The sequence below is a fragment of the Novosphingobium decolorationis genome, assembly GCF_018417475.1.
GTDB classification, from domain to species: Bacteria; Pseudomonadota; Alphaproteobacteria; order Sphingomonadales; family Sphingomonadaceae; genus Novosphingobium; species Novosphingobium decolorationis.
In genome coordinates this window covers 4523237-4579662 of the sequence record NZ_CP054856.1, presented here as the reverse complement: position 1 = coordinate 4579662, position 56426 = coordinate 4523237, and the positions used below count along the sequence as shown (strand labels likewise).

53 protein-coding genes and 1 tRNA gene (1 of these 54 cut by a window edge) are annotated in these 56426 nt (G+C 66.4%); 21 read left to right on the top strand and 33 right to left on the bottom strand.

Annotated features, from left to right (window positions below):
• On the bottom strand, window positions 1–161 hold the start of the coding sequence (locus HT578_RS21210; RefSeq protein WP_239026402.1) for an N-formylglutamate amidohydrolase. 766 nt of this gene lie to the left of the window's left edge; 161 of the gene's 927 nt are visible here — the first part of the coding sequence; its start codon is at window positions 159–161; its stop codon lies beyond the left edge, outside the window.
• A gap of 370 nt (window positions 162–531) precedes the next feature.
• On the opposite strand from HT578_RS21210, the gene cpdR reads away from it, so the two are divergent.
• Window positions 532–906, top strand: coding sequence for a cell cycle two-component system response regulator CpdR (cpdR, locus tag HT578_RS21205; protein ID WP_039394380.1), 375 nt, complete (start codon window positions 532–534; stop codon window positions 904–906).
• Between the two features lie 98 nt (window positions 907–1004).
• A tRNA-Val gene (locus HT578_RS21200) sits at window positions 1005–1079 on the top strand.
• A 70-nt stretch (window positions 1080–1149) separates the two neighbouring features.
• Here HT578_RS21200 and HT578_RS21195 read toward each other — a convergent pair.
• Window positions 1150–1599, bottom strand: coding sequence for an NUDIX hydrolase (locus tag HT578_RS21195; protein WP_213501351.1), 450 nt, complete (start codon window positions 1597–1599; stop codon window positions 1150–1152).
• A 279-nt stretch (window positions 1600–1878) separates the two neighbouring features.
• Here HT578_RS21195 and HT578_RS21190 point away from each other — a divergent pair, with 279 nt between their 5' ends.
• The 7 genes from HT578_RS21190 (at window position 1879) to HT578_RS21160 (ending at window position 9469) form a co-directional block, all read left to right on the top strand.
• Entirely contained in the window at window positions 1879–3108 is a 1230-nt protein-coding gene (locus HT578_RS21190) for an NADP-dependent isocitrate dehydrogenase (RefSeq protein WP_213501350.1), read from the top strand.
• 302 nt (window positions 3109–3410) lie between these two features.
• Window positions 3411–4292, top strand: coding sequence for a PAS domain-containing protein (locus HT578_RS21185; protein WP_213501349.1), 882 nt, complete (start codon window positions 3411–3413; stop codon window positions 4290–4292).
• A 783-nt stretch (window positions 4293–5075) separates the two neighbouring features.
• The gene (locus HT578_RS21180) at window positions 5076–5567 is read left to right on the top strand and encodes a TadE family protein (RefSeq protein ID WP_084592270.1); all 492 of its coding nucleotides are present in this window, start codon (window positions 5076–5078) and stop codon (window positions 5565–5567) included.
• An 11-nt stretch (window positions 5568–5578) separates the two neighbouring features.
• A complete protein-coding gene (locus tag HT578_RS21175; protein WP_213501348.1) occupies window positions 5579–7231 on the top strand; it encodes a TadG family pilus assembly protein in 1653 nt (550 codons plus the stop codon).
• A 140-nt stretch (window positions 7232–7371) separates the two neighbouring features.
• Window positions 7372–8442 (top strand): PA0069 family radical SAM protein, encoded by a 1071-nt coding sequence (locus HT578_RS21170; RefSeq protein ID WP_213501347.1) that lies wholly within the window; start codon window positions 7372–7374, stop codon window positions 8440–8442.
• Between the two features lie 115 nt (window positions 8443–8557).
• Window positions 8558–9052 (top strand): hypothetical protein, encoded by a 495-nt coding sequence (locus HT578_RS21165; protein WP_213501346.1) that lies wholly within the window; start codon window positions 8558–8560, stop codon window positions 9050–9052.
• Between the two features lie 117 nt (window positions 9053–9169).
• Window positions 9170–9469: a hypothetical protein gene (locus tag HT578_RS21160; protein ID WP_213501345.1), complete on the top strand. Its 300-nt coding sequence runs from the start codon at window positions 9170–9172 to the stop codon at window positions 9467–9469.
• Window positions 9470–9552: 83 nt separating this feature from the next.
• Here the strand turns inward: HT578_RS21160 and dnaE are convergent, their stop codons facing one another.
• Entirely contained in the window at window positions 9553–13155 is a 3603-nt protein-coding gene (dnaE, locus tag HT578_RS21155) for a DNA polymerase III subunit alpha (RefSeq protein ID WP_213501344.1), read from the bottom strand.
• A 455-nt stretch (window positions 13156–13610) separates the two neighbouring features.
• On the opposite strand from dnaE, the gene HT578_RS21150 reads away from it, so the two are divergent.
• The gene (locus HT578_RS21150; protein WP_213501343.1) at window positions 13611–14894 is read left to right on the top strand and encodes a GGDEF domain-containing protein; all 1284 of its coding nucleotides are present in this window, start codon (window positions 13611–13613) and stop codon (window positions 14892–14894) included.
• A gap of 7 nt (window positions 14895–14901) precedes the next feature.
• Here HT578_RS21150 and HT578_RS21145 read toward each other — a convergent pair whose 3' ends face one another.
• From HT578_RS21145 to HT578_RS21130, 4 genes are all read right to left on the bottom strand, one after another.
• Window positions 14902–15390: a glutathione peroxidase gene (locus HT578_RS21145; protein WP_213501342.1), complete on the bottom strand. Its 489-nt coding sequence runs from the start codon at window positions 15388–15390 to the stop codon at window positions 14902–14904.
• Window positions 15383–15667 carry a hypothetical protein gene (locus HT578_RS21140; protein WP_039394395.1) on the bottom strand — a complete coding sequence of 95 codons (285 nt, stop codon included), beginning with the start codon at window positions 15665–15667 and terminating at the stop codon, window positions 15383–15385. Before HT578_RS21140 ends, HT578_RS21145 begins: the two co-directional genes overlap by 8 nt.
• Window positions 15668–15807: 140 nt before the next feature.
• Window positions 15808–16521, bottom strand: coding sequence for an ABC transporter ATP-binding protein (locus HT578_RS21135; RefSeq protein WP_213501341.1), 714 nt, complete (start codon window positions 16519–16521; stop codon window positions 15808–15810).
• A complete protein-coding gene (locus HT578_RS21130) occupies window positions 16514–17755 on the bottom strand; it encodes a lipoprotein-releasing ABC transporter permease subunit (RefSeq protein WP_213501340.1) in 1242 nt (413 codons plus the stop codon). Before HT578_RS21130 ends, HT578_RS21135 begins: the two co-directional genes overlap by 8 nt.
• A gap of 314 nt (window positions 17756–18069) precedes the next feature.
• Between HT578_RS21130 and purF the strand changes: the two genes are divergently transcribed.
• The 3 genes from purF to HT578_RS21115 all read left to right on the top strand — a co-directional run bounded on the left by purF (window position 18070) and on the right by HT578_RS21115 (window position 20680).
• Window positions 18070–19506, top strand: a complete 1437-nt coding sequence (purF, locus tag HT578_RS21125; RefSeq protein ID WP_039394401.1) for an amidophosphoribosyltransferase — start codon at window positions 18070–18072, stop codon at window positions 19504–19506.
• Window positions 19503–20231 carry an SDR family NAD(P)-dependent oxidoreductase gene (locus HT578_RS21120; protein ID WP_039394403.1) on the top strand — a complete coding sequence of 243 codons (729 nt, stop codon included), beginning with the start codon at window positions 19503–19505 and terminating at the stop codon, window positions 20229–20231. The genes purF and HT578_RS21120 overlap by 4 nt, the downstream gene beginning before the upstream one ends.
• Before the next feature lie 95 nt (window positions 20232–20326).
• A complete protein-coding gene (locus HT578_RS21115; RefSeq protein WP_039394406.1) occupies window positions 20327–20680 on the top strand; it encodes a PilZ domain-containing protein in 354 nt (117 codons plus the stop codon).
• A 113-nt stretch (window positions 20681–20793) separates the two neighbouring features.
• On the opposite strand, the gene HT578_RS21110 is transcribed toward HT578_RS21115, so the two are convergent.
• Window positions 20794–22170 carry a cryptochrome/photolyase family protein gene (locus HT578_RS21110; protein ID WP_213501339.1) on the bottom strand — a complete coding sequence of 459 codons (1377 nt, stop codon included), beginning with the start codon at window positions 22168–22170 and terminating at the stop codon, window positions 20794–20796.
• A 71-nt stretch (window positions 22171–22241) separates the two neighbouring features.
• Here HT578_RS21110 and HT578_RS21105 point away from each other — a divergent pair, with 71 nt between their 5' ends.
• Entirely contained in the window at window positions 22242–22943 is a 702-nt protein-coding gene (locus HT578_RS21105; RefSeq protein WP_239026401.1) for a phosphatase PAP2 family protein, read from the top strand.
• Here the strand turns inward: HT578_RS21105 and HT578_RS21100 are convergent.
• Window positions 22915–23892 (bottom strand): metal-dependent hydrolase, encoded by a 978-nt coding sequence (locus HT578_RS21100; protein WP_213501337.1) that lies wholly within the window; start codon window positions 23890–23892, stop codon window positions 22915–22917. The genes HT578_RS21105 and HT578_RS21100 overlap by 29 nt on opposite strands.
• Window positions 23893–24168: 276 nt before the next feature.
• On the opposite strand from HT578_RS21100, the gene HT578_RS21095 reads away from it, so the two are divergent.
• Window positions 24169–24651: an RNA pyrophosphohydrolase gene (locus tag HT578_RS21095; RefSeq protein ID WP_213501336.1), complete on the top strand. Its 483-nt coding sequence runs from the start codon at window positions 24169–24171 to the stop codon at window positions 24649–24651.
• 91 nt (window positions 24652–24742) lie between these two features.
• Here HT578_RS21095 and HT578_RS21090 read toward each other — a convergent pair whose 3' ends face one another.
• The 5 genes from HT578_RS21090 to HT578_RS21070 all read right to left on the bottom strand — a co-directional run bounded on the left by HT578_RS21090 (window position 24743) and on the right by HT578_RS21070 (window position 29942).
• Window positions 24743–25267, bottom strand: coding sequence for a tetratricopeptide repeat protein (locus tag HT578_RS21090; RefSeq protein ID WP_239026400.1), 525 nt, complete (start codon window positions 25265–25267; stop codon window positions 24743–24745).
• 49 nt (window positions 25268–25316) lie between these two features.
• Window positions 25317–26489, bottom strand: coding sequence for an RsmB/NOP family class I SAM-dependent RNA methyltransferase (locus HT578_RS21085; protein ID WP_039394415.1), 1173 nt, complete (start codon window positions 26487–26489; stop codon window positions 25317–25319).
• Window positions 26486–26713 carry a hypothetical protein gene (locus HT578_RS21080; RefSeq protein ID WP_213501334.1) on the bottom strand — a complete coding sequence of 76 codons (228 nt, stop codon included), beginning with the start codon at window positions 26711–26713 and terminating at the stop codon, window positions 26486–26488. Before HT578_RS21080 ends, HT578_RS21085 begins: the two co-directional genes overlap by 4 nt.
• A 14-nt stretch (window positions 26714–26727) precedes the next feature.
• Window positions 26728–28185: an IMP dehydrogenase gene (gene guaB, locus HT578_RS21075; protein WP_039394420.1), complete on the bottom strand. Its 1458-nt coding sequence runs from the start codon at window positions 28183–28185 to the stop codon at window positions 26728–26730.
• Window positions 28186–28361: 176 nt separating this feature from the next.
• On the bottom strand, window positions 28362–29942 hold the full coding sequence (locus HT578_RS21070; RefSeq protein ID WP_239026399.1) for a M28 family peptidase: 1581 nt from the start codon (window positions 29940–29942) through the stop codon (window positions 28362–28364).
• Window positions 29943–30223: 281 nt separating this feature from the next.
• Between HT578_RS21070 and HT578_RS21065 the strand changes: the two genes are divergently transcribed.
• Entirely contained in the window at window positions 30224–30886 is a 663-nt protein-coding gene (locus tag HT578_RS21065) for a hypothetical protein (RefSeq protein ID WP_239026398.1), read from the top strand.
• Between the two features lie 61 nt (window positions 30887–30947).
• On the opposite strand, the gene HT578_RS21060 is transcribed toward HT578_RS21065, so the two are convergent.
• From HT578_RS21060 to sdhC, 7 genes are all read right to left on the bottom strand, one after another.
• Window positions 30948–31775: a hypothetical protein gene (locus tag HT578_RS21060; RefSeq protein WP_213501332.1), complete on the bottom strand. Its 828-nt coding sequence runs from the start codon at window positions 31773–31775 to the stop codon at window positions 30948–30950.
• Complete coding sequence (locus HT578_RS21055; RefSeq protein ID WP_213501331.1) at window positions 31721–33070, bottom strand: M56 family metallopeptidase; 1350 nt, start codon at window positions 33068–33070, stop codon at window positions 31721–31723. Before HT578_RS21055 ends, HT578_RS21060 begins: the two co-directional genes overlap by 55 nt.
• Window positions 33067–33465 carry a BlaI/MecI/CopY family transcriptional regulator gene (locus tag HT578_RS21050; protein ID WP_039394427.1) on the bottom strand — a complete coding sequence of 133 codons (399 nt, stop codon included), beginning with the start codon at window positions 33463–33465 and terminating at the stop codon, window positions 33067–33069. Before HT578_RS21050 ends, HT578_RS21055 begins: the two co-directional genes overlap by 4 nt.
• Before the next feature lie 120 nt (window positions 33466–33585).
• On the bottom strand, window positions 33586–34197 hold the full coding sequence (locus HT578_RS21045; protein WP_039394428.1) for an HdeD family acid-resistance protein: 612 nt from the start codon (window positions 34195–34197) through the stop codon (window positions 33586–33588).
• 242 nt (window positions 34198–34439) lie between these two features.
• On the bottom strand, window positions 34440–36260 hold the full coding sequence (gene sdhA / locus HT578_RS21040) for a succinate dehydrogenase flavoprotein subunit (RefSeq protein ID WP_039394430.1): 1821 nt from the start codon (window positions 36258–36260) through the stop codon (window positions 34440–34442).
• A 4-nt stretch (window positions 36261–36264) separates the two neighbouring features.
• Window positions 36265–36645: a succinate dehydrogenase, hydrophobic membrane anchor protein gene (gene sdhD / locus HT578_RS21035; RefSeq protein WP_039394432.1), complete on the bottom strand. Its 381-nt coding sequence runs from the start codon at window positions 36643–36645 to the stop codon at window positions 36265–36267.
• Window positions 36646–36661: 16 nt separating this feature from the next.
• A complete protein-coding gene (gene sdhC / locus HT578_RS21030; RefSeq protein ID WP_213501330.1) occupies window positions 36662–37054 on the bottom strand; it encodes a succinate dehydrogenase, cytochrome b556 subunit in 393 nt (130 codons plus the stop codon).
• A 158-nt stretch (window positions 37055–37212) separates the two neighbouring features.
• On the opposite strand from sdhC, the gene bla reads away from it, so the two are divergent.
• Together bla and HT578_RS21020 are read left to right on the top strand one after the other, a co-directional pair.
• Entirely contained in the window at window positions 37213–38181 is a 969-nt protein-coding gene (bla, locus tag HT578_RS21025; protein WP_239026397.1) for a subclass B3 metallo-beta-lactamase, read from the top strand.
• Window positions 38178–39092 carry a 50S ribosomal protein L11 methyltransferase gene (locus HT578_RS21020; protein WP_213501329.1) on the top strand — a complete coding sequence of 305 codons (915 nt, stop codon included), beginning with the start codon at window positions 38178–38180 and terminating at the stop codon, window positions 39090–39092. Before bla ends, HT578_RS21020 begins: the two co-directional genes overlap by 4 nt.
• A gap of 197 nt (window positions 39093–39289) precedes the next feature.
• Here the strand turns inward: HT578_RS21020 and HT578_RS21015 are convergent, their stop codons facing one another.
• Window positions 39290–39565 (bottom strand): PilZ domain-containing protein, encoded by a 276-nt coding sequence (locus HT578_RS21015; RefSeq protein WP_052322586.1) that lies wholly within the window; start codon window positions 39563–39565, stop codon window positions 39290–39292.
• A 233-nt stretch (window positions 39566–39798) separates the two neighbouring features.
• Between HT578_RS21015 and sciP the strand changes: the two genes are divergently transcribed.
• Window positions 39799–40101: a CtrA inhibitor SciP gene (gene sciP, locus HT578_RS21010; protein ID WP_084592273.1), complete on the top strand. Its 303-nt coding sequence runs from the start codon at window positions 39799–39801 to the stop codon at window positions 40099–40101.
• 109 nt (window positions 40102–40210) lie between these two features.
• On the opposite strand, the gene ligA is transcribed toward sciP, so the two are convergent.
• From ligA to HT578_RS20980, 6 genes are all read right to left on the bottom strand, one after another.
• On the bottom strand, window positions 40211–42358 hold the full coding sequence (gene ligA / locus HT578_RS21005; RefSeq protein WP_213501328.1) for an NAD-dependent DNA ligase LigA: 2148 nt from the start codon (window positions 42356–42358) through the stop codon (window positions 40211–40213).
• A 76-nt stretch (window positions 42359–42434) separates the two neighbouring features.
• On the bottom strand, window positions 42435–43280 hold the full coding sequence (locus HT578_RS21000) for a hypothetical protein (RefSeq protein ID WP_213501327.1): 846 nt from the start codon (window positions 43278–43280) through the stop codon (window positions 42435–42437).
• A gap of 35 nt (window positions 43281–43315) precedes the next feature.
• The gene (locus HT578_RS20995) at window positions 43316–44212 is read right to left on the bottom strand and encodes a histone deacetylase family protein (RefSeq protein WP_213501326.1); all 897 of its coding nucleotides are present in this window, start codon (window positions 44210–44212) and stop codon (window positions 43316–43318) included.
• A gap of 81 nt (window positions 44213–44293) precedes the next feature.
• The gene (locus HT578_RS20990) at window positions 44294–44623 is read right to left on the bottom strand and encodes a hypothetical protein (protein WP_213501325.1); all 330 of its coding nucleotides are present in this window, start codon (window positions 44621–44623) and stop codon (window positions 44294–44296) included.
• Window positions 44623–46287, bottom strand: coding sequence for a DNA repair protein RecN (gene recN, locus HT578_RS20985; protein ID WP_213501324.1), 1665 nt, complete (start codon window positions 46285–46287; stop codon window positions 44623–44625). Before recN ends, HT578_RS20990 begins: the two co-directional genes overlap by 1 nt.
• Before the next feature lie 436 nt (window positions 46288–46723).
• Complete coding sequence (locus tag HT578_RS20980) at window positions 46724–47521, bottom strand: outer membrane protein assembly factor BamD (RefSeq protein ID WP_039394450.1); 798 nt, start codon at window positions 47519–47521, stop codon at window positions 46724–46726.
• 182 nt (window positions 47522–47703) lie between these two features.
• On the opposite strand from HT578_RS20980, the gene HT578_RS20975 reads away from it, so the two are divergent.
• Window positions 47704–49500, top strand: coding sequence for a cation:proton antiporter domain-containing protein (locus HT578_RS20975; RefSeq protein WP_213501323.1), 1797 nt, complete (start codon window positions 47704–47706; stop codon window positions 49498–49500).
• Window positions 49497–49934 (top strand): GNAT family N-acetyltransferase, encoded by a 438-nt coding sequence (locus HT578_RS20970; protein ID WP_213501322.1) that lies wholly within the window; start codon window positions 49497–49499, stop codon window positions 49932–49934. Before HT578_RS20975 ends, HT578_RS20970 begins: the two co-directional genes overlap by 4 nt.
• A 119-nt stretch (window positions 49935–50053) precedes the next feature.
• Here HT578_RS20970 and HT578_RS20965 read toward each other — a convergent pair whose 3' ends face one another.
• The 5 genes from HT578_RS20965 to alaS all read right to left on the bottom strand — a co-directional run bounded on the left by HT578_RS20965 (window position 50054) and on the right by alaS (window position 56379).
• A complete protein-coding gene (locus tag HT578_RS20965) occupies window positions 50054–50257 on the bottom strand; it encodes a hypothetical protein (protein ID WP_039394454.1) in 204 nt (67 codons plus the stop codon).
• A gap of 44 nt (window positions 50258–50301) precedes the next feature.
• The gene (locus HT578_RS20960; RefSeq protein ID WP_213500422.1) at window positions 50302–51114 is read right to left on the bottom strand and encodes an IS5 family transposase; all 813 of its coding nucleotides are present in this window, start codon (window positions 51112–51114) and stop codon (window positions 50302–50304) included.
• Window positions 51115–51280: 166 nt separating this feature from the next.
• A complete protein-coding gene (locus HT578_RS20955; RefSeq protein ID WP_213501321.1) occupies window positions 51281–52207 on the bottom strand; it encodes a glutaminase in 927 nt (308 codons plus the stop codon).
• A 69-nt stretch (window positions 52208–52276) separates the two neighbouring features.
• Window positions 52277–53350, bottom strand: a complete 1074-nt coding sequence (locus tag HT578_RS20950; RefSeq protein ID WP_277884180.1) for an acyltransferase family protein — start codon at window positions 53348–53350, stop codon at window positions 52277–52279.
• Between the two features lie 371 nt (window positions 53351–53721).
• Window positions 53722–56379, bottom strand: coding sequence for an alanine--tRNA ligase (gene alaS, locus HT578_RS20945; RefSeq protein ID WP_213501319.1), 2658 nt, complete (start codon window positions 56377–56379; stop codon window positions 53722–53724).
• Window positions 56380–56426 lie beyond the last annotated feature (47 nt).

The window sequence follows — 56426 nt, the reverse complement described above, 5'->3', positions numbered from 1 at the left end:
TCCTCCAGCCGCACACTGGCCTGCCCCGCTTCGCGCAGGTCCCCCAGCAGCGCCTCGGGATAGGCCCTGCCCGCGTGCGGCACGGCCAAGAGGATCGGCATCTCCCCCGCACCGCCGCCGTGGAGCGTGTAGGCAGGCTGGCGCCCGGCATGCCCCGGCACATTGCCTCCCGAAAGCGCGAGGGACGGCGCATCCGGGCCGGAGGGCGAATCTGGTGAATGGGGGACAGGCGACATGCGGCGAACGCTGCCCCGTTCCCGCGCCCCTGTCAAAGCCCCGTCGCACGGCCTGCAGGACAGGCCCTCCCCCGACAGGGCCCGAGGTCCATTCCGGGCAAGAAATTTAACCCCAACCGCGCTATGGCGAGTCGCCCAGAGCATTTTTTCCGCTTGATGGATTCACCTGATGATTCCGAATATGCGGGAAGCCATAATCTGGAGCGGTTGGTCCGATTACATCGGATCGGGAGGCCGCTTCACAAGACACCGCCTCGCGGTCGCACACGAACACCAGGTTGGAATAAAACAAGAGATGATCCGCATCCTCCTAGCCGAAGACGATCAGGCCATGCGCACCTACCTTGCACGCGCGCTGGAAAATGCCGGGTACGACGTCGTCGCGGTCGACCGAGGCACGCAAGCGCTGCCCCACCTCGAAAGCGACAGCTTCGACCTGCTCCTCTCAGACATCGTCATGCCCGAGATGGACGGCATCGAGTTGGCCCAGCGCTGCGCCAAGATCGCGCCCGCCACCAAGGTCATGTTCATTACCGGTTTTGCCGCCGTATCGCTGCGCGCGAGCCGCGAGGCGCCCCAGGCCAAGGTCCTCTCCAAGCCCTTCCACCTGCGCGATATCGTCTTGGAAGTGCAGCGAATGTTCGGTTTGAGCGAGCACGCGCAGATCTGATTACATTTTTCTGAAAAAAGCCCTTGCCAAGAATCGGAAGCCCCTTTAGAGGGCCTCTCCACCGAGGGGGACAACTTCTCGGAACGCTCGAATGGAATGGGCGTATAGCTCAGTGGTAGAGCACTATGTTGACATCGTAGGGGTCGCAAGTTCAATCCTTGCTACGCCCACCATTCCGCAAGACCCCGCCGGCTGAAAAGCCAGGCGGGGTTTTTGTTTGGGGCTTTGCGCGCTCTTCCCCGCTCACCACACTCCGGCATCGACGAGCATGGCCGCAAGGTCCTCGGGCCAGACCTGTTCGTCCAGCCGCTCCAGTTCGGCACGAGGACACCAGCGGTGCCCGGCTATGGCGCCCTGCTCCAGCGCGGTGCGATGGAGCGCCGACAGCGCCGCACCGTCGTGGCGCACCAGGAAGTAGCGCTCTTCGCTTTGCACCGGCTCGCCCGTGGGCATGACGAAGCGCACCGTGCGCCGCGCCACCTCGCGCCCGGGATCGGGCATCGCAAGGCCGGTCTCCTCGAACAGTTCGCGCATGGCCGCCTGCGCGAAGTCCTCGCCCGGCTCGAGCCCGCCCCCCGGCGTCGCCCAGAAATCGCCTCCGCGCAAAGCGCCCTCACGAAAGACGAAGCGCAGCAGCAAAACGCGCAACTGCGCGTCGAGTACAAGCAAGCGGGCGGCACGGCGGATTCGCATGGTGCGCGCAGCGATGCCTGAAGAGCCGCACCCGCGCAATCGCGCGCCGCGCCCGCCTTCCCGCCACTTCGCCGCCCCGCATCCCGGCGCTATCGATGCAGACCCGGTCGCCGTAGCCGTTCACCATGCCTTTGCGCAGATCAGATAATGCAAATCATTATCTCAAGCTTGCAAGGGGCTCCGGGACGCCCGGACAGACCCGCCTTGCTATACGGGCGCTCTCTGCCTAAGAGACGGCCCAATTCTCACCCACCTTCACCCCAGGGGAGCTTTTCTCGAATGGCAAAAATCAAGGTAGTTAACCCCATCGTCGAAATGGACGGCGATGAGATGACCAAGATCATCTGGGAGTGGATCCGCGAACGCCTGATCCTTCCCTACCTCGACATCGATCTGAAGTACTACGATCTCTCGGTCACCAAGCGTGACGAGACCGACGACCAGATCACCGTCGACGCCGCCAACGCCACCAAGGAATACGGTGTCGCCGTCAAGTGCGCCACGATCACCCCGGACGAAGCCCGCGTCGAGGAATTCAGCCTCAAGAAGATGTGGCGTTCGCCCAACGGCACGATCCGCAACATCCTGGGCGGCGTTGTCTTCCGCGAGCCGATCGTCATCAGCAACGTGCCCCGCCTGGTTCCGGGCTGGACCGACCCCATCGTGGTCGGCCGTCACGCCTTCGGTGACCAGTACCGCGCCACCGACACGCTGATCCCGGGCCCGGGCAAGCTGCGCCTCGTGTTCGAAGGCGAAGACGGCCAGGTCATCGACAAGGAAGTGTTTGACTTCCCGGCTCCGGGCGTCGCCATGGCGATGTACAACCTCGACGAGTCGATCCGCGACTTCGCGCGCGCCTCGTTCAACTACGGCCTCAACCTCAAGTGGCCGGTGTTCCTGTCGACCAAGAACACGATCATGAAGGCCTACGACGGCCGCTTCAAGGATCTGTTCCAGGAAGTGTTCGACACCGAAGGCTTCGCCGAGAAGTTCAAGGAAGCCGGCATCACCTACGAGCACCGCCTGATCGACGACATGGTCGCCTCGGCGCTCAAGTGGTCGGGCAAGTTCGTCTGGGCCTGCAAGAACTACGACGGCGACGTGCAGTCGGACACGGTTGCGCAGGGCTTCGGCTCGCTGGGTCTCATGACCTCGGTTCTCATGGCGCCCGACGGCAAGACCGTTGAAGCCGAAGCTGCCCACGGCACCGTGACCCGTCACTACCGCCAGCACCAGCAGGGCAAGGCCACTTCGACCAACCCGATCGCGTCGATCTTCGCCTGGACCCGTGGCCTTTCCTACCGCGGCAAGTTCGACAACACCCCGGACGTCGTCGCTTTCGCCGAGACCCTCGAGCGCGTCTGCATCGAGACTGTCGAGAGCGGCAAGATGACCAAGGACCTCGCGCTCCTGATCGGTCCGGATCAGAGCTGGATGACCACCGAGCAGTTCTTCGAGGCGATCGTCGAGAACCTCGAGAAGGAAATGAAGGCCCAGGGCCTCGGCTAAGCCGAAACCCGGCTTCCTTCATCGGAACCGACACGCGGGGCGGGCTGGACATCCAGCCCGCCCCGTTTGCGTTGGGACGAGGCACATAGGCGGCCAATACGTTCACTATGGATCATAGTGGCTGCCCGAAATCTTAAAATAGTGTTATACACTTGGCTCGTACCCTGCCCTTCGGGATCGCAACGTTCGAGACGCAGCAGGGCCATGGATCCATGTGAACGTGGACCACACGAGACCCCTGCTGCCCGTTGCAGTGGACCTGGCCAAGGCCGGGTTGGAGAGAGAAAGAGGGCACGCCAGGTATGGGCTACGTCTCAGCGGCCGAGTTCGTGCGCAAGTTCGCGCGGTTTCGCGATGAAGCACACGATTCGCCGGTTTTCATCACCCACCACGGGCGCGAGACGCACGTGCTTTGCCCGATTGACCTGTGGAACCGGATTGGCGGCAGCGAACCGGGCGAGAACCCCAACCAGCGCAACGAATCGGCCAATTTCGCGCTGGCCGACTGGATCGACGACGGCATCATCGCCTGCGACGAGAACATGCGTGTCGTCTACGCCAACCGCAATGCCCACGCCCTGACCAAGTCGCAGCCCGGCACGCTGATCGGCCCCAGCCTGATCGAGGCCCTGCCCTGCATCAGCGGCAGCCTGCTCGAAGTCCAGGCCCGCCAGACGCTGGTGCACGGGCACCCGAACATGGCCGACATCCCCTCTCCCTTCGTCGAGAACGCCTGGCTACGCTTCCAGACCTTCCCGCTCGAGGACCGTCTGGCCATCCGCCTCCACGACATCACCCAGGAGGTGGAACGCCACTTCAAGGCCAACGTCAAGGAAGCCATGATCGAGGCGCTCAACAAGCATGGCGGCGTGGCCTATGCCCGCGTCTCCGTGCGTGGCACCATCGACCGCGTCGATGCCCCTTTCTGCGAAATGCTCGACCTGCCCGAGGAGCGTCTCATCGGCGTCGCCCTCACCGACCTGGTCGATCTGCCCGACAAGGTCACCTTTCGCGAAGCGCTCGAAGGCGTTCTGCGCGGCGGCGAGCCGGTCCGCCTGCACACTCACTTCCTCACCAACCGGGGCAAAACGATCCCGCTGTGCATGGCGCTGGTGAAGCTCGAAGGGGTCTACGGCAGCGAAGGTGCCATCGCCGTCCTGACCGACGAGAGCGACAGCGCCTGAAACAACCTGCCTGCAGCGGAGCAAATGCAGAGTGCCGCCGTGATGCGGCCAGCCGCCCGGAGATTGTCCGATCCGGCTCAGTGTTCCAAGCTTGAGCAATGCCTGTGCCCGACTACCCGACCCACAGCCGCTTTTCGACCCTAGCCAAATCCGCAGCAGTGGGAGCCTATGCGGGGACGGCTCTGTTCTTGCTGGCAATTGCCAGCGTTGAAACGAAGCCCTTGTTCACGTCCGCACACGAAGCGTGGATCATCCCGGTTCTCATCGCCGGGTATGGCACGTTCGCCATCCCTTTCACGGCACTCGGGCTATGTCTCTTCGGCCTGCCTCTCCGCGCACTTTTGGGCCCCTGGCGCGACGCCCCCTGGATGGCTCTGCTCGCCGCACTGTGTGGAGCCGTGGCGGGGCTCATCTTCTTATGGCTTTTCACCGGCCTGACTTGGGGGCCACTTACCCTTGCGACCTTCAAGAGTGGCGCATTCGGCATCACTTGGGGTGTGCCCACGGGGCTCGCGTATTGGCATTTCGAGAGGAAGGCGTCTGCCCCTCCCAGAATTGCGGGACAAATAGAGGTAAACAGAAAATTGCAGTAACCATCTGTCCAATACGAAGGATGACGGGGCCAAACCTTTTCCTGAAATTAACCAGGCAACCAAAAGTCTCAAAACCGGGGGAATTTCCCCGAGGCCTCACTGTGTAAAATACAAGGACGGTCCTTCCGAACCTGCAAACTCTCCTTTGCATTCCGCGCGCATCCTGAACGTGGAGATAAGGAGAGAGACGATGACCAAGGCTATCGGAGGAGCCATTTACCCACGTTACGCGCGGCCTCGCCGCATTCTGGCTCCCGTCGCGCGGCGCCTGGCGCGGATCCGGCGCCTGCCCGCCCACACGGGCGGCGCGGTCCTGGTGGAGGCCGCGCTCGCCCTTCCCGTCCTCATCATGCTGCTTCTGGGCGTTGTGACCTACGGCGGCTGGTTCATGGCCGCCCATTCGCTGCAGCAGGCCGCCAACGAGGCGGCCCGGGCTTCGGTCGCCGGGCTCGACGCGCTCGAGCGGCGCCAGCTGGTCGACACCAGTCTTGCCGACAGCGTCCTGCACGCCGGTACGCTCGATCCGGACCTGGTGACCGTGCGGACCGGCCTCGACGGCCAGTATTACCGCGTCACCCTCGTCTACGATGTCAGCCAGGCGGAAATGTTCAGCAACTCCCTGGTGCCCCTGCCCGGCGACACGATCGCGCGCGTGGCCACCGTCCAGCTTGCCGGGATCTGAGGAGTTGGGCCATGAAAGCACGTACAGCACGCCTTCGCCCCCTTGCCTGCGATAACGAGGGGGCTGTCACCGCCATGCTGGCAGGCTCTCTGCTCATGCTGATGGGGGTGGCAACGGTTGCCGTGGACCTGGGCGCGATCTACCTCGCAGAGCGCCGCCTCCAGGGCCTGGCCGATGCCGCCGCGATGGCCGCCGCGCAGGAAAACGCCATCGAAATGCGCCGCTCCGCCGTCCAGGGCCTCATCGACCAGAGCCGCGAGGCCGACATCGAGATCGCCGAACTCGAAAGCGGCACCTATCGCCAGGACAATATCGTGCCCCTGGACGAACGCTTCCAGCTTGGCGGGGAGGACAGCGCCGCGCGCGTCCACCTTGTCCAGACGGTCCCGCTCTTCTTCGGACGTGCGCTCGGCTTCGAGACGGCCACGGTGCGCGCGCGCGCGACGGCCGCGCGGATCGACATGGCCGCCTATTCGCTGGGTTCGAGCCTTGCCACCGTGTCGGACGGCGTTCCCAACGCGCTGCTCTCGGCGCTGATCGGGACCGAGCTCAACCTCTCGGTGCTCGATTCGCAGAACCTTGCCAGCGCCGATGTCGACCTCTTGGGGTACGCCGAGGCCCTCAAGCTGCAGGTCAATGCGAACGAGGGCACCTACGCCGAGCTGTTCGACACGCCTGTCCCGCTCGGCGATGCGCTGCGCGCGATCGGCTCGACCGCGGCCGACAGCGCCACGGTTGCCCTCATCGACCGGATCGCGGACGAGGCCCCCTTCGTTGAAGTGCGCCTTGCCGACCTCCTCGATCTGGGCCCCTACGGCGCGCTTGACTACGATCCGGGCACGGCGGGCGTGGAGGTCGACGCCTTCTCGCTGGTGCGCATGCTGCTCGAACTTTCCCACGGCGACACGCTCGACATCGAACTGGACCTGGCCGCCACCGGGCTCTCCAGCGTCCATGTGCGCCTCGTGCGCGGCTATGGACTGGCGCATTCCCCCTGGCTGACGATCACCGGCGCGCGCGATTACGTCCTGCGCACGGCCCAGGCCCGGCTGCTCGTGTCCGCGCGCGTGGGTACGGGGAGCCCCTGGCTGCCATCCATCGAACTCCCCCTCTACACCGAGCTCGCCCAGGCCGAGGCCACACTCGATGATATCCAGTGCAGCGGCGATCCCAATAGCGACGGTGTGCGGCTTGGCGTGACCCCGGCCATCGGCACCATCGGCATCGGGCGGCCCGACGCGCAGGACATGGGGGACCTTTCGAGCCCGGTCACGCTTTCGCGCGCCACCCTCGTCAACGTGCCGCTGATTGCGCGCGTTACCGCGCTTTCGGAAGTGTCGCTGGGCGGTACGACCGGCCCGCAGGAGGTCCACTTCACCTTTGCCGACATCCGCGACAAGGTCACCAAGACCGTCTCGACGCAGGATCTGACCCAGTCGCTCGCGACCTCTCTGATCGCGCAGACCGACCTCGAAGCCCAGACGCTGGGCCTCTCGCTCAGCCTGTCCTCTGTCACCAACATCGTCGGCCATAGCCTGGCCACGATTGCTCCGACACTCGATGCGACCGTGTTCTCTCTCACGCAGGCGCTTGGTCTCCGCCTCGGGGCAGCCGATGTCCAGGTCAACAAGGTCCGCTGCGGAGTGCCCACCGTCATCGCCTGACGCATCCGGACCGATCCTCGGGAGAGCCTCCCCCCTTTCTCTCTCCCGACACCTACCGGGCCCGCCGCCAGACCCTCGGCAGCGGGCCCGGTTTCCTGCCGGGCTTGCGCCGCCCAGTCGTTCCCTATATGTTCCAGATCATGGAACACGCGAAAGGCAGAGGATCGGTCAGCAACCAGGTCAGCGCGCGCTTTGGCCTCGCCCGCCACGAAGCCGATGGCGACTGGCGCGATGCGCGCACCGACATCGACGGCCCGCTACCCCCGCTGCGCACCACCGTGACCGAGCTTCGCCCGAAGAGCATCGTCTCCTTCAACCAATCGCCCGACATCCCCTTCGACCGCTCGATCAACGCCTACAACGGGTGCGAACATGGCTGCATCTACTGCTTTGCCCGGCCCAGCCATGCCTACCACGACCTTTCGCCCGGCCTCGATTTCGAAACCAGGCTCTTTGCCAAGCCCGATGCCGCCCGGTTGCTGCGCAAAACGCTGGCCCGCCGGAACTACCGCGTCGCCCCGATTGCGATGGGGACCAACACCGATCCCTACCAGCCGATCGAGCGGCGCTACCGGATCACCCGGGAGATCCTCGACCTGTGCCTGGAAGTCGGCCATCCGGTCAGCCTCGTCACCAAGTCCGACCGCATCCTTGCGGACAGCGACGTACTGGCCGAACTGGCGCGGCGCGATCTTGTCAGCGTCGGGATCTCGGTCACCAGCCTCGACGCGCGCCTTTCGCGCCTGCTCGAACCGCGCACGGCAGCTCCTGCCAAGCGCTTTGCCGCGCTCGAGGCCCTGAATGCCCAAGGTATTCCCGCCCACGCCATGATCGCACCGGTCATCCCCGCGATTACCGACCACGAACTGGAAAGCCTGGTCGAAGCCGCGGCCAGCGCGGGATCGCGCGGAGCCATGTGGATCATGCTGCGCCTGCCGCTTGAGGTCGCCCCGCTCTTTCGCGAATGGCTCGAGACCCATTTCCCCGAGCGCGCGGGCAAGGTCATGGCTATCATCCGCGAAATGCGCGGCGGGCGCGACAACGATCCGCGCTTTGGCGAGCGCTTCCGCCCCCAGAGCCCCTGGGCCGACCTCGTGCGCAGCCGCTTTCGCCTTGCCATGAAGCGCCACGGCCTTGGGCCTCCCGGCGTCCACCTCGATTGCAGCCAGTTCCGCGCGCCCTCGCCCGACGGGCAACTCAGCCTGCTGTAGAGGCCTAGGCACGATCGGGGAGCCACCGCCCATGAAACAATACACTTGCCTAATAACAAGTGCCGTGCGTTCATGGCGCCCTTGCATTGCCCACCGTGCTCCCGGAGGAAAATCCATGAACGCCACTCTCCTCGCGCTGGCTCTTGCCAGTCTTGCCCCGGCTGCGGGCGCGTCCTCCGCGCCGGACGGCCAGGCTACGCTCCCCTCGGTGAGCCGCGCGCAAGCCTGCACCCCGGACTGCCTCTCCACGACCGAGGCGGTCACCTACGCCTCCTATCTGGGCTCAAAAGCGGGCGTTGCCGGGATTTTCGAAATGCCCGTGCGTGCGGTGGGCGCGCAGAACGGTAACATCTACCTGAACTCCGAGCGCGACTACCGTGACCGCAACTGCCTGACCGTCTCCATTCCCATGCGCACTGCACGGCGCATGTTCGGCAGCGATGACCCCGATGAGATTGCCAAACAATTGAAGGGGCAGCGCATTTTCGTAAAAGGCATTGCCCGGCAGACCCGCATCAACTTCATCGCGAACGGTCAGCCGACCGAAAAGTACTACTTCCAGATCCACGTCCTGGCCGACAAGCCTGAGCAATTGCGGCTCGCGGCCTGACGCGCGCCGCGCTCCCAGACTGCCCGCTGAACACGCGGTAATCTGCGGTTCATGGAACCGGAGGCGCGTATCCTTGGTTATTCCCGGCAACATGAAACAATAACGGGATGCGAAACCATGGCAGATGAATACGTGACCCAGGAGCGCCGCACTACCACCGAGGAACCCGCGGCGGCACAGCCTACCCACACCACCGTGATCCACGAGAGCAAGTCCTCCTCGGGCGGCAGTGGCCTTGTCATTGCGCTGGTGCTGCTGGTTGCCGTCGCGGGCGGCTTCTACCTCTTCAGCCAGACGTCCTCGAGCGAGGTCGCGCGCGACAACGCCATTGCCGATGCCGCCCAGGATGTCGGCAACGCGGCCTCGCAGATCGGCGATGCGGCCGAAAGCGCAGCCGAAGGCGCCGCGAACAACTAAGGCGCCGCCCCTCAGGTGCAAAAGGCCCGGCATTCCATATCGAGCGCCGGGCCTTTCTGCGTGCCTGGAAGGGAGCGCGGCAATCAGGCTGCGCGGCGCACGCTCTCGGGGCCCTGGCGGGCGATCAGCGATATGTTCGAGAGTCCCTCGACACTGGCGAGCTGCTCGGCAAATTCGCCATCAAGCGCGAAGTCACGCCCCAGCCGCACCCGCTGGTCACGTCCGTCGCCCAGCTTGAGCGTCGCCATCACCTCGCCCGTCCCCTTGCGCCCCGGACGCATGAGGAGCGCGAGTTCCTGCACCGCCTCGACCGTGCTGATGTCGAGGCGCAGCAGCATGCGCGCGCCCGCCGTCACTTCGGCCAGCGGGCGTCCGCTGCGCACGGTGACGCGCGGCGGCTCGTCCTCGCTGGGGCTGTCGAGCTCAACCTGGAGGAGCAGGCAGGCGTTCTCCTTGCCCCAGGCCACGAAGGCATCGACCATGTTCTCTTCAAAGCAGCAGGCCGAGAAGTTGCCCGAGGCGTCCGAGTAATCGACCATGACGAAGTCCTTGCCCCGCTTGGTCTTCCGCTTCTGCACGTTCTCGACCATCGCGGCCATGACGGCGCCGGTGCGCCCGCCCTCGCCGCCACCGGCCATGAGGCTCGTGTAGGTGCGCGCGCCGTTCGCCGAGGCGACCGCACGGAACTGCTCGACCGGGTGCGCGGCGAAGTAGAAGCCGAAGACCTCACGCTCCTTGGCCATCTGGTCCATGCGGCTCCAGGGCTTGGCATCGACCAGACGCAGGCCCTGCACGGCGTGGTCCTCGTCCCCGAAGAGACCGCCTTGCGTCGAATTGCGTTCGCGCGCGGACATGTCGGCTTCGGCGAGCAGCGTGTCGGCGTTGGCGATGACCTTGGCGCGGTTGGGCTCGAGGCTGTCGAGGCCTCCCGCCGCGCCCAGGCTTTCCAGCAGGCGGCGGTTCATCGAGCCTGCGGGCGCACGGCGGAAGAGGTCATCGAGGCTGGTGAACTTGCCGTTGGTCTCGCGCTCCTTGACCACCGCGTCCATGGCCTTCTCGCCCACGTTGCGGATGCCAGCCAGCGCATAGCGCACAGCGAGGCTGTCGTGGGTTTCCTCGACGATGAACTCGGCTTCGGACCTGTTGATGTCGGGCGGCGCGACCTCGATGCCGTTGCGGCGCATGTCGTCGACGAAGATCGCCAGCTTTTCGGACTGGTGCATGTCGAAGCACATGGCCGCCGCGTAGAATTCGTGCGGGTAGTGCGCCTTGAACCAGGCGGTGTGATAGGCGAGCAGCGCGTAGGCGGCCGCGTGCGACTTGTTGAAGCCGTAGCCTGCGAACTTGTCGATCAAGTCGAACAGTTCGTTGGCCTTGGGCGCGTCGATGTCGGAGACTTCCTTGCAGCCCGCGACGAAGCGCTTGCGCTGCTTGTCCATCTCGGCCTGGACCTTCTTGCCCATGGCGCGGCGCAGAAGGTCTGCATCGCCCAGCGAGTATCCGGCCAGGATCTGCGCGGCCTGCATCACCTGTTCCTGATAGACGAAGATCCCGTAGGTCTCCTCCAGGATACCCGCCAGCTTCTCGTGCGGGTAGATGATCTTCTCCAGCCCGTTCTTGCGTCGACCGAAGAGCGGGATGTTGTCCATCGGGCCCGGACGGTAGAGCGAGACGAGCGCGATGATGTCGCCGAAGTTGGTCGGCTTCACGGCCGCGAGCGTGCGGCGCATGCCTTCCGATTCCAGCTGGAACACGCCAACCGTATCGCCACGCTTCAGAAGCTCGTAGGTGCCCGGATCGTCCCAGCTCAGCGTCGAGAGGTCGATCGTGATGCCCCGCCGCTCCAGAAGATCGCAGGCGCGGCGCAGGACCGAGAGCGTCTTGAGGCCGAGGAAGTCGAACTTGATGAGGCCGGTGTCCTCGACGAACTTCATGTCGAACTGCGTCACCGGCATGTCCGAGCGCGGATCGCGGTAGAGCGGGACCAGCTTTTCCAGCGGCCGGTCGCCGATGACGACGCCCGCCGCGTGGGTCGAGGAGTTGCGCGGCATGCCTTCAAGCTGGACCGCGAGGTCCACCAGGCGCTTCACCTCGGGGTCGTTGTTGTATTCGCGGAGGAACTCTTCCACCGGCGGCGAGGTGGAGCCGTCCTTCTCCTTCTTGCCGTTGAGCGCCTGGTCGAGCGTCCACGGGTCGGTCGGATGGTTGGGCACCATCTTGCACAGGCTGTCGACGCGGCCATAGCCCATCTGCAGGATGCGCCCGCAGTCGCGCAGCACCGCGCGCGCCTTCATCTTGCCGAAGGTGATGATCTGGGCGACGTGGTCGTGCCCGTACTTCTTCTGCACGTAGCGGATCGTCTCGCCGCGCCGGGTTTCGCAAAAGTCGATGTCGAAGTCGGGCATCGAGACGCGTTCCGGGTTGAGGAAGCGTTCGAACAGCAGACCCAGCTTGAGCGGATCGAGGTCGGTGATGGTAAGCGCCCAGGCGACCAGCGAACCGGCGCCCGAACCACGGCCCGGGCCCACCGGAATACCGTTGTCCTTCGACCACTTGATGAAGTCGGCAACGATCAGGAAGTAGCCGGGAAAGCCCATGCCCACGATGATGTCGATCTCGAACTTCAGCCGCTTGGCGTAGTCGATGAAGTCCTCGGTGACGCCCTTCTCGCGCAAGGTCTCGTACGCGGCGGTCAGTTCCTCGCCCTCGAGGGCGAGCGCCTCGTCGAGCTCGGCTTCGCTCGCGTCGGGCCAGTAGGGGGCGAGACGGCGCGCCAGGCCGCGACGCGAATCGCGCGCGAGCATGGCTTCCTCGCCCTTCTTGTCGCCGGCAAGGCTGGGCAGCAGCGCAGGACGGCGCGGCGGGACATAGGCGCAGCGCTGCGCGACGACGAGGGTGTTGGCCATCGCCTCGGGCATGTCAGCGAACATCTCCTCCATGGCCTCGATCGGCTTGACCCAGCGCTCGGGCGAGGAGCGCGGACGTTCCGCGGCATCGACTTGGGTGGAGTTGGCGATGCACAGCATGGCATCGTGCGCGGCGTGAAAGGTGCTTTCCGAATACTGCGCCGGGTTCGAGGCGACGAGCGGGATGTCGCGCGCGTAGGCGAGATCGATCAGCGCCTCCTCGCTCGCGTCCTCGACGTCCTCGCCGGTGCGGGTGATCTCGATGTAGAGGCGGCCCGGGAAGAAGCGTTCGAGCGCTTCGCAATAGCGGGTCGCCTCGGCGGTATCGCCCTTGGCGAGAAGCCGCGCGAGCGCGCCCTCGTCGCCGCCCGAAAGGCAGATCAACCCGTCGGTGTAGCCTTCGAGCGAGTCGAGCTCGACGTGCGGGTCCAGTTCAAGCGGGCGTTCGAGGTGGGCGCGGCTGACATGGCGGCACAGGTTCTCCCAGCCGGTCTCGTTCTGCGCGAAGAGCGCAAGCCAGTCGATCGGGCGGTCCTGCCCCTGCGCCACGGCGCCCGGCCGCGCAACGGCGAGGAACGTGCCGACGATGGGCTGGATACCCGCCCCCTTGGCCGCCTGGGCATAGGTAGGCGCGGCATAGAGGCCGTTGCGGTCACAGATCGCCATGGCCGGAAAACCCCGGGCTTTCGCCAGTTTCGCCATGGCCTTGGGGTCGATCGAGCCATCCAGCATCGTGTAGCTGGAGAAGATGCGCAAGGGTACGAAAGGAGAGAACGCCATGTCCGCGATCTAGGCCCCGGGCCGCGGACGGATCAAGACCTTGCGGCCATCGAATGGGGGATAGCCGCGCACGCGGGCGCACGAGGCATGAACGCTGGTTAACGCCAAAGCAGGACAATCCAGCGCTCATCCAGCGAACAAGGATACTTGCGCCACTGCGATGATTACAAAATCTTCACAATTATAGAAGCTTACAGCAAAAATTTAAGACAGACCCCCTCTTTGCAAGCTACGCATAAAGAGTTAAGGATAGTATCCTATAGATACATCCCGGAACGAGAGCGTGCATCGGCGCGACGGACAGCAACACGGGTGAGCCGCAGGCGGCAGGACATAGGCCCTGCCCGCTGGCGGATGCCCCCGCTCAAGATGAGGACGCCAGTTCGCCGTGCCCGATATCGCACCATCGCATCTCGCTCTTCCGGCTCGCGCCATGGCCCGGCGCTGACCCCGACATGGCGGACATCCCCACCATTGCCGTGTGCAGTACGGCGGCCGCGGCAATCCTGTGCATCGCCATGATCCTGGCCTGGTTCAAGGACGGCCGCCCGCGCCATTCGGTCTGGCTCTTCTCACCCTTCGCGGTGGCCATCCCCGCGGGCATCCTCTTAAGCTACCCGGACGAACTGGGCGGTGCGCCCGCGCTCGCCTTCGGCTGGTTCCTCTTCACGCTGATGTTCGGCGCGGCCTGGCAGTGTGCGCGCTATGCCGCGCGCCGACGCCCGCTGCCGATCCCCGCGCTCATCGCCTGCCTTGTCAGCCTTGTCTTCTCGCTTACGCTCGGGAACGATGCCCACTTCCCCGAATGGCGCATGTTGCCACGCACGCTCCTGATGGCGGGTTTCAGCCTGCTGAGCGCGCGCGAGTTCCAGAGCCTGCGCGACCGCCACCTGCCCTCGGCCCAGACGCTGGCCTGGATCTTCTACGCCTTCGGCGCCTACCACGCGCTGCGCGTTCCCTTCACGACGGTCCTGCCGGCCCCCTACGGTTCGCTCGAGACGCAGACCTGGGCCATCGCCAGCTTCAACTTCCTCCTGGTGCTGCAAGGACTTTGTCTGGCCGTCTTCATGACGACGCTGGGGCGCGAGCGGATCGCGCTGCACCATTTCCAACTGGCCATGGTCGATCCGCTGACGGGCGTGGGGAACCGCCGTGCACTCGACCGGCGGCTCGCACAGCTGGCCCAGGAAGGCAGCGGAAGCGAGGGACAGGTGCTCGCGCTGGCCGTGCTCGACATCGATAACTTCAAGTCCGTCAACGACCGCTTCGGGCATGGCTTTGGCGACGTGGTGATTGCAGGTGCAGCCAATATTGCCTGCGAATTCGTCCATCATCGCAGCGTCTTTCGCCATGGCGGCGAGGAATTTGCCGTGCTCATCGAGGCCCCCTCGCCGGACAGCGCCTACGCCCGGGTCGAGCGCATCCGCGCCGCCTTTGCAGCCCGCGCACATCGCAACGCCGACCACGCGCACCTGGCGACGCTGAGCGCGGGCGTTGCCATCCACACGCCCGGAATTTCGCCCCAGCAGCTTCTCGACGAGGCGGACCGGGCGCTCTATCTCGCCAAGGCGCTGGGCCGCAACCGCACGGTCCTGGCCGACGAGGCGGGTATGGCACGGCTGATGGAAGAGGCCCTGCACGCCGAGACCAGCCGCGCACCGGCGCCCCCCGCCGCCGCCACCGACGCGCAGGAAACGCAGGCCCTGGCCCCCAGCGGGCCGGAGCGCCGCCGCGCCTGAGCCTTGCTCAGAGCAGCGTCTCGATATCGCGGGAAAGTGTGACGGGCTTTTCGGTCGGGCCGTAGCGGCGCACGACATGGCCTTCGCGATCAATCAGGAACTTGGTGAAGTTCCACTTGATCGCCCTGGTGCCCAGAACACCCGGTGCCTCGGCCTTGAGCCACTGGAAGAGAGGATCGGCGTTCGCGCCGTTGACCTCGATCTTGCCCATCACGGGGAAGGAGAGGCCGAAATTGATCTCGCAGAACTGGGCGATATCCTCGGCCGAGCCGGGCTCCTGCCGGCCGAACTGGTTGCACGGAAAGGCCATGACCTCAAACCCGCGCGGACCGTAGGTGCGATAGAGGGCCTCCAGGCCCTTGTACTGCGGGGTAAAACCGCACTTGCTGGCGGTGTTGACCACCAGCACCACCCTGCCGAGACGGTCGGCCAGGCCCACCGTCTCGCCAGAAGGCAACCTCGCCGAGAAATCGGCGATGGTGCGTGGATCAGGCATCGCCCTTGGGGAAATCCGAACGGCGGTACAGCGTGATGATCTCGGCGTACTTGAAGGTGCGGTCACCGGCCTTCTGGATCGCGTAGTCCTCACGCTTTTCCTCGGGCAGGTCCATCACGAACTCGATCATTTCGGCCACGGTCCCGCGGCGCAGGACCTTGAAGCGGTGGAACAGGCCGCCGCCGTCCTCGCACTTGTGCAGTTCGGCCGAATCGTTCCAGGCGAAGCCGGAACCGGCGCCTTCACCGCCGTGAATGGTGGAGGGATTGTCGCTCATCGCGCTTGGCCTTTCATGTTCACTCTTATGGGACCGCCCGGTGCTGACGGTAGTTGTACCGAGCTTTTGTTTCCATTTGGCAATGTCGATCGCCAAAATCAACGCGCGCGTGCCCTCGTGCGGACGCACGCGTGCAATTTTCAGGCAAGCACGCCCTCATGCAGGCGCACCACGCGGTCCATCGCCGCGGCCAGACGCTCGTTGTGGGTCGCGACAAGCGCCGCGCTGCCCTGCCCGCGCACGAGTTCGAGGAACTGGGCAAAGACAGTGTCGGCGGTGGCCTCGTCGAGGTTGCCGGTCGGCTCGTCCGCCAGCACCAGCCGGGGCGAATTGGCCAGCGCACGGGCCACCGCCACGCGCTGCTGCTCGCCGCCCGAGAGCTTGCTGGGACGATGATCGAGCCGCTTGCCCAACCCCAGCGCGGTGAGAAGCTGGGTTGCCCGCTCCTCGCAGGCCGCGCGTGCGCGGCCCGTGATGAGCTGGGGCAGAACCACATTCTCGATCGCGTTGAAATCGGGGAGGAGGTGGTGGAACTGGTATACAAAACCGATGTGATCGCGCCGCACCGCCGCGCGCGCGTCCTTGCCCAGGTGGCTGGCGTCGATCCCGGCGATCTCGATGCGCCCGCCAAAGCCGCCCTCAAGAAGACCGATAGCCTGGAGCATGGTCGACTTGCCCGAGCCCGAGGGCCCCAGCAGCGCGACGATCTCGCCCGGCTGCACGGCAAGGTTCACGCCGCGCAGCACGTCGATGCGCACGCCCCCCTGCTCGAAGCTGCGGGTCACGCCCTCAAGGCGCACGACCGGATCGGTGGACGGGTCGGCCGGGGCCGGAACGACGAGAGGATCACTCATAGCGAAGGACCTGGACAGGATCGGTGCTCGCCGCCTTGAACGCGGGGTAGAGCGTGGCGAGGAAGCTGAGGACGAGCGAGAGCACGCAGATGATGACGATCTCGAGCGGATCGGTGCGCGCGGGCAGCTCGGTGAGGAAGCGGATCGAGGGGTCCCACAGGTTCTGCCCCGTCAGCGTCTCGACAAGGCGCACGACCGGCTGGCGGAAATAGAGGAAGACCGCGCCCAGGATCAGGCCCGCGACGGTGCCCGCCGCGCCGATGCAGAAGCCCGCGGTCACGAAGACCTTGATCAGCGAGCGGCGCGTCGCGCCCATCGTGCGCAGGATCGCGATGTCGCGCGTCTTGGCGCGCACAAGCATGATCAGCGAGGAGAGGATGTTGAAGACCGCGACGAGGACGATGATCGAGAGGACCACGAACATCGCCACGCGCTCGACCGCCAGCGCCTCGAACAGCGAGGCGTTCATCTGCTTCCAGGTGGTGACGACGGCCTTGCCCTTGAGCTGGCGTTCCAGCGGGGCCAGGAACTCGCTCACCCGGTCGGGATCGGACGTCGTGATCTCGATGGTGCCGATGGTGTCGCCCGACAGGAGGAGCTGCTGCGCGTTGGCCATGGGCATGATCACGTAGCGCTCGTCGAGATCGTAGATCCCGATCTCGAAGATGGCGGTGACCGTGTAGGCGATCTGCCGGGGAACCGTACCGAAGGGCGTCGGACGCCCCGCCGGGTTGATGATGGTGATGGTATCGCCCACCCGCGCACCCAGGTTCTGGGCCAGCTGCGAGCCGATGGCGATGTTGCTCACCCCGTCCGCCAGCGATTTCAGGCTGCCCTCCTGCACCTTGTCGGCCAGGGCATCAATGTCCCCTTGCGTATTGCCGCGCACGAGGATGCCTTCGACCCGGCCGTTGAAGGTGGTCATCAGCGGCTGCTCGATCAGCGGCGAGGCATGGGTGACGCCGGGTGTCTTGCGCGCATTCGCAAGCACTTCCTCCCAGTTCTCCAGCCGTCCGCCGTAGGCCTGCACGATGGCGTGGCCGTTGAGGCTGACGATCTTGTCGAAGAGTTCGGCGCGAAAACCGTTCATCACGCTCATCACGATGACGAGCGCGGCAACGCCGAGCATGACCGCCACGAGGCTGATCCCGGCGACGAGCGCGATGAAGCGCTCCCCCTTGCCGGGCAGCATGTAGCGCTTGGCGATGGTCCATTCGAAAGGAGAGAGTAGCAAGCGGGACGCCGCCTTCTGTGAAGAGGTGAAAACCGGATAAAGCTGTGCAGGCGCCAAGCCTTAAGGTGAAGGCCTGTGGGAGGCAAGCAAGGAGCGCCCCCGCCCCCGTGCTCGCCGCCCGGACGTGCCCGCCTGAAGCGCACAAGATGCCTCCCGGTTCCCGCCCCAGGACGAGAGCCAGTCCGTGTCACATCCGCGTCACCTTTTCCCGTCAAGGAAACAATGGCGATGCTTGCGGGTTCACGCCTCTTGCAATTGCGGCCGATCCCTGCAAATGCGCCCTCGACCTTGACGCAGGCGCGGGCCCTCATTCCATGAACCTTACACACCCCTTTCGTGACGCCGACGGGGACAAACTGCGCGAAGAGTGCGGTGTCTTTGGCGTAATCGGAGCACAGGACGCGGCGAACATCACCGCCGCCGGTCTCCACTCCCTTCAGCATCGTGGCCAGGAGGCGGTGGGTATCACCTGCTTCTCGGGCAGCGATTTCCGGTCGCATCGCGGACTGGGCCACGTGGCCCAGGTCTTCGACAACGACACTCTCGAGACGCTTCCGGGCGCGATGGCCTCGGGCCACGTGCGCTACTCGACCACCGGTGGTTCGGGCCTGCGCAACGTGCAGCCGCTCTACGCCGATCTCGCCGCAGGCGGCTTCTCGATCGCGCACAACGGCAACATCTCGAACGCGATGACGCTCAAGCGCGACCTCGTGATGAAGGGCTCGATCTTCCAGTCGACCTCCGACACCGAGGTGATCATCCACCTCGTCGCGACGAGCCGCTACCCCACCCTTCTCGACAAGTTCATCGATGCCCTGCGCATGGTCGAGGGCGGCTACGCCCTCATCTGCATGACCAATGAGGGCATGATGGCCTGCCGCGATCCGCTGGGCATCCGCCCGCTGGTGATGGGCCGCATCGGCGATGCCATCGTCTTTGCCTCCGAAACGGTGGCCTTCGACGTGATCGGCGCGGAATTCATCCGCGCGGTCGAGCCGGGCGAGCTGGTCCAGGTGGACTTCAAGGGCACGATCTCGAGCCACCGTCCCTTCGGCAGCCCCTCCCCGCGCCCCTGCATCTTCGAGCACGTCTACTTCAGCCGTCCCGACTCGGTGATGGACGGGATCTCTGTCTACCAGGCGCGCAAGCAGATCGGCATGGAACTGGCCAAGGAATCGCCCGCCAACGCGGACGTGGTCATTCCCGTGCCCGACAGCGGCGTTCCCGCCGCCATCGGCTACGCGCAGGAATCGGGCATTCCCTTCGAGCTGGGCATCATCCGCTCGCACTATGTCGGGCGCACCTTCATCCAGCCCGGCGATGCAGCGCGCCATTCGAGCGTGAAGCGCAAGCACAACGCCAACCGCGCCATCGTGGAAGGCAAGCGCATCATCCTCATCGACGATTCGATCGTGCGCGGCACGACCTCGATGAAGATCGTCGAGATGATGCGCGATGCAGGCGCGGCCGAAGTGCACATGCGCATCGCCAGCCCGCCCACGCAGCACTCGTGCTTCTACGGTGTGGACACGCCCGAGCGCTCGAAGCTGCTGGCCGCCAAGATGGACACCCAGGCCATGGCCGACTTCATCAAGGCCGACAGCCTCGCCTTCGTCACCATCGACGGTCTCTACCGCGCGGTGGGTGAGCCCAAGCGCGCCAAGAAGTGCCCGCAGTTCTGCGACGCCTGCTTCACCGGCGACTACCCGACCCGCCTCACCGACTTCGAGACCTCGGGCAGCCGGGCATGAGCGCGGCCCCGGCAACGACGTTCGAGGGCCAGATCGCCCTGGTGACCGGCGCCAGCCGGGGCATCGGGGCGGCCACCGCCAAGGCGCTCGCGGCTGCGGGTGCCCACGTGGTGCTCACCGGCCGCGACACCAAGGCGCTGGAAACGGTCGAGGAAGCAATTTTCGAGGCTGGCGGGTCGGCGACCATCGCCCCTGTCGACCTCGTCGAGCCCGACGGCATCGCGCGCCTCGCCACGGCCGTTTCGCAGCGCTGGGGCAAGCTCGACATTCTTGTCATCAACGCCGCGATCCTGCCCGAGCTGACGAGCGTCGCCGACATCGACCAGCGCGTGTTCAACAAGGCGTTGACCACGAACGTGCTCGCCTCGCAGGCGCTCATCGCCAATTTCGATCCGCTCCTGCGCAAGAGCCCGGACGCGCGCGTGATCGGCATGACCACGACCGTCGCGGGCGCCCCGCGCGCCTTCTGGGGCGCCTATGGCGCGACCAAGGCCGCGCTCGAGGTCCTGCTCGACTGCTACGCGCAGGAAACCGAAAAAACCTCGAAGATCCGCGTCGCCATCGTTAACCCTGGTGCGACCCGCACCGCGATGCGCGCACGCGCCTATCCGGGCGAGGATCCCGCGACCGTCAAGACCCCCGAGACCGTCGCCGAGCGCATGGTAGAGCTCCTTACCGAGCCTTTCCCCAGCGGGCACCGCGAATTTCTTAACCAAGCGAAGTAATCTGAGGTAAACTGCTTTCTGACAGCAAAGGCTCTTTCCTCGCGGCCGATTCCGGCCGCGATCGGCAATGCATTCAGGCGCAGGGACCCCTCATCATGGCCAGCACCGGCAAGCAGTTGTACGAGAATGCGGCGCAGGAAGATCGTAGCGCGCCGCGCGAGCGCATCTCCATTCCCGCCTCGCTGCGCGCGTCGGGCGGCAAGGGGTACCAGACCGTCGTGCGCGACCTTTCGATGTCGGGCTTCTCAGCCACGGCCATGAGCCGCATCCACCCCGGCACCTACTGCTGGCTCACCCTGCCGGGCATGGAATCGATGGCCGCCAAGGTCATCTGGTGGGACGAGGGCATGGTCGGCTGCGCCTTTGAAAACCTCATCGCCCCAATCATCTACGAAGACCTCATGGTGCGCTGGCGCCTGAAAGGCTGGCTCGGCAAGAGCGAAGGCTGAACCGGCCGAAGAAGGGGCCACCCCGCCTGTCTCCACCGGCGCCGCACGCTTGGCGTGAGGCTGACAGTTCGGGGAGCCCGAGGGCAATGGCCCTCGGAACTGCTTCCTTCTTCCTATTCCCCCTTGAACTGCTCCCAGGCTCCCAGCGCGCGTTCGCGCCCGGCGCGGTGTTCGATCAGCCTTTGCGGATAGCCTTTGGGGCGCGCCATCGGGGAAGGATCGTGGATCTCTCCTGCGGGCAGATCGGCCAGTTCGGGCACCCACTGCCGGATATAGCCCGCCGCATCGAACTTCTCCGACTGGCTGAGCGGCGCCATGATCCGCACGAACATGTTCGAATCGACACCCGAGCCAGCGTTCCACTGCCAGTTGACCGCGTTCGAGGCGTAGTCCGCATCCACCAGCGTGTCCCAGAACCACTTTTCGCCTTCGCGCCAGTCGATCAGCAGGTGCTTGATGAGGAAGCTCGCCGTAATCATGCGCACGCGGTTGTGCATCCAGCCGGTGTGCCACAGCTCGCGCATCCCGGCATCGACGATGGGATAGCCGGTGCGTCCCTGCTGCCAGGCCTCCAGGTCCTCCTGCGCCTGGCCGCCGCTGCGCCAGGGGAAATCATCGAAGCCCTCGCGCGCGGAGGTCCCGCCATAGTCGGGGTACTGCAGGATCACGTTCTGCGCGTAGTCACGCCAGCCGATCTCGCTGAGGAACGTCGCCACCGAACCGCCCGCCGAAGACGTGGCGTGCCACACCTGCGCCGGGGAAATCTCGCCGAAATGCAGATGGGGCGAAAGGAACGAGGTCCCGTTTCGCGCCGGCAGGTTGCGCTGCCCTTCGTAGCGCGAGGCTTTCTCGGCAAAGGTCTTCAAGCGCGCCTTCGCGCCCTCCTCGCCCGGCGTCCAGAAATCGCGCAAGCCCCCTGCCCAGTCGGGCCTGGTCGGGAGCAAACCCCAGTCGTCCAGCGCCTCGCTCTCGGGCCAGCTTTCGGGCGCGGCGATGGTGTGCGGGCGATAGAGCGGATCGGGCGGGGGCAGGCGTTCGTGCAGCGCGCGCCAGAAGGGCGTGAAGATCTTGTAGGGCTGGCCCGCGCCCGTCGTCACCGATCCGGGCGGCGCCAGGTAGTTGCCGTGATGAAGATGCAGCGTCAGCGCCTTGCCCACCGCCTTCTCGGCGTTGCGCCACCAGGGCTCGTAATGGCGCAGCGCATGAACCTCGCTCGCCCCCACCTCCTTCGCCAGAGCGGGGAGCACATCCTCGCACCTGCCGCGCCGCAGGATCAGGCGCGAGCCCTTCTCCTCCAGGCCTGCGCCAAGGCTTTCCAGCGAATGGTGCAGCCACCAGCGCGAGGCCCCGCCCATGGCGCGATGCTTGGCCGTCTCGTCATCGAGAACATAGACGGGAACGACCGGCCCCTTCGCGGCGGCCTCGACCAGCGCAGCCTGGTCGGAAAGACGAAGATCCCGGCGGAACCAAACGATTACAGGTGAACTCATGGCTTGCGCAACGCCTCCCTATGCGCTGCGTTCCCTAGACCATGATTCTTTCCGAGCAAACATCCCGCCCCGTGCTTCACAGCCATCCGATCAGCCGCCGCAAGGCCCTGATCGTGGCGATCTTCGCCTGGACGGGCTTTGCGCTTCTGGCCTGGGCGGTGCTGACCGGCCACACCGCCACCATCGACCGTACCGCCCTGCTCTTCTGGCGCGACGGGGACCTGCGCCCGATCGGCCCTGTCCGCCTGCTCGAAGTCGTGCGCGACATCACGGCGCTGGGCGGTGTGCTCCTGCGCAATCTCTTCGCCCTCGCCGCCATCGTCGCGCTCGTCTTCCTGGGGCACCGCCGCGCGGCGAGCCTCCTGGGCCTGACCGTCGTGCTGGGCTGGGTGGTCGAGGTCGTGATCAAGCTGCTGGTCGGACGCCCGCGCCCGGAAATCACGCTGCACCTGACCGAAGCGGGCGGCTCCAGCTTTCCCAGCGGGCACAGCTTCAATTCGGCGGTGGTCTTCCTCGCCATCGCGCTCGCCTTTGCCGGCTTCAGTTCGCGCGAGCGGGTGCGCGTGACGATCCTGGGCGCCGCGCTCGCGACAAGCCTGATGGTCGCCTGGAGCCGGGTCTGGCTGGGCATCCACTGGCCCGCCGACGCGCTGGCCGGGTGGCTGGGCGGGACGGCGTGGGCCTTCTCGGCCGCTGCGCTCCTCGGACCGGCCGCACGGCTCACCGCGGCCAAGAGCGAACGCTTCAGCGCCCCGAGCAGCGCCCTTCACTGAGGGGAAGTTCCACCTCGACCCGGAAGCCATCCGCGAACCCGCCGCGCGCATAGCGGCCGTCTCCGACCGTGACCGTCTCGGTGCAGCCCTCGCGCGATATGCGGGCGAAGGGCATCTGTGACCAGTCGAGAAAATCGCGCAACTCGCCCGATGCCGCTATGGCCCGGCGAACCTCGGGCCGCTCCATGTTGTCAGGTTCGGGCGCCAGGACATCGCTGAGGGTCCCAGGGGCGGACAGCGGATCGTAATTGGCATAACCGAGCGCGCCGTTCGCCCGCCAGACCACCTCGCGCCGCCAGAAGGCAAGCGGGCCGGGGCTGGCAAAGACCCGGTCTGGATGGGCACGGGGCGGCGCGTTGCGCAGCGCGGCACCCGCCATCTGCGAGATCCCGATGTTCGCGCCGATGAACAGGATTACGCCCGCAAGGCCCGCGATGGCGGCCCTGCCCGCAAAGCCCGTGCCCGCTTTCGCCCTGCGCCGTGCGAGGAAGATCCCCGCCCCCAGCATCGCCAGCAGCCAGGGCGAGACGATGAACAGCCCATCGGTGTGGAACCAGCGCGTGCTGGTGGGGGACAGGAGCTGCACCGCATAGGTATTCTGAAGGTCGAGCAAGGGATGGGTAAGCGCGCCCAGATAGCACAGCGCCAGAAGCCACCAGGGACGCATCTCCAGCCCGCTCGCAAAAGTGGCCCCCCGCTTTACCTGCCAGCGATCGAGCAGCCACAGCAGCCCGGCCAGCAACGGGGGCATCACCAGCACCCCGCCGACGAGGCCATGGGTGAAGCCCCGGTGCATGGCCAGCGGCGCCCAGGGCGCCCAGCCGAAGAACACATCGATATCGGGCATGTTTGCCGCCAGCACGCAGGCCGCGAGGCCCTTGCGCGTACGCCGCTTGAGGCCGGTTTCCGCGAGCGCCCAGCCGGTCAGGCTGTGGGTGATGTTATCCATTTTTTCCCGTATCTTGAGCGAGGTTCTGCACGGTGTATCGCGGCACATAGCCGCGCTGGCAAGGCTACTGCGGCTAACGCGCCAGGACCTCCACGGTGCCCCACCTTCGCGCAACCGAAGGGCGACTTGCACGAAAGACACGACGGAAATCGGCAAATCAGGCTGGCAAATCACAGGCGCATGGGCCATCTTCAGATCGATGCCCGCCGCGCTTTCCTCTTCCCGGATTTCCTGCCACGCGGGCTCTCATTCAATTTACCGGAATTTATCCAGGCAATGACCGATTACGCGAATCTTCCTTACCGCCCCTGCGTCGGGGTGATGCTTGTCAATGCCGACGGCAAAGTCTTCGTCGGCAAGCGAATCGACACCAAGGAGGGCAATTTCTGGCAAATGCCGCAGGGCGGCGTGGACGATGGCGAAGACCTCAAGGACGCCGCGCTTCGCGAGCTGTTCGAGGAAACCGGCGTGCCCGCCGACAAGGCGGTGATCCTCACCCGCACCAAGGACGAACTGCTCTACGACCTGCCCGACGAACTGCTCGGCAAGCTGTGGAAGGGCCAGTTCCGAGGCCAGCGCCAGCACTGGTTCCTCGCCCGCTTCGAAGGCAGCGATGAGGACATTGATCTCAACGCGCACGAACCGGCCGAATTCTGTGACTGGAAGTGGGTCGACGGCGATGATCTTCCCGAGCTCATCGTGCCCTTCAAGAAGCGCGTCTACCGCTCGGTGCTCGAAGAGTTCCGCGCGCTGATCTGAACCGCGCCATATCTCCAAAGCCAACGAAAAAGCCCGCTGGACCAGACGGTTCGGCGGGCTTTTTCGTAAGTCAGTTACGGTGTTGAAGCGCTTACTGGTTGGCGCTCTGCGTGCCCGGCGTGGTCTTGACCTCGGGTGCGCTCACGACCTTGGCCGCGTTTTCGGGCGAAGGGCCCCTGGCAATCGCCGCCGAAACGTCCCGGGTCTGCGCGCAGTCGGCACCGCACAGGGTCTCCAGCCGCGCAAGGCGACGGTTCGCCTTCTCGGTCGCGCCCTTTTCGGCCAGGGCAATACCCTCCCCCGCCAGGGCCGCGAGATTGCGCGGATCGCGTTCGAGCGCGATGCGGTAGTACCGGATCGCCTTGCCGGTAAGGCCCTTGGCCCGCTCGGCCTCGGCGAGCGCGACAAGGACGGCCACGCTGCCCGGCTCGACCGCCAGCGCCGCCTCGAAGGCATCGACAGCCTGCCCCGTAGCGCCCGCTTTCAGGCTTGCCTGCCCCTGCTCCATCAACGCGCTCGCACGCGGGTCGAGCGTCGCGCTCGCCTCCGAATGGAGCACGCTGGAAGAGACGGCAGCAACAAGAGAGAGGGCAACGGCAGCAGGCGTGTAACGCATCAAGAAGTCCTTGGCAGAGATCTGTTTCCGCGACATGGGCGCAAGGCTATCACAGCCGTTTGAAGCGCGCGACGAAAAACCCGTCGGTTCCGTCCTGGCCCGGCGAGAGGCGAAGCCCGGCCCCGCGCGGTGTTCCGGCGGGAAGCGCAATCGCCTCGGCCTGCCAGCCCGGATTGCGCGCAAGGAAGCCTTCGGCTTGGTCCGCACCCTCGGCATCGAGCAGCGAACAGGTCACGAAGACGAGACGCCCATCGGGCTTCACCAGGCTTGCCGCGATGTCGAGCAGGCGCGCCTGCGTGGCGGCGTAGCGCAGGATCTGCGTGTCGGTGAGGCGCCAGCGCGCCTCGGGGTTGCGGCGCCAGGTGCCCGTGCCCGAGCACGGCGCGTCCACCAGCACAGCGTCGGCCGCCCCGACCAGGCCTGACAGCCCGGCGGGCTCCTTGCCCGGGTTCAGGAGAAGCGTTTCAATGGGCAACGTGCCCGCCCGCTCGGCGCGCGGCGCAAGGCGCGAGAGGCGCGTGCGGTCGCTGTCGCAAGCGATGAGGCGGCCGGTGTTGGCCATGCTCGCGGCCAGCGCCAGGGTCTTGCCGCCCGCGCCCGCGCACAAGTCCACGACCGTCTCACCGGGCGCGGCGGCCACCACTTCGCAGGTCAGCTGCGAACCGGTGTCCTGCACCTCGATGGCGCCGCTCGCATACGCCTCGGTCGGCTCGATCCGGGTGTCGGGAGGATAGCGCCATCCGTTGACGGCCTGCGTCTTCTCCGCGCCCTCGGGCAGGTCATCCGGCGTGCCCTTGAGCGTGTTGAGACGGATATCGAGGGGCGCGCGGTCGAGCATGTGCGCGGCCGCCTCGGCATCGATACCGCTGTTCGCCAGGCGCATCATCAGCCAGTAAGGCGCCGCCCCGCGGGCCGCCACCGGTTCATCAGCCGAGATCGCGGCGGGTGCGTGGCGCGAACCGTCGAAGAGTTCGGCGATATCGGGGTTTTCCTGGGCCACGCGCAGCATCGCCGCACGGCCCGTTTCGGGCACTTCCCCGCAGGCCCGGATCGCACGGTAGGTCAACTCGCGCACCGCACGCCGGTCCTTGCTGCCGGCGAAGCGGCGCGCGCGGAACCAGTCGGCGATGATGCGGTCGGCAGGCGCACCGTTGGAGCGCGCCGCCTCGATCACGAGGTCGAGAATCTCGATCGCGGCCTGAACGCGGGCGGAAGGGGTCATCGGGAATTCTCCTGGCCGGCCCGAAACGCCTGCCAGGCGGCCTCCATCTCGGCACCCGGAGGCACCTGGAGACATGTGTGAGGCGCCGCCTTGCGCTGCGCGGCGGCCGCCTCACATGCCTCGTGCGATACGAACAGGCCAGGGACGCGGGTGACCGGCGGAGCGGCGGACGCCGCTCCGGGATCGGCCAGCACCAGAAGCATCCAGGGAAGGAATTCCTCCATTCCCGGCCTCCGGCTCAGCGCGTCGGGTAGTTGGGCGCCTCGCGGGTGATGGTCACGTCGTGGACGTGGCTTTCGCTGAGCCCAGCGTTGGTGATGCGCACGAACTGCGAGTTCCTGCGCAGGTCCTCGATCGTGGCCGAGCCGGTGTAGCCCATCGCCGCCTTGATGCCGCCCACCAGCTGGTGGATGACGTCCTTGGCCGGGCCCTTGAAGGCCACCTGGCCTTCGATGCCCTCGGGGACGAGCTTCATCTGGTCCTTGATGTCGCCCTGGAAGTAGCGGTCGGCCGAGCCCCGGCCCATCGCACCCACCGAGCCCATGCCGCGGTACGACTTGTAGGCGCGGCCCTGGTACAGGAAGGTCTCGCCCGGCGCTTCGGCGGTGCCCGCCAGCATCGAGCCGACCATCACGGTCGAGGCACCGGCGGCAAGCGCCTTGGCGGCATCGCCCGAAGTGCGAAGGCCACCGTCGGCAATGACGGGCACGCCCAGCTTGTCGGCCGCTTCGGCCGCCTCCATGACGGCGGTCAGCTGGGGCACGCCCACGCCCGCGACGATGCGCGTGGTGCAGATCGAGCCCGGCCCGATGCCGACCTTGATGCAGTCCGCACCCGCCTCGGCCAGTGCCTTGGCGGCCTCGGCGGTGGCGACGTTGCCGGCAATCACCTGGACCGAGTTGGAGATCTTCTTGGCGCGTTCGACGGCGCGCGCGACATCGGCGTTGTGGCCGTGCGCGGTGTCGATCACGACCACGTCGCACTCGGCATCGATCAGCGCTTCGGTGCGGGCAAAGCCCTTGTCACCCACGGTCGTCGCGGCCGCGACGCGCAGGCGGCCTGCCGCGTCCTTGGTCGCATCGGGATAGGTGACGGCCTTCTCGATGTCCTTGACAGTAATGAGGCCCACGCAGTGGAACGCATCGTCGACGACAAGCAGCTTCTCGATACGGCGGGCGTGCAGCAGGCGGCGCGCCTCGTCCTGGCTGACGCCGGTGGTGACGGTCGCCAGGTTCTCATGCGTCATCAGCTCGCGCACGGGCTGCGCCGTGTTGTCAGCAAAGCGCACGTCGCGGTTGGTGAGGATACCGACCAGCTTGCCCGAGCCTTCGACCACCGGAATGCCGCTGATCTTGTGCATCTGCATGAGCGCCTGCGCCTCGCCCAGCGTCGCGTCGGGGGCGATGGTGATGGGGTTCACCACCATGCCGCTCTCGAAGCGCTTGACCTGGCGGACAGCCGCGCACTGTTCCTCGATGGTCAGGTTGCGGTGGAGCACGCCGATCCCGCCCAGCTGCGCCATGACGATCGCCATGTCGGCTTCGGTCACGGTGTCCATGGCCGAAGAGATAACGGGGATGTTCAGACCGATTTCGCGCGTAAGCTTCGTGCGGGTATCGGCCTGGTTGGGAACGATGTCGGACTTCGCGGGACGAAGCAGAACGTCGTCAAAGGTGAGTCCGAGCTGGATTTCCATGTGTGCCACCATGCCTTTGGGGAGATTCGTGGCGGCCCATGTAACCAAGTGGTGCGCTTTGGGCTAGGGGGCAGATGCGCTTCTTATGCCTCGCTGGTGCACAAAAACGCGTTTTTCTGGCCAAACAGCAATTTGAACGCACGTCCCGGTAGGACAGTGCGGCCTTGCGCCGGGTTTCAGGGTGCCTCGCCGCGTACGAGCGGTGCGTTGCGCGGATCGGAAAACCAGCGCCCGAGGTCGGTGAGGAGAAGCACGTCCTCGACCTCGCCTCCCAGTTCCAGCCCATGCGTCAGGTCGTCGCTGGGGCGGTGATAGTCGCTGTCGTAGAAGGCGCGCATGCGGCTGATATCACCATAGGCCGTCGTGACCATGACCGCGGGGATATCGTGCTGGAGCAGCGCCCAGCCATCCTGGCGGCGTACGAACTCGTTGGCATCCTCGCTATCGAGAAGGTCGAAGTGAGCGCGCCGGGCCACTTTCGCGATGTCCTCGTCGAGGCCCGTCATGCCCTTGCCGACGATGGCAAAGGGCGTGCCGGCGGGCGCGATGGCGACCGAGTCGATATTGAAGGCCGCCACGATGCCATCGAGCGGGACCGGCGGGTTCTCGGCAAAGGCATGGGCGCCCAGCAGCCCCACTTCCTCGCCGGTCGTGGAAAGGAAGTAGACGTCGCGCTCCAACGGCGGCCCCTTGGCCAGCGCGCGCGCCACTTCGGTGAGCGCGGCCACTCCGCTCGCATTGTCGATGGCGCCATTGCAGACGGTGTCTTCGGCAGGCGGCTCGGCGCAGGTCCCGAAGTGGTCCCAGTGCGCCACGAACAGAACCGCGCCCGCATCCGGATTGCGCCCGGGCAACTTGCCGATGAGGTTGTGGGTGTGAATGGTGGTGGAGCGGGTCGTGGCCTCGAACGAGGCCGAGAGACCGAGCGCAAGCGGCGTGAAATCGGCGCGCGCCGCCTTCGCCTCCAGCGACGGGAGTGTCTGACCGGTCCCGTTGAGAAGCCCTGCCATCGCCTCGGGGCTGATGAAGGCCTCCAGGTCGCCGCCCGTCGCATCCTGCGCCAGCGCATAGCCCGAACGGCCCCGCCGAGCGACGACCTCCTCGAAACTGCGCGCCCCGTCGAGAACGGTGAGCACGGCGGCCGCGCCCATTTCCAGGAACGCGCTTTGCCGCGCGCCGGAGGCCGCTTCGCTCTCGCCCAGGCCGTCCAGGAGAACGACGATGCGCCCGGCCAGTTCGTTACGCGTCAACGCGCCCGCCTCGAGGTTGCCGACGAAGAGCAGCGGCGAGCGGCGCGCAAGGCCGCGCTTGCCCGAGGTCAGGACGATCACGTCTTCGGGCGTCAGCGCCTTCGTGCTGCGCCCTCGGAAGAACTGCGCCGACGAGGTCGCAGGCTCGCGCGCGACCAGGGTGACGGGCGCGAACCACTCGTTGGCCGGATCGTTGGTGCCCGAAACGAGGCCGATGTCGAACCATTCCCGGCCCAGGTAGCGCAGCGTTTTCGCTTCGCCCTCGGTGCCCGGTTCGCGGCCCGCGAACTCGTCGCTCGCCAGTCTCTCGATATGGTGGCGAAGGCGCTCCTCAAGCGCGCGCTGGCCCCGGCGCGACGCGGCTTCGAGCGGAGCCGCGCCGGTCACCGCCACGAGCCCCGCAAGTGTCGCCAGCAAGGTCCGCCGGCCCCACACGCGCCAGTCCACACGCGCCACCGGCACGGCAGACAGCAGCCACACGGCGTTCGAGAACGGTCTGACGAACACGGAAGGTATCGACGTTTCCCTTGTGCGGCAGGACGCCGCAGACGCCTCATGGCACAAGCGATCCCGATGCCGCAACGGCGGTTTGCACCGTACAGGAGATGGATGGTCCCGGACCGCCCCTGGATGCCGCATGGCTTGTGCAATTTTCGCAACGGGAACGCGAACAAGTGTGATACGTTGAACGCATCAGACCGGACAGAATGTCCGGATATCAAGCCGATAGAGAAAAGCGGCCCGGCGCCTTCACCCGCTTCCAAGGCCGCTCCTATGGAGACCTCCGAATGTCCACGCGAACCCGCGCCCTCATTGCCGCCCTTGCCCTCCTCCCGCTGGCCCAACCCGCGCTCGCGCAGGGGGACAGCAAGCCGATCACCAGCAAGGATCCCTCCGCGCTCGACATCGCCAAGACGCCGGTGACCGACCTCAATCTCGACTCCAAGGAAATCCCCGAGGTACTCACCCGCGCGGTGGAGCAGCCTTATGATCTGACCGGCCTCAACAGCTGCGCGGCCATCGGCCAGTCGGTGCAGGAAATCTTTGCCGCCATCGGCCCCGACGTCGACATTCCCAAGGAAGAACGCGACCGCATCAGCGCCGGGCGCGTCGCCAAGTGGGTGGTCTCCTCGTTCATTCCCTTTCGCGGCCTGATCCGCGAGATCTCGGGTGCGAACGACCGCGAACGTGAAGTGCGCACCGCGATCCAGGCCGGCATGACCCGGCGCGGCTTCCTCAAGGGCGTAGGCGCCTCGCGCGGGTGCGACTATCCCGCAGCTCCTGCCACCGCCGAGGACATCGCCGCCATCGAAGCCGAGCTCGACCGCCGCGACGCCGAAGACAAGGATGGCGACAAGGATACGAAGGACGAGCGCGGCGAGGAACAGGATGCGCGCACCAGCAAGGGCGTTCCCATCGTCAACCAGCCCGTGGTCCAGGGCCAGAACTAGGCCCCGTCATGCGCGAAGGCGGGGCCGGCGCTGGACCGCCCTCCCCGCCTTCTCGACTGTATCAGATTTCGTCGCCGCGCAGGTCGCGCTCCACTTGCGCCCGTGCATCGGCCAGTTCGCGCTCGATCTCGGCGAGCGCCGCGGCACGGCTTGCCGCATCGTAGCCCGCCTGCGCGGCGATCTCGTGGCGGGCGCCTTCCAGCGCGCTGAGAACGATCTGCGCGATATGCTGCGGGGGCCCCGCGCAAATCACCACATGCTCGCCGTCCTTGGATTGGCCCCGAGCCTGGGAGCGACCCTGGGTGTCGGCCGGGCAGCGCGTGTCGATCACCATCTCGCGGCGTGTCTCCCCCACACCGTCCTGCGCGGGATGCACGATGCGCAAGGTCTTCACCTTGCCGTCCTTGGAGACGAATTCCTCCACCTTGGGTGCCTGCGCCAGGGCCTTGGCGACAATCGCCTCGATCTCGACCTCCGTCATTCCCGCACGGCGCGCCTGCCTCTCGGCCCGGCGCACGGCGCGTTCGGCCGACGCGGCAACCTCATCGGCCACGGCCGGCGGAGCGGGAGGTGCCGGGGGAATATCCCCCACGCGCGCGGGCGCCTCGGGAGCGGCAGGAGCCTCCGGCGGGAGCGGCGCGGCAACGCCGCTGGGCACGGATGGCGGCGCGGGAGGTGCTGGCGGCGGCGGCACGTCGAGGTCCGTGGCTGCCGAAACATCGTCCTGCCCGCGAGCTGCGTAGCTGACCGTCGCGGTCATCGGCACCGCCACGATGGCGAGCGCGAAGAGACTGCGCGCCGCAAGCTTGCGCCAGGGCCCGGTCTCAGCCTGGTTCAGAGCCCGCAGGCGCTGGATGATCGGCTTGCCCCCGCCAAGCCCACCCGCCATCGGCGCGACCAGAGCGAGCGGTGCATGCCCGGCAAACGAGGCGATGAGCTGGCCGTAACGCGCCTCTCGGCCCGGCGCACGGCGCGTTCGGCCGACGCGGCAACCTCATCGGCCACGGCCGGCGGAGCGGGAGGTGCCGGGGGAATATCCCCCACGCGCGCGGGCGCCTCGGGAGCGGCAGGAGCCTCCGGCGGGAGCGGCGCGGCAACGCCGCTGGGCACGGATGGCGGCGCGGGAGGTGCTGGCGGCGGCGGCACGTCGAGGTCCGTGGCTGCCGAAACATCGTCCTGCCCGCGAGCTGCGTAGCTGACCGTCGCGGTCATCGGCACCGCCACGATGGCGAGCGCGAAGAGACTGCGCGCCGCAAGCTTGCGCCAGGGCCCGGTCTCAGCCTGGTTCAGAGCCCGCAGGCGCTGGATGATCGGCTTGCCCCCGCCAAGCCCACCCGCCATCGGCGCGACCAGAGCGAGCGGTGCATGCCCGGCAAACGAGGCGATGAGCTGGCCGTAACGCGCCCTCTCGGCCCGGTCCCGCCCCGCCATGACGCGGGCATCGCAGGCGGCCTCCTGATCACCACGCAGCGCGCGCCACGAAGCCCAGGCCAGCGGATTGAACCAATGCAGCGCGAAAAGCGGCTGCAACGCCATGATCGCAATGAGATCTCCCCCGGCGTGGTGCTCCAGTTCATGGGCAATGGCAAAGTCCGAGGTCTCGGAATCGGCGCTGGCGAGAAACCCGAAGGGTAGCGCGACCACCTTGTCGAAGACCCCAAAGGCCAGCGGCGCAGCCACCAGCGGGCTCTCGACAATGCGCACGCGCCCGGCGGTAGCAACGGCGCGCGCATCGGCCAGAACCTGACGGCGCATCATCTGGTAATTCCACGTACGCCAGACAAGGAATGCGAGTGCCCCGACCAGCCACAGCAGGAGAAGCGCGCTGGTCCACGGGATCTGCATCCAGGCCTCGGGCTCAGCGGGCACAGGCCCAGGATAAGGAGCAGGCTCTGCAGCAAGGACGATCCCCGCCGCCTCGGGCGCGGCCGGAAGTGCCGCCGAGGCCTCCCCGGCGCGCGCCGAGGTCTGCGCGACGCCGACTTCGAGCCCCGCCAGCCAACGCGTGGGCGCCAGAGCGGCGGGCAAGGCCAGCGGCGGCATCACGAAACGAAGCGCAGGCAGCAGCCACAAGGCGTAGGCGGCCTGCGCACCAAAGCACCGCGCCACCGGGCGGCGAAGGAGCAGCACCAACGCCATCAGCACGCCGGTCATCACCAGCGTATCGATCAACCATTCGGTCATGATTTCAACTCCTTGAGGAGAGCTTCGATCTCGGCAATGTCGGTATCGGTCAGCGCTTCGGATTGCGCGAGCTGGGCAAACAGCGGCGCCGCCCTGCCCCCGAACAGACGGTCGACAAGGCGGCGGCTCTCGGTCCCGACATAGTCGGACCGGGCCATGGCCGGGCTATAGAGGAAGCGCTTGCCATCGCGCGTCGTGCTGAGCGCCTGCTTGGTGACAAGCCGCGCGAGCAGGGTCTTGACCGTGGGCAGGCTCCACCCGCGCGCGGCGCAGACCTTCGCGCAGACATCCTGCGCGGAAAGCGGAGCCTCTTCCCACAGGACTTCCATCACCGCATGTTCGGCTTCGGAAATCCGCTCGCCGGGTTGGGCATTGGCTTGGGGCGTTGCGGCCACGTTTCACTCCATCGTTTACATACGTAATCGACTACGCCTGTAAACTATGAGCGTCAATCGCGCAGATGTCGTTCGCAGATGCCCCAATGCCGTTGGTCGAGCGCCACGCCCTCCAGCCCCTTACAGGCGCGAACGCACCGCGTTGCCGACCTTGCGCATGCCCAGCGCCAGAACGATCAGGAACACCCCGCGCACGGCGAACGAGATCATCAGGATCACCGCCAGAAACGCAAGGCCCGTCGCGGGCGAGGAGAACAGCAGGACGAGCCCGAGCACGAGATCGAGCGCGCCCATGAACAGGCGCCAGCCCTTGTCGTGGCGGGCCTTGAGCGCCCAGGCGATCTGCAGGACACCCGCAATCGCAAGCCACGCGCCGATCGCCCAGACGAGCGACAGCGCGCCGACCACCGGATTGAACAGGGCAAAGAGGCCCGCGACCAGGGCCAGTACGCCGAGCGCGATTTCCACCCAGCGCCCCCGATGCGCCATCGAGGTAAACCCTGCCGCAATCGCGGCACCGCCGTAAAGCAGAAGCGTGATGCCCACGATGATGCCGGTCGCCACCCCTGTTGCAATGGGGTTGGTAAGGATCAGCAGGCCCAGCACGAGCAGGAAGATCCCATAGGCCAGGATCCAGCCCCAGATCTTGCCGGGCGCATGGGCGAGCGCGGCCACGACCGGGTCCTTCTCGACATCGGGGGTGAGAGCGGGGTCGAGTTCTTCGCGCGGCATCGGTGTCTCCTTGGCGGGCTCAGTGCCCGAAAATGTGCCCGCGCCACAGGAGGCGGGACACTAGGGAAAACACTGAGACCGGCCAGGAAGTTGCCGCCGCGCGTCGGGAAGTGCGCTTTCGCAAACGATTTTCCCGGATCGCCCGATGTCCGTCACCGCCCGTAACGCAAAAAGGCGGCGCTCCCATCCGGGAACGCCGCCTTTTGAACACCTCGCCTTCGGACCGGCCGAAGGCGCCGGGATCAGTACACGCGCTTCTTGGGCTTGATGTACTCGGCATCGTCGGTGAGCGTGTATTCGTGCACCGGACGGTAGTCGAGGCGAACCTCGCCGCCCTTGCCGCCCCAGCCGTTGAACCAGGCTGCGGTGTGCTTCATCCACTCGGCGTCGTTGCGATCCGGGAAGTCCTCGTGCGCGTGCGCGCCACGGCTTTCCTCGCGCGCATGGGCGCCGTGCAGGGTCACGGTGGCCGCACCGATCAGGTTGTCCAGCTCCATCGTCTCGACGAGGTCGGAGTTCCAGATCAGGCCGCGGTCCGAAACCTTGATGTCCTGCATCTTCTGGTAGGTCGCGGCCATGGCGGCCTTGCCTTCGGCCATGAGCTGCTCGGTGCGGAACACGGCGGCGTGGGCCGACATGTTCTGCTGCATTTCCTTGCGGATCTCGGCCGTGGGCGTGCTGCCGTCGGCGTAGCGGAAGTGGTCCAGACGGGTAAGCGCCAGGTCCGCCGAGTCCTTGGGAAGCTCGGGCTGCGCCGCGCCGGGCTTGACCGTTTCCTTGAGACGGTGGCCGGTCGCGCGGCCGAACACCACGAGGTCGGTCAGCGAGTTCGAGCCCAGGCGGTTCGCGCCGTGGACCGACACGCAGGCCGCTTCACCCACCGCGAACAGACCCGGGACAACCGTTTCGGGGTTGCCGTCGGCACCGATCGTCATGACCTCGCCGTGGTAGTTCGTGGGAATGCCGCCCATGTTGTAGTGGACGGTGGGAACGACCGGCAGCGGCTGACGGGTCAGGTCGACGCCCGCGAAGATCTTGCCCGACTCGGTGATGCCCGGGAGGCGCTGTGCCAGCACCTTGGGATCGATGTGGTCAAGGTGCAGGTAGATGTGGTCCTTGTTCGGGCCCACGCCGCGACCTTCGCGGATTTCCAGCGCCATCGAACGCGAGACGACGTCGCGCGAGGCGAGGTCCTTGGCCGACGGGGCATAGCGCTCCATGAAGCGCTCGCCTTCGGAGTTGGTGAGGTAACCACCCTCGCCGCGCGCACCTTCGGTGATGAGCACGCCCGCACCGTAGATGCCGGTGGGGTGGAACTGCACGAACTCCATGTCCTGGAGCGGCAGGCCCGCGCGCAGAACCATGCCCGCGCCATCGCCGGTGCAGGTGTGCGCCGAGGTCGCGGTGAAGTAGCTGCGGCCATAGCCGCCGGTCGCCAGCACCACGGCCTGCGAACGGAAGCGGTGGATCGAACCGTCATCGAGGCACAGCGCGATCACGCCGACGCACTTGCCACCGTCCATGATGAGGTCGATGGCGAAGTATTCGATGAAGAAGTCCGCCGCGTACTTCAGCGACTGCTGGTACAGCGTGTGCAGCATGGCGTGACCGGTACGGTCGGCCGCGGCGCAGGTGCGCTGCACCGGCGGGCCTTCGCCCATGTTCTGCATGTGGCCGCCGAAGGGGCGCTGGTAGATCGTGCCGTCCTCGTTACGGCTGAAGGGCATGCCGGCATGCTCCAGCTCGAGGATCGCGTCGGGCGCTTCGCGCACCATGTACTCGATCGCGTCCTGGTCACCCAGCCAGTCCGACCCCTTGACGGTGTCGTACATGTGCCAGGTCCAGTGGTCGGCCGTGTTGTTCTTGAGGCTTGCCGCGATACCGCCCTGCGCCGCCACGGTGTGCGAGCGGGTGGGGAAGACCTTGGTGATGCACGCGGTCTTCAGGCCGGCTTCGGCCGAACCCATCGTGGCGCGCAAACCCGAGCCACCGGCGCCGACGACGACGGTGTCATACATGTGGTCAATGATCTTGTAGGCGGAACCAGTCTTATCCTGGGTCATTCAATCAGGCTCCCAGCGCGAGGCGAAGGACGCACAGGACACCAAAAGCGGCGCCTGCGAAAACGGCGATGTTGAGTGCGGCAAGGCACGCGAACTTGGTGCCGTGGTCGTGGACGTAGTCTTCCATCATGACCTGGACGCCGAGACGGGCGTGCCAGAAGGTCGAGACGATGAGCAGGCCCATGGCGACCGCGGGGACCGGCGCCGAGATCCAGTCGATGACCGTGACGTAGGACAGGTCGTCGAGCAGGAGGATCGAGGCGGCCAGCCAGATCATCAGGAAGAGATTGCCGACCGCGGTGAAGCGCTGGATCAGCCAGTGATGCGCGCCGTGCTTGGCCGAGCCGAGGCCGCGCACGCGGCCGATGGAGGTTCCGTTACCCATGGTGTCTACCCTATCTTCAGCGCAGCAGCAGGATCGCCCAGAAGGCGACGGTGAGAACGACGCCCAGCACGCTGGTCACGAGCGACCAGGTGCGGTTGCCCTTCAGCTCGAAACCGGCGCCGATATCGAGGACGAAGTGGCGAAGGCCGCTCATCATGTGATTGAAAAAGGCCCAGCTGATGCCGACCAGGACGATGGAACCGATAGGCGACGTCATGCACTTGGCGAGCAGCGCATAGGCCTCCGGGCCACTGGCCAGTGCGCCAAGCCACCACAGCAGCAGCGCGAGGCCGACAACCAGACCGTGCCCGCTCACGCGGTGCATGATCGAGACAAACATATGCGGACCCCAGCGCCAGATCTGGAGGTGCGGCGATAACGGACGGTTCTTGCTGCCAGCGGTGGCCATGTCCTTGCGAATCCCCTTGCCTGCGGCAGCCTAGGTACGCTGCCCTCGTGGAAGTCCCCCTTAGTCATTTCGCTGCAACGCGCAAGTTCCACAGTCACATCAGCGGGATTGGCCCGTGCAACTAGCCAAGTGCGGGCGCCGCGATTAAGGCGCGAGAGATGATGTTGCCCGCTCCCCGCGCGCCGATCCGGCGCCTTCGCTGCACGCGGCTTGCCGTGCTGGGCGCCGGCGCACTCGCGCTGGGTGCCCCGCACGCATTTGCCAGCACGGATGATGCGCCCGGCGCACGGCTGGAGCAGACTTGTGCAGGCCGGAATGGCTGGGCCGAGCCCGCCCCGCCCGCCCGCATCGCCCCGGAAACCGGGATAAAGGCATGGTATGTCGGCACTTGCGGGATTACCGCGCTGCTCCTCGATACAGGCGCGGGACTGGTGCTGCTGGATAGCGGCGTCGCCGAAGCCGCCCCGCTTGTCCTTGTCAATATTCGCAAGCTCGGTTTCGATCCGCGCGAGGTGCGCTGGCTGCTCGGATCGCACGAGCACCATGACCACGTCGGCGGCCATGGTGCACTGCAACGCGAGACAGGCGCCCACGTCGCCGCACTTGCTGTCGCTGCGCGCAGCCTGACGCGCGGAAAAATCACTCTCGAGGACCCCCAGCGCGGCGTCGTCTCCGATTTCGCGCCCGTCCGGGTTGACCGTATTCTGGCCGATGGCGAGGGACTCGCCGTGGGATCACTCGTCTTCACGCCCCATGCGACGCCCGCCCACACCCCCGGATCGACAAGCTGGACCATCGCCAGCCGCGCCCCCGGAGCGCCGGCAATGACGCTTGCCTATGTCGACAGCGCCACGACCGTGTCGGCCGAAAGCTACCGCTTCCGCGACCATCCCGACCGCGTGGCCCAGGCCCGCGCGGGCTTCGCGGTGATCGCGGCCCTGCCCTGCGACGTCCTTGTCACCCCGCACCCTTCGGCGAGCGACCTCTTTGCCCGCCTGTCGGGCCGCGAGGCGCTGATCGACGCGCAGGCCTGCGCGCGCTATGCGGCGCGCGCCTCCGAATACCTCGACAAGCGCCTCTCCCAGGAGCGCGCGAACGACCACCAAGCAGAAGTACCCAAGTCATGAGCTGGAAGATTACCGCCTACGCCGACCGCGCCACCATCGAGCATGTCCTTGTCGCACACGAGGACGCCTTCGACTGGGATCCCGAGATCGTCATCTCCGGCAGCGAGATCGCCGAGGACAAGCCCGACGACTGGCAGCTTGAAGCCTGGCTGGGCCACAAGCCCGGCAAGGCCGAAACCGAGGCCCTCGCGGCGCTGTTCCCAGGCGAAGCTCCGGCCTTCGAGATCGAGGAACTGCCCGAGACCGACTGGCTGGTCTCCAGCCAGCAGGACCTGGAACCGATCCGCGCCGGCGCCTTCCACGTCCACACGCCCGAACACCCCGCGCTCGACGAAGGCGGCATCTTCGACTTCACGATCCCTGCCAGCCAGGCCTTCGGCACCGGACAGCACGCGACGACCGCCGGGTGCCTCGCCATGCTCACGCACATGAAACAGCGCGGCGTCGTCGTGCGCAGCTGCGCGGATATCGGCACGGGCACCGGGCTCCTTGCCTTTGCCGCGCTGCGCCTGTGGCCCAGTGCGCTGGCCATCGCGAGCGACATCGACGCGGTGTGCCCCGCCGTGGTGGAAGCCAATGCGCGCACCAACGGCATTGCCATGGGCGAAGGTAATGGCGAACTCATCATGACCGTCGCGGCGGGCATGGACCACCCCCTGCTCCACGCGCGCGGTCCCTACGATCTTGTTCTGGCGAACATCCTCGCCGGACCGCTGGTCGAACTCGCTCCGGACTTCGCCGATGCGCTGGTTCCGGGCGGACACCTTGTCCTTGCCGGCCTTCTGGAAACGCAGGAGCCCGCCGTGCGCCGCGCCTGCCGCCTGGCCGGACTGCGCCTGGCTGGCCGCATGGTCAACGGCGACTGGTCGATCCTCTGGCTGCGCAAGCGTCGCCGCTGGCGGGCAAGCTGAAAACAGGGACGAACGAGATAGATCAAGGGAGCATCCCCCCTTGACCGCGAACCGGGCGACCTCACCTTTCCTAGGCAGCACGGCACAGGCAAGGTGAGATCGCCAATTTGGGAAGCCCGAGGGCGATGGCCCTCGGTCGGAATCATTACCCTTGAATTTCTTCGAGATGAGCGCCGGATGGGGCGGCGCACTTCAACTCAGGCCACGATCTCCAACTCGAAACGCCGGGCCGCGCGGCCATAGCGCGTCAGGATCTTCTCCGCGCCGGGATCGAGCACCCGGTCGAACGCCACGCCCACGCGATCGGCTACGCTCCAGCGCACCCGCGCCTTGATCATCCCCACTCCATCAAGCGCGAAGGCCAGTTTCTGGCCGCGCGCCAGTTCGCCGCATTCCACGACGAACTGACAGCCCGCCGACGATACATGCCGGGCCACCACGCTGGGATGGTCGCATACGTCCCGCATCTGCATGATGCCCTCCTCCGCTGCGCCGCTTCTCCTGCACGCAAGGGTAATTAATAAATCTTAACGGCCCGTAAACTTTCGTAAACGGCGAGTTTATTGGGATATTCGCGTGAAGCCGCGATTCCTTGGCAAAATACATAATTTGCAATTAACCTTTGCAAGTTAATTAATGTTAACGCATCTTGGCAACAATAGCTGCTGTCAGGGGGGTTGGTGCTGACAATCGAGAGAGGCCAACCATGGAACATGACGAAAAACAGCGGCCCGATTCCGTAATTGGGCCCCTAGGGGAAAAACTAGAGAGGGCAACATTACCGCCCGCAAATACTTCGCGATGGGTCGTTCGTCGCAAGGCCGAAGTTGTCGCAGCCGTCAATGGCGGTCTGCTTACGATACCAGAAGCTTGCGAACGCTATGGACTTACGCTCGAAGAACTTGCCTCGTGGCAACGCTCCATCGAACGTGAGGGCATGGCGGGCCTTCGAGCCACGCGCGTTCAGCATTACAGGCAAATGCATGAACGACAGGGACGCAAGTCCTGAACGATGACTCACGGCGACCTGTTCGGCAGGACGGGTCTGACCTCTTGGGAGAATCCCCTGTGAAGACGGGCTGACGCTTGCGGGCGCCAGCCCGTTTTTACATCCCCACTCAGCCCGCCTCGGCGACGATCCTGGCCCAGGCCGCTTCGTCGATCACCGCAATTCCGAGTTCCGCCGCCTTCTTCAGCTTCGAGCCTGCGCCCGGCCCGGCGACGATAAGATCGGTCTTGGACGAGACCGAGCCCGCCGCCTTGGCGCCAAGCCGTTCGGCCTGCGCCTTGGCCTCATCACGGCTCATCGTCTCCAGCTTGCCGGTAAAGACGACGGTCTTGCCCGCCACTTCGCTTTCCACGCTTTCGACCACGAACGGCGGCGGCGTCACTTCGGACAGGAGATCGTCCCAGACCGCACGGTTGTGCTCTTCGTGGAAGAAATCCCCCAACGCGCCCACGACCACCGGCCCCACACCGTCAATCGAGATGAGTTCGGCGTAGGCCTCGCTCGCCTCGGTGGCGGCCTCCTCGCCGTCCTTGACGTGGGCCTTCTCGGCGATCTCGCGAAGGGCAGGAAGTGTCTCGAAACGCTTGAGAAGATCGCGAGCAGTCACGGTGCCGACATGGCGGATGCCCAGCCCGAAGAGCAGGCGTGCGGCATCGGGGGCCCGGCGGTTTTCCACCGCTGCCAACAGGTTGTCCACAGACTTGTCCTTCCAACCATCGAGCGCAAGGATATCGTCCCGGCGCTGGCGCAGGCGGAAGATGTCGGCCGGGCTTTCCAGCCAGCCTCTGGCGAAGAACTCATCGATGGTCTTCTCGCCCAGACCATCGATGTCGAGCGCGCCGCGGCTGACGAAGTGCTTGAGACGCTCGGTGCGCTGGGCTGGGCAGATCAGGCCGCCCGTGCACCGCACGTCGACCTCGCCCTCTTCGGCCACCGCCTCCGAGCCGCACTCGGGGCAATGATCGGGGAACACGAAGGGATCGCGTACCTCCTCGCGGGTGCGGTTCTCCACCACCTGCGGGATCACGTCGCCCGCGCGCTGGATCACCACCCGGTCGCCCGGACGCACGCCCAGCCGCTCGATCTCGTCGCGGTTGTGGAGCGTGACATTGGTGACCGTGACACCGCCCACCAGCACCGGCTGCAGGCGCCCGACCGGGGTCAGCTTGCCGGTACGCCCGACCTGGATCTCGATCTTCTCCAGAGTCGTCTCGGCCTGTTCGGCGGGGAACTTGTGTGCCATCGCCCAGCGCGGCGCCTTGGCGACGAAGCCCAGACGCTGCTGCAGGTCGAGCCGGTCGATCTTGTAGACCACGCCGTCGATCTCGAAATCGAGGTTCGCACGCCCATCCCGGATCGCGCGGTAGGCCTCGAGCAGCTCCTCCAGGCTTTCGCAGCGGCGGAACTGGGGCGAGACCGGCAAGCCCCAGGACTCGATCCGGCGGATGACCTCATGCTGGGTGTCCCCGGGCACCGCGCTCGCCGCGCCCCAGCCATGCGCCCAGAAGCGCAAGGGGCGCTTTGCGGTGACTTTCGCGTCCTTCTGGCGCAGCGAGCCGGCGGCCGCGTTGCGCGGATTGGCGAACTGGCGCACCTTGGCCTCGTCGAGCGGTTCGCCCTTGCGCTCCGCCTCGGCCCGCGCCTCGTCCATCAGCGTCTCGTTGAGCGCAAGGAAGGCGGCCTTCTCCATGTAGACTTCGCCGCGCACCTCGAAGACCTCGGGGATGCCTTCTCCGGTCAGTTCCTGCACGATGTCGGGGATATGCGCGACGTTGGGCGTCACATCCTCCCCCACCTGTCCGTCGCCGCGCGTCGCGGCGCGCACCAGCTTGCCCTTCTCGTAGCGCAGCGAGCAGGAGAGCCCGTCGATCTTGTCCTCGGCGGTAACCGCCAGCGGTTCCTCGGCCGACAGCGAGAGGAAACGGCGCACCCGCGCCAGGAACTCGGCCACTTCCTCATCGGAGAAGGCGTTGTCGAGGCTCATCATGCGCACTTCGTGAGTCACCTTGCCGAGCGGCGAGGCCGCGACCTCGTGACCGACCGCGCTCGACGGGCTGTCGGGGCGCTTCAGGTGCGGAAACGCCTCTTCCAGTTCGGCGTTGCGGCGCACCAGCGCGTCGTACTCCGCGTCCGAGATTTCGGGCGCGTCCTCGGCGTGGTACTTGCGGTTGGCGCGCTTGATCTGGCGCGCGAGCCGCATCAGTTCATTGGCGGCGTCGGCTTCGGCGAGAAAATCGGGTGCGGATTCGGAACTCATGGCCCCGCTATGGCGCAAAGCGGACCAAAACGGGAGCCTGCATTGCGGCCCTGCCCCCGGCTTTTGCCACCCGCTATCAGTGGTAGATGATCTCCGCCCGGCGCATCACGACATCCGGCAGCGCGCCATCGCCCTGTCTGAGGATGATCCGCCAGGACTTTCCGTCCTCGCCCGTCGCACCGAACATGGCTTCGGCGTCATAGCCGCCTCTCGCCAGGACCTCGTCCGGCACATGCCGCAAGTGCCAGCCGAAGTTCACATCATGCTCGTAGTGCCCCAACTCGATCCGGAACAGCGCATCAAGCGGCACCTGCGCCAGCGCCACACGCGGCGTCCGGCATACGGCCTCCTCCTCCGGCTCGCAGGTAATGGCAAAGGGAAGTTGTCCGGGCGCAGCGGCGGCGCGCATGGCCGCAACGAGCGCCCGATAGCCCGCCAGCGTCTGAGGCTTGCGCAGCGATACATAGCCTGCCTGCGCATTGCAAACCTGCGTATCCGCGCCAGTCTCTGGCAAACGTACCGCCGCGATCTCGAAGGCACGCGGCGCCTTGATCGCAAGCTGGGTCTGCGCTTCGGCCTTGTCCTCCCCGGACTGAGCGCCCTCGAGCCGTACGAGGTAATCGGTGCGCCGGCACACATCGGGCGCCGCCGCGCGCGCGGGAGCCCTATAGACCGCATAGAAGACAACCGTCGGCGAAAACCAGCGCTGCACCGAGCCCTCTACGACTTTGGCGGCGAGATCGGGCGGGAGCAGGCGCGCCTTCAACGCCATTGCATCCTGGCTTTCGATCTCGCCCAAGGTGATCGTGGAAGGCGCACTGGCGCCGACCAAGAAGGTCGCACATGCCAGTCCGGTCAGCCTTCGCAGCATGGTCTTCTCCTCCTCTCCAATTGTATTGATAGCAGAAAAGAATGGCGCCAACCAAGCAGGATTGCCGGTCCATGAGGCGCGGATGCTCAGCCCAGCGCGTGGCCCAGCGTCAGGATCGTGCGTGCGTGGCGCTGGGCAATCGCCATACGGTCCGCGCCGTAGCCACCGCCAAGTGTGCTGGCCACGGCGATACCGCGCGCCCGGGCCTCACCCGCGACCATGCGATCGCGCGCCTCAAGCCCCTCGTCCGACAGCGCGAGGCGGCCCAGCTTGTCGTCCGCGTGGGCATCGACGCCCGCCTGCAGCAGGATGAGGTCGGGCGCGAAGTAATCGAGCACCTGCGGGAGCGCGCCCGCCAGCGCCTCCAGATAGTCCGCATCGCCAAGGCCATCGGCCAAGCCGATATCGAGCGAGGACCGCGCCTTGCGGGAGGGGAAGTTCTTCTCGGCGTGGAGCGACAAGGTGAAGATGTCCCCCCGCCCGGCCGTCAGCGCGGCGGTGCCATCCCCCTGGTGCACGTCGAGGTCGAGGATCAGGATGCGCGCGACGTCCCCCTCCTCGATCAGCCGGTTGGCCGCGAGAGCCAGATCGTTGAACACGCAGTACCCCGCGCCGGTGTCGGCCAGCGCATGGTGGCTGCCGCCCGCACTGTTGGCGGCATATCCGTGGGCGAGCGCAAGCCGGGCCGCCAGCCATGTACCTCCCGGCGAAAGCTGCGAGCGGCGCGAGATCCGCGCGTCGATGGCAAAGCCGATCCGGCGCTGCTTAGCGGGCGGTACGCGGCATGCGAGGACTTCGTCGACATAGGCCGGATCATGGACAGCCTCGAGCCATTCGGGGGGCATGACCTCAGGTTCGTGGACCGTCATCGCCGCCCCGCTCTCGCCCAGCGCGCGCATGACGAGCGCGTACTTGTCGTGCGGGAAAGTGCCGGACCGGGCGGTTTCCACCGCATAATCGGGGTGATGGACGATGTGCAGCATACCCCCGCGGTTAACCGGGCGCACCGCCGCGGTCGAGCCCCCGGGGCCGCAGCGCAGCGCATTGTCGCCCTGGTTCCGGCCCTATCCCATCCATACGACAGGGTTGGTGGCGCACAGGAAAACCGAGTTCAGCGCCACGAGCGCCAGATCGCGCGCGCCGCTTTCGTCCCCGAACCAGCGCAGGAAGCGGGAGAAATTCCAGGTGCCCAACACGCCCGCCAGGATCGTCCAGGCGAAGATCGCCATCCCGAAAGGGGTCATTGCAAAGAGACTGAAGCCGAGAGGCCCCACGAGGAGGAGAAGCATCCACACCGCGCAGCCAAAGGAACTGAGCCCCCAGGCCAGCGCGACAAAGGGAAAGGCAAGCGTTGCCCCGAACGCACCCAGTTCGGCGCGGGTGGGGCGACGCATCAGACGCCCTGGAGCAGCCGGTCGGCCTGCGCGCGCGCTTCCTCGGTGACCTGCGCGCCCGAGAGCATGCGCGCGATCTCCTCCTTGCGCTCGGCCTCGCTGAGCGGGGCGACCGAGGTCTTGGTCACCGTCCCGCGCGAGGACTTGGAGATCATGTAGTGGCGGTTGCCGCGCGCGGCGACCTGCGGGCTGTGCGTGACGGCCAGGAGCTGCCCGTTCGAGGCAAGCCGCGCAAGCCGCTCACCAATGGCGTCGGCCACCGCGCCGCCCACGCCCCGGTCGATCTCGTCGAAGATCACCGTGGCCGCCCCGCCCTCTTCGGCCAGCGCGACCTTCAGAGAGAGGATGAAGCGCGACAGTTCGCCGCCCGAAGCAATCTTGGCCAGCGGCGCGAAATCGGCGCCCGGGTTGGTCGAAATGAGAAATTCCACCCCGTCCATACCGCTCGCGTTCCAGCGCGCCTCGGGCAGCTTGACGACCGAGGTCTGGAAGCGCGCGGCGTCGAGCTTGAGCGGGGCGAGCTCGGCCGCCACGGCCTTGTCGAGCCGACGCGCGGCCGAACGGCGCAAGTCATGGCGCTTGCTCGCCTTGTCGCGGTAGTCGAGCGCGGCCTTCTGTGCAGCGGCCTCCAGCCTGGCGATATGCTCGCTCCCCCCCTCGATCGCATCGAGCGCGGCGCGCATCGTCGCCATCTTGCCGGGCAGGTCATCGACGTTGCAGGAATGCTTGCGAGCCTGCGCGCGCAAATCGAACAGGCGTGTCTCGATGCGGTCAAGCTCGGCCGGATCGAAGGCCAGCGCCTGCGCGGCCTCCTCCAGCTTGGCCTCGCTCTCGCCCGCCTCGATCACCGCGCGGTCGAGCGCGTCGAGCGCTTCGGCGAGCAGCGCATGTTCGGGGGCGATACGGTCCAGCCGCCGTGCAGCCCCCCGCAGCGCGGCGAGCGGCGAATCGGCGCCGTCCCACAGGAAGCGCAGGCCCTCCAGGTCTTCGGACAGGCGCTCGCCCTTCTGCATGTCGGCACGCGCCAGCGCGAGGGTTTCTTCCTCGCCTTCCTCAGGCGCCAGCGCCTCCAATTCGGCAAGATGCGCCGTGAGCAATTCCTCGTCCTCGGCCGCGCGGGCGACTTCCTCGCGCGCGAGGTCGAGCGCGTCCTGCGCGCGCCGCCAGGTCTTGAAGGCGGCCTCGAGCCCGGCCAGGTCGCCACCGGCAAAACGGTCCAGTAGCTCGCGGTGACCCTTGGCGTTGACGAGGCCGCGGTCATCGTGCTGGCCGTGGATCTCGACCAGAGCCGGGCCGATTTCTCGCAGGAGCGCGACGCTGACGGGCTGGTCGTTGAGCCAGGCGCGCGAGCCGCCGTCGGCCTTGAGCTGTCGGCGCAGGATGAGCGGTTCGCCCGCCTCCACCTCGATGGCAGCGCCCTCAAGAGCCGCTGCGAGGAGAGCGGGCAATTCGGCAAACTCGAACGTCGCCGTCACACTGGCCCGTGCCTCGCCCGCACGGACGAGGCCGGTGTCGGCGCGATTGCCGATGACGAGCCCGAGCGCGTCGAGCAGGATCGACTTGCCGGCACCGGTTTCACCGGTCAGCACACCAAGGCCACGGGCAAAATCGAGGTCGAGCGCCTCGATCAGGACGATGTTGCGGATGGAGAGACGAGTCAGCATGTTCGCGAATCGTTCTACCTCACGAATTCGCTTTCGTCACCCGGCTTTACGCCTGTTAACGCGTTGTCTGCGGACCGTCCTGCCCGCGCCCTGTTCCGGTGCGACCCGAAGGGCGGATGCGTCAGGCGAGCAAGTTGAGCCCGGCGGCGATCCCCAGTGCCCAGACACCAAGGACAAGAGCACACAGGGCCTCGATTTCCCAGCAGCGACCCGGGCTTCGAAATTGTGCGGAGCAGCCATCTTAGCGAAACTTTCCTGAAGCGAATCAGCGCATCTCTCGCGCCGTTGCCTGCATCTTTTAACTCAACCCATAAAGTAGACAAAGTGAATTTTTGGCAATCGCAAAGAGCGCGGCGCACAGCTGCGCCGCATACGAAAAGCCCCCCGCAGCGCGAAGCTGCGGAGGGCTTGAAAACCGTTCGTCTGGCCCGTTCGCTCAGGCCGCGATGAAGTCGGGCGCGTTCTTGTCCATCAGCTTGTAGGCGCGCTCGTACCACTTCGAATTGGGGTAGTTGTTCTCGAGCACGGCGGCCGCCTTCTGGGCTTCCTCGGGAACACCGAGGGAAAGGTAGCACTCGACCAGGCGGTACAGCGCCTCGGGCGCGTGGCTGGTGGTCTGGAAATTGTCGACCACGGCGCGGAAACGCAGCGTGGCCGCCAGCCACTTGCCGCGCTGCTGGTAGTTGCGCCCGACGGTCATTTCCTTGCCCGCGAGGTGATCGTTGACCAGGTCGAGCTTGAGGCGCGCGTCGGCCGCGTACTGCGTGGTCGGATAGCGGCGGATGATGTCGGTGAGCGCGGCCTTGGCCTGCTCGGTCGTCTTCTGGTCGCGCGTCACGTCGCTGATCTGCTCGTAGTAGCACATCGAGATCAGGTAGTAGGCGTAAGGCGCATCCTTGTTGCCCGGGTGGATCGAGAGGAAGCGCTGCGCCGACTGGATCGCCTTGTTGTAATCGCGTGCGGCGTAATAGCTGAACGCGCTCATCAGCTGTGCGCGGCGCGCCCAGGGCGAATAGGGATGCTGGCGCTCGACCTCGTCGAAGAGCGCGGCAGCCTGCTTGGTGCGGCCGGTATCGAGACGCTCGCGCGCAGCGGCGTAGAGCGTGTCGACGTCGCGCGCGACGTAGGCGGTATCCTTGGCGCCGCCCGAGCCGCCACCGCAGCCGGCCGTGAGGACAAGGGCGCCGCATGCAGCGGCCAGGACAACGGGTTTGAGGCGCGAACGTTCGAACATGGCGCGTCTATAACCAGCGCGCGGCTGAACGCCAAGTGAAGTTGCGCACTGTTTTTCCACCCGCCCCTTCCCCGCCCAGCCTACTCCCAAGGCGATGCAAGCGGGCAACGCCAAGGACTTAGGGTGAAAACTTCGGCAGATGCGCCTTGCCTGCCCCCTCCAGCCTGCCATAGTGGCCCGCAATGGCCGGCAGCAACGAACTCTATTCCCCCGTCATGTCCGACGCCCTGGTCATCCTGGGCGCCGCGGGCATCGTCATTCCCGTCTTCAACCGCTTCAAGATCACGCCCGTGATCGGGTTCATCCTGGTGGGCCTCCTGGTCGGCCCGTTCGGGCTCGGCCGACATGTCTTCGAGCACCCCTGGCTGACCCACATCAGCATCACCGACCCCGGCGGGCTCGATATCTTTGCCGAGTTCGGGATCATCCTCCTCCTCTTCTCGATCGGCCTGGAACTCTCGTTCGGACGCCTGTGGGACATGCGCCGGATGGTCTTTGGCCTGGGCATGATGGAACTGGTGGTGATCGGCAGCGCGCTGACCTTCATTCTCGCCGCCATCGGCCAGGCCTTTGCCGGCGCAGTGGCGCTGGGCCTCGCGCTCTCGCTCTCCTCGACCGCGCTCGTGCTCAAGATCACCAACGCGGCGACGCCCGTGGGCCGCGCGGCACTGGCCATGCTGCTGTTCGAGGACATCGCGCTCGTCCCCATCATCTTCCTCCTGGGCGCGCTCGCCCCGCACGCCTCGGCCGACGGGATGGGCAATCTCATCCACACGCTGCTGTGGGGCGCGGCGGTCATCGCCGGACTGCTGGTGTTCGGGCGCTACCTCCTGCCCCCGCTCTTCGCGCAGGCCGCGCGCACCAAGAGCCCCGAGCTGTTCCTCGCCGCCTCGATGCTGGTGGTCATTCTCGCCTCGCTGCTGACAGCCGCGGTCGGCCTCTCGCCTATTGTGGGCTCGCTGATCGCCGGCCTCCTGATCGCCGAGACCGAGTACCATTCCGAGGTCGAGCAGATCATGGAGCCCTTCAAGGGCCTCGCGCTCGGTGTCTTCCTCATCACCATCGGCATGAGCATCGACCTCCTGGTGGTCTGGGAATACCTCTATTCGATCCTCGTCGCGACCGTGGGCGTGATCCTTCTCAAGGCCGTGGTCACGGGCGTTCTCCTGCGCCTGATGGGCGCGCGGCGCGGCACCGCGACGGAGACCGGCATTCTCATGTCGAGTCCCTCGGAGACGACCCTCATCGTGCTCTCGGCCGCCGCCACGGCGCAGCTCATCCAGCCCGGCACCAACCAGTTCTGGCAGATCGTGACCGCCATCGGCCTTACCGTCACCCCGCTGCTTTCCATGTTCGGCAAGATCGCCGCGCGCCGGGTCGACCAGGTCGAGGCCCCCCACCACCCGGCCGAGACCGAGGACAAGCCGAGCACGATCATCATCGGCTTTGGCCGCGTGGGCAAGCTGGTGGCCGACATGCTGACCCGCCACGACCGCCCCTACATCGCGATCGACACCGACACTGACTTCATCGCCGATGGGCGCGCGCAGGGCTACAACGTCGCCTTCGGCGATGCCGCCCGCGGCGATGCGATGGAGCGCCTGGGTGCCGAGAACGCGGCCGCGGTCATCCTCACCATGGACGTCCCCGTGACCGCGCAGCGCATCGTGCGCAAGCTGCGCCAGCAGTACCCCGACCTGCCGATCATCGCGCGCGCGCGCGATGCCGAGCACGCCGCCCTGCTCTACCGCGCCGGCGCCACCCACGCCGTGCCCGAGACGCTGGAAAGCTCGCTCCAGCTGTCCGAGGCCGTGCTGGTCGAGACCGGCGTGCCGATGGGCCCGGTCATCGCCTCGATCCACGAGAAGCGCGACACCTTGCGCGAACAGATCATGGAACAGGGCGGCCTTGCCGAAAAACCCGCCCTGCGCTCGGGCGTCCTCACCAAGGACCGCGAGACACCGGGAGCCGCGCAATGAGCGTTGAGGTCCGCCCTGCGCGGCGCGGCGATCTCGGCGCGATCCTCGCCCTGGAGGAGGCCACCTTCCCTGAGGAAACCTACGGCGAGATCGCGCTGCGCCAGTTCATCGACCTGTTCCCCACCCGCTTTCTCGTCGCCGAGAGCGCGGAGACGGTTGCCGGCTACGCGCTGGGCGGAATCGACGATGCGGGCGAGGGCTGGCTGCTCTCGCTGGGCGTCAGCCCGGCCTTCCAGGGCCAGGGTATCGGAACACGCCTGCTCGGCGCGGTGCTGGCGGCGCTGGACGATGCCCCGGTGATCCGCCTGACGGTCCTGCCAGGTAACGACCACGCGGTCGCGCTCTATGAAAAGAATGGATTTTCGACCGAGGCCTTGCGCCCGGACTACTATGGCCCCGGGCAGGATCGCCTGGTCATGGTGCGCACCCGCTGAGAGAGGGTCGTGCGCCGCGCTCGTTGTCCGAGCGCCCTGGCCCCCTCGCGTCTTGCCGCGCCGATAGGGGCCCGTGCCTGGATCAACAGGCTTGATTCGCGTTAACCAGATGCAACCCGTCAGTTGGTCTCGATACGAATGCAGGCATGGAAGGCACCGTCATCCTCGTCCTGCCGGTGCCAGACCTCGACGACTTCGAGATGGAGCAACTCCGCGTCGATCTCGAGCGCGAGGAATTCCCCCTTGTGCGGGAGGAAATCGAACTCGGTCGCGAACAGCGGCTCCTCATCGTCCTCGTCCGCAAAAACATCGACATACGGCATCCAGAAACCTCCTGAACGTAAAAACTAAGAGTCGGTTTCGAAACTCACGCTGACCGAGCCAAACGGCGTAGCATGAGCATGGCGGCGGCGGCGTAGAGGAAGGCTGCGGCGGATTTGAGGGTGGCTTCCACGTCCTTGGCCAGACGGCGGTTTCGATTGACCCAAGCGAAGAACCGCTCGACCACCCAGCGCCGAGGGAGGACGACGAAGCCGGACTGCCCGGCGATCTTGCTGACTATCTCGACGGTGATGCGGGTCGCCTCGGTGACACGGTGATGGTTATAGCCGCCATCGGCCCAGACCTTCTCGATGAACGGGAAGAGGCCGCGCGAGATTTGCAGCAACGCGCCGCCGCCATCACGATCCTGGACATCGGCGGTGTGCGGCTCGACAAGCAGCGGCCTGCCGTCAGTATCGACCAGAGCATGGCGCTTGCGACCTTTGATCTTCTTGCCAGCATCGTAGCCGCGCGGTCCGCCGCTCTCGGTGGTCTTGACGCTCTGACTGTCGATGATGGCTCCGCTTGGCGAGGCGTCCCTTCCGGCTCGCTCGCGATCGAGCGCGACCAGCGCATGGTTGATCCGCTCGAACAGGCATTCGTCACGAAACCGGGCAAACCAGCGGTAGACCGTCTGCCACGGCGGGAAGTCCTTGGGCAGCAACCGCCATGCAATCCCGCCGCGCAGAACGTAGAAGATGGCGTTCACGATTTCGCGCATTGGCCATTGCCGTCGCCGCCCCGTCGTGCGCGCCTCGGGAACAAATGTCGCGATCAGCGCCCACTCGGCATCGCTCAAATCCGTCTGGTAACGCTTCGAAACACGCGTATGCTGCACGCGGGTGGCTGGGGTCCACATCAAGATCTCCGGGTTGTCTGCAAAACCCCCGGAATCACACGAACCTCAGCCGCTCAACCCCTTTCGAAACGGCCTCTAAGTGAAAGTTCCTATAGCATTTTGCATAATGAAATAAATTCCTATTTCGATTTCCAGATTGCCCCGAATAGGCACAGACAAGACTTTATTACTTGTGTGCCTCAAACACGGACCACCCGGTTGCGTGGACCAGTTTCTCCAGCGCGACTTGCCCAAGGTGCGAATTGCCGCTTGCGTTGAGCCCCGGCGACCAGACCGCGATACTTGCCCGTCCCGGCGCCACGCACAGGATGCCTCCGCCGACCCCCGACTTGCCCGGAAGGCCGATGCGGTAGGCGAAATCCCCCGAATTGTCGTAGTGCCCACAGGACATCATCAGCGCATTGATACGCCGCGCCCGGCGCGCCGTGACGATCCGGCGGCCTTCGACCTGCCCCGAATCCATGAGATAGCGCCCGGCCATCGCGAGTTGCCGGCAGGACATGGAAAGCGCGCAGAAATGGAAATAGGTCCCCAGCACCTTGGCCACCTCGCCCTGGATATTTCCAAAGGCGCGCATGTAGTTGCCAAGGGCCATGTTGGTAAAACCGGTCTCTTCCTCGGCCCGCGCCACGGCGCTGTCGATCACGATCGTCTCGTCACCCGCCAGTTCGCGCACGAAGCGCAGCATCTGCCCGATCGCCTCACGCGGTTCGAGATGGCCGAGCAGCACGTCCGTGACCACGATGGCGCCCGCGTTGATGAAGGGATTGCGCGGTATGCCCCGCTCGCTCTCCAGCTGGACGATGGAGTTGAAGGCCGACCCCGAAGGCTCGCGCCCGACCCGGCTCCAGAGCTGATCGCCCACCGTACCCAGCGCCAGCGTGAGGGCGAAGACCTTGGATATGGACTGGATCGAGAACGGCTCGTGCGCATCCCCCGCCGTGTGCACCGACCCATCTTCCAGAACCACCGCGATCCCGAACTTGCCCTCCGACACACCCGCCAGCGGCGGGATATAGTCCGCCACCCGGCCGCGTTCCCGGCGGGTCGCCATGTCGGCGGCAATCTCTTCGACCAGATGCGTGATATCCATGGCAAAAATCGTCGCACAGGCCGCGCCGGGCCGCCAGCGCTAATCGCAAGGCTCCCCCCGGCCGGGAGTCTAGAGCGCCAGTCCCGGGCCACGCCCGCTAAGCCGCCCCCTACCGCGCAGGTAGCGCGTGAGAGGCACTTCCACGTGCCGGTGGAAGGCCAGGCTCACAAGCGGCACGAGCACGACCATCACCGCCACCATCACCACCAGTCCGGCCACGCCCTGGGTCAGACCCGCCGCTTTCCAGGCCTTGCTCACGAACTGCAGGACGAAGACGTGGACGAGGTAGATCGCGTAGGACGCATCGCCCTGGCGATGCAGCCAGGCGGCCCGCAGCGTAATTCCGCGCCGCTCCAGCGCCACGGCGCCCAGCACGACAAGCGCGGCGAGCATCGCCCCCCACAGATCGGGATGCGGCAACCCGACCGGAACGTAGAGCACCTCGAGCGCGCAGAGCCCCGCAGCGCCCGCGAGCATCGCGCCAATAGCCAGAGCCGGGGCCAATCCGGACGACGGAAGGCTCCGCGCGAGCAGCATCCCGAGAGCAAAGGCCAGCACGCTGTCGGCGCCCCAGTACCCGGCCAATCCCCCTGCACCGGACACCTGCGCCAGCCACAACAGGGCCAGCGCGCCGCATGCCAGCGCCACCCGCCCGCGCCGCGGCGCCAGCAGGCAGAGCGCAAAGAGCAGGTAGAAGGCCATTTCGTAGTTCAGCGTCCACCCGACCACCAGGATCGGCCGACGCACGGCGCCCAGCTCGGTAAAGTCGGGAAGGAAAAAGAGCGCAGCAAGAAGCGCATCGGGCGTGATCGCGCCCCGGTCGAACAGCCGATACCCCCCCGCGATACCAAGTGCGGCCAGCCCGGTCAGCAGCCAGTAGATCGGCACGATCCGTACGATCCGCTGGACCAGGAACGCCCCCGGGGAAGGCCCCTGCCGGTCACTGCGCGTCACCACCAGAAAGGCCGAGAGCACAAAGAAGATATCCACCCCGCGCGCGCCCAGCCCCGGAAGCTCCGGAAACCGTCCCGACGCTGTGTAATGCGCAAGGTTGTTCGCAATATGATGCGCCACAACCATGTACGCAGCCACGGCGCGCAGCGCCTGTACGTTGACCAGGACAGGGCCCGCAGATCCCGGCATCGATGTCTCGCTTAAGGATGCGGCGGGAATGCCGCGCCTCGAAGCCTACCTCGCCGTGCGCGCTCACGGGGAGTAGAAACGGCTCCATTGTGGAGCCATGACCGGGAGCATCGGCCCCGAATTAACAAGAATGAAGTCAAAAAAGAGGTTCCGAGGGCCATCGCCCTCGGGCTCCCCGAACGGGCGACCTCACCGTTCTCGGCCAACGTAGCGCGACGAAGGTGAGGTAGCCAGTTCGGGGGTCAAGGGGTAATAACCCCTTGAACAAATACGTCTTTCACCCTGCTTCCGCCAACAACGAAAAACGCCCGAGGACTAAGCCCCCGGGCGTCTATCCTGGTTCTTCACCGCAGGACGCGGCGAAGGAACAATCAGCCGGCCAGCGCGGCCTTTACCGCGGCAATCGCCTCGGCGCCCTTGGAGCCGTCCGGGCCGCCGCCCTGGGCCATGTCGGGACGGCCACCGCCGCCCTTGCCGCCCATCGCGGCAACACCGGCGCGCACCAGTTCCACGGCCGAGGCCTTGTCCTTGAGATCGTCGGTGACGGCGACCGCAATCGCGCCCTTGCCCTCGTTCACCGCGACAATCGCGGCAACGCCCGAGCCGATGCGCTGCTTGGCCTGGTCGAGCAGCCCGCGCAGTTCCTTGGGGTCGAGCCCTTCGAGCACCTGGCCCGAGAAGGTGATCCCGCCCACGTCCTCGTCCGCCGGGCCCGAAGCTGCTCCGCCGCCGCCAAGGGCCAGCGCCTTTTTGGCTTCGGCCAGTTCCCGTTCCAGCTTCTTGCGCTCGTCGAGCAGGGCCACGACGCGCTCGGTCACTTCGTCGGGCGTCGTGCGCAGCGCCGAGGCCGCGGCCTTGAGCGCTTCCTCGCGGGCGACGAGCCACTGGCGCGCGCCCTCTCCGGTCAGCGCCTCGATACGGCGCACGCCCGAGGAGACGGCGCTTTCCGAGACGATGCGGAAGAGGCCGATGTCGCCAGTCGCATTGACGTGGGTGCCCCCGCACAGTTCGACCGAGTAGGAGCGCTTGCCATCGGTGCGGCCCATCGAGAGGACGCGCACTTCATCGCCGTACTTCTCACCGAAGAGCGCCATGGCGCCCGCCTCGATGGCATCGTCCGGGGTCATCAGGCGCGTCATCACGCCCTCGTTCGCGCGGATTTCCGCGTTCACTTCGGCTTCGATGGCGGCGATGTCCTCATCCGAGAGCGCCTTGGGGTGCGAGAAGTCGAAACGCAGGCGGTCGGCCGAGACCATCGAGCCCTTCTGGGTGACGTGATCGCCCAGACGGTCGCGCAGCGCCTGGTGGACCAGGTGCGTGGCCGAGTGGTTGGCACGGATCGCGTCGCGGCGCGCGACATCGACCGACATCAGCACCGAATCGCCCAGCTTGATCGTACCGGCCGTAACCGTGCCCGACATGGCGTGGAGGCGACCCAGGGGCTTCGCGGTATCCTCGATGGTGATCGCAAGATCGCTGCCCGGAACCGCGCCGGTGATCGTACCCGCATCGCCGACCTGGCCGCCCGATTCGCCGTAGAACGGGGTCTGGTTGGTCAGCACGGTGACCTTCTCGCCCGCCTTCGCCTCGGACACTTCCTTGCCATCGACCAGCAGCGCGACAACGCGGCCCTCGCCGGTGGTGGCGGTGTAGCCGGTGAACTCGCTCGCCCCTTCGCGCTCGGCGATGTCGTACCAGATTTCGGCGTCGGCGGCCTGGCCCGAACCCTTCCACGCAGCGCGCGCGGCGGCCTTCTGCTGGGCCATCGCGGACTGGAAGCCCTCTTCGTCGACCGAAATGCCGCGCGGGCGCAGCGCATCGACGGTAAGGTCATAGGGGAAGCCGTAGGTGTCGTAGAGCTTGAAGGCGGTCTCACCCGCCAGCGTCGCGCCCTCACCCATGTCGCCGGTCGCCTCGTCGAGGAGCTTCAGACCGTTCGACAGCGTGCGGCGGAACTGGACTTCCTCACGCTCCAGCGTTTCCTCGATAAGGGGCTGCGCGCGGCCGAGTTCGGGGAAAGCCTGGCCCATTTCCGCAACGAGCGCGGGCACGAGGCGGTGCATCAGGGGATCCTTGGCGCCCAGCAGGTGCGCGTGGCGCATGGCGCGGCGCATGATGCGGCGAAGGACGTAGCCACGCCCCTCGTTCGAGGGCAGCACGCCGTCGGCAAGAAGGAAGCTGGTCGAGCGCAGGTGATCAGCGATCACGCGGTGGCTGGCACGCTGGTCGCCCTCGGCCTTCACGCCGGTCAGCCCTTCCGAGGCCGCGATGAGGTTGCGGAAGGTGTCGATGTCGTAGTTGTCGTGGACACCCTGCATGACGGCAGAGATGCGCTCCAGGCCCATGCCGGTGTCGATCGACTGGTTGGGCAGGTTGCCGACGATCTCGCCGCCCGCCTGCTCGAACTGCATGAAGACGAGGTTCCAGATCTCGATGAAGCGGTCGCCGTCCTCTTCCGGGCTTCCCGGAGGGCCGCCCCAGATGTGATCGCCATGGTCGAAGAACACTTCCGAGCACGGGCCGCACGGGCCATCATCGCCCATCGTCCAGAAGTTGTCCTTGGTCGGGATGCGGATGATGCGGTCATCGCCCAGCCCGGCAATCTTCTTCCAGAGCTCGGCCGCTTCCTCGTCGGTGTGGTAGACGGTGACGAGCAGCTTCTCCTGGGGAAGCGCCCATTCCTTCGTCAGCAGCGTCCAGGCGTTGAGGATCGCCTCTTCCTTGAAATAGTCGCCGAACGAGAAATTGCCGAGCATTTCGAAGAAGGTGTGGTGACGCGCGGTGTAGCCCACGTTGTCGAGGTCGTTGTGCTTGCCGCCGGCGCGCACGCACTTCTGCGAGGAGGTCGCGCGGGTGTAGTCGCGCTTTTCCTGGCCCGTGAACACGTTCTTGAACGGCACCATGCCGGCGTTCACGAACATCAGCGTCGGGTCGTTGTACGGGACCAGCGGCGCGGACTGGACCTGTGCGTGGCCCTTGGATGCGAAGTAGTCGAGAAAGGACCGGCGGATATCGTTCGTCGTCTGCATGCAAGCGCCGATAAGCTACCCGGGCGGGGTCGGCAAGACGCTGCGTG

Coding starts and splice junctions, on each gene's coding strand:
- HT578_RS21045 (WP_039394428.1), bottom strand. CDS start 34,197: ATGCCGCGCGAAGAACTCGACCCCGCTCTCACCCCCGATGTCGAGAAG.
- HT578_RS21015 (WP_052322586.1), bottom strand. CDS start 39,565: ATGCAGATGCGGGACGTATGCGACCATCCCAGCGTGGTGGCCCGGCAT.
- HT578_RS20955 (WP_213501321.1), bottom strand. CDS start 52,207: ATGGATATCACGCATCTGGTCGAAGAGATTGCCGCCGACATGGCGACC.
- HT578_RS21020 (WP_213501329.1), top strand. CDS start 38,178: ATGAGCTGGAAGATTACCGCCTACGCCGACCGCGCCACCATCGAGCAT.
- HT578_RS21095 (WP_213501336.1), top strand. CDS start 24,169: ATGACCGATTACGCGAATCTTCCTTACCGCCCCTGCGTCGGGGTGATG.
- HT578_RS20950 (WP_277884180.1), bottom strand. CDS start 53,350: ATGCCGGGATCTGCGGGCCCTGTCCTGGTCAACGTACAGGCGCTGCGC.
- sdhD (WP_039394432.1), bottom strand. CDS start 36,645: ATGGGTAACGGAACCTCCATCGGCCGCGTGCGCGGCCTCGGCTCGGCC.
- HT578_RS20995 (WP_213501326.1), bottom strand. CDS start 44,212: ATGCTGCACATCGTCCATCACCCCGATTATGCGGTGGAAACCGCCCGG.
- HT578_RS20975 (WP_213501323.1), top strand. CDS start 47,704: ATGGCCGGCAGCAACGAACTCTATTCCCCCGTCATGTCCGACGCCCTG.
- HT578_RS20980 (WP_039394450.1), bottom strand. CDS start 47,521: ATGTTCGAACGTTCGCGCCTCAAACCCGTTGTCCTGGCCGCTGCATGC.
- sdhC (WP_213501330.1), bottom strand. CDS start 37,054: ATGGCCACCGCTGGCAGCAAGAACCGTCCGTTATCGCCGCACCTCCAG.
- HT578_RS21100 (WP_213501337.1), bottom strand. CDS start 23,892: ATGGATAACATCACCCACAGCCTGACCGGCTGGGCGCTCGCGGAAACC.
- HT578_RS21140 (WP_039394395.1), bottom strand. CDS start 15,667: ATGAGCGACAATCCCTCCACCATTCACGGCGGTGAAGGCGCCGGTTCC.
- HT578_RS20965 (WP_039394454.1), bottom strand. CDS start 50,257: ATGCCGTATGTCGATGTTTTTGCGGACGAGGACGATGAGGAGCCGCTG.
- HT578_RS21085 (WP_039394415.1), bottom strand. CDS start 26,489: ATGACCCCTTCCGCCCGCGTTCAGGCCGCGATCGAGATTCTCGACCTC.
- dnaE (WP_213501344.1), bottom strand. CDS start 13,155: ATGGCGTTCTCTCCTTTCGTACCCTTGCGCATCTTCTCCAGCTACACG.
- HT578_RS21175 (WP_213501348.1), top strand. CDS start 5,579: ATGAAAGCACGTACAGCACGCCTTCGCCCCCTTGCCTGCGATAACGAG.
- alaS (WP_213501319.1), bottom strand. CDS start 56,379: ATGCAGACGACGAACGATATCCGCCGGTCCTTTCTCGACTACTTCGCA.
- HT578_RS21090 (WP_239026400.1), bottom strand. CDS start 25,267: ATGCGTTACACGCCTGCTGCCGTTGCCCTCTCTCTTGTTGCTGCCGTC.
- sciP (WP_084592273.1), top strand. CDS start 39,799: ATGGAACATGACGAAAAACAGCGGCCCGATTCCGTAATTGGGCCCCTA.
- HT578_RS21055 (WP_213501331.1), bottom strand. CDS start 33,070: ATGACCGAATGGTTGATCGATACGCTGGTGATGACCGGCGTGCTGATG.
- HT578_RS20990 (WP_213501325.1), bottom strand. CDS start 44,623: ATGCGTCGCCCCACCCGCGCCGAACTGGGTGCGTTCGGGGCAACGCTT.
- bla (WP_239026397.1), top strand. CDS start 37,213: ATGATGTTGCCCGCTCCCCGCGCGCCGATCCGGCGCCTTCGCTGCACG.
- HT578_RS21080 (WP_213501334.1), bottom strand. CDS start 26,713: ATGGAGGAATTCCTTCCCTGGATGCTTCTGGTGCTGGCCGATCCCGGA.
- HT578_RS21145 (WP_213501342.1), bottom strand. CDS start 15,390: ATGCCTGATCCACGCACCATCGCCGATTTCTCGGCGAGGTTGCCTTCT.
- HT578_RS21120 (WP_039394403.1), top strand. CDS start 19,503: ATGAGCGCGGCCCCGGCAACGACGTTCGAGGGCCAGATCGCCCTGGTG.
- sdhA (WP_039394430.1), bottom strand. CDS start 36,260: ATGACCCAGGATAAGACTGGTTCCGCCTACAAGATCATTGACCACATG.
- HT578_RS21160 (WP_213501345.1), top strand. CDS start 9,170: ATGGCAGATGAATACGTGACCCAGGAGCGCCGCACTACCACCGAGGAA.
- guaB (WP_039394420.1), bottom strand. CDS start 28,185: ATGGAAATCCAGCTCGGACTCACCTTTGACGACGTTCTGCTTCGTCCC.
- recN (WP_213501324.1), bottom strand. CDS start 46,287: ATGCTGACTCGTCTCTCCATCCGCAACATCGTCCTGATCGAGGCGCTC.
- HT578_RS21165 (WP_213501346.1), top strand. CDS start 8,558: ATGAACGCCACTCTCCTCGCGCTGGCTCTTGCCAGTCTTGCCCCGGCT.
- HT578_RS21060 (WP_213501332.1), bottom strand. CDS start 31,775: ATGGCGGGTGGGCTTGGCGGGGGCAAGCCGATCATCCAGCGCCTGCGG.
- HT578_RS21190 (WP_213501350.1), top strand. CDS start 1,879: ATGGCAAAAATCAAGGTAGTTAACCCCATCGTCGAAATGGACGGCGAT.
- HT578_RS21150 (WP_213501343.1), top strand. CDS start 13,611: ATGGCGGACATCCCCACCATTGCCGTGTGCAGTACGGCGGCCGCGGCA.
- HT578_RS21115 (WP_039394406.1), top strand. CDS start 20,327: ATGGCCAGCACCGGCAAGCAGTTGTACGAGAATGCGGCGCAGGAAGAT.
- HT578_RS21185 (WP_213501349.1), top strand. CDS start 3,411: ATGGGCTACGTCTCAGCGGCCGAGTTCGTGCGCAAGTTCGCGCGGTTT.
- HT578_RS21180 (WP_084592270.1), top strand. CDS start 5,076: ATGACCAAGGCTATCGGAGGAGCCATTTACCCACGTTACGCGCGGCCT.
- HT578_RS20960 (WP_213500422.1), bottom strand. CDS start 51,114: ATGTGGACCCCAGCCACCCGCGTGCAGCATACGCGTGTTTCGAAGCGT.
- HT578_RS21135 (WP_213501341.1), bottom strand. CDS start 16,521: ATGAGTGATCCTCTCGTCGTTCCGGCCCCGGCCGACCCGTCCACCGAT.
- HT578_RS21110 (WP_213501339.1), bottom strand. CDS start 22,170: ATGAGTTCACCTGTAATCGTTTGGTTCCGCCGGGATCTTCGTCTTTCC.
- HT578_RS20970 (WP_213501322.1), top strand. CDS start 49,497: ATGAGCGTTGAGGTCCGCCCTGCGCGGCGCGGCGATCTCGGCGCGATC.
- HT578_RS21195 (WP_213501351.1), bottom strand. CDS start 1,599: ATGCGAATCCGCCGTGCCGCCCGCTTGCTTGTACTCGACGCGCAGTTG.
- cpdR (WP_039394380.1), top strand. CDS start 532: ATGATCCGCATCCTCCTAGCCGAAGACGATCAGGCCATGCGCACCTAC.
- purF (WP_039394401.1), top strand. CDS start 18,070: ATGAACCTTACACACCCCTTTCGTGACGCCGACGGGGACAAACTGCGC.
- HT578_RS21170 (WP_213501347.1), top strand. CDS start 7,372: ATGGAACACGCGAAAGGCAGAGGATCGGTCAGCAACCAGGTCAGCGCG.
- HT578_RS21065 (WP_239026398.1), top strand. CDS start 30,224: ATGTCCACGCGAACCCGCGCCCTCATTGCCGCCCTTGCCCTCCTCCCG.
- ligA (WP_213501328.1), bottom strand. CDS start 42,358: ATGAGTTCCGAATCCGCACCCGATTTTCTCGCCGAAGCCGACGCCGCC.